The sequence below is a fragment of the Flavobacterium collinsii genome, from assembly GCF_902804485.1.
In the GTDB taxonomy this organism is placed as follows: domain Bacteria; phylum Bacteroidota; class Bacteroidia; order Flavobacteriales; family Flavobacteriaceae; genus Flavobacterium; species Flavobacterium collinsii.
Window position 1 is genome coordinate 1 of sequence record NZ_CADCST010000093.1, and the last position, 57,369, is coordinate 57,369.

The following is a 57,369-nucleotide window of genomic DNA, read 5'->3' on the forward strand; positions in this document are numbered from 1 at the left end:
ATATACTTTTAAACCTTTTTGATACATCATTTTATATTTAAACTTAAAAATATCTTTTTCATAACTATTGTCCTTATATAAAAAGCTTATCTCTCTTGAAATATTTTCATTTATTAATTTACCTTTAATTGTTGTACTATAACTTGTTGACCCATCTTTAACTTTTGAAGTTTAAATATAAAATGATGTATCAAAAAGGTTTAAAAGTATATAGAAATGTAATAAATGACAATATCTTTTTAAAAAACCTTAAATACTTACAGAACAAAAAGAGGGATGCACTTTTAAAAATCTACTTTATTTGTTCACTAATTCCTTCATTAATTTTAACCTTAGTTCTAATGAAAAATAAAAAATGAATAAACTATGAAAACATTTTGTTTAACACTAATATTTCTAGGAGTATCAATAATAGGAATTGAAATAGCCAATGACTTTACCAAAACTAAAATATTTTACGCCTCATTTAATCCTCAAAAATATTATCATAAAGATATACTATTGGTAAGCGAAACAATACCTCCAATGAGTAGCAGCAGTAATAAAACTTCCTGGATATTTTATGGATACTGCAAATCTGACAAATTAAAAAGTGGCATTACAATTTCCAAAAGCATAATCGAAAATCAAAATACATCTCAAATTCCAATTTGGAGAATAAGCTCTGTAAAAAATAAAATAATATACCGACGAAAAAATAACATAATAAATAGTCCTTTTTCTTATGAAATGCGCGACTATTGGAGTACTCCAATATTTATTTTGGCAGCAATATCAGCCCTATTTTATTACATTACTATCAAAAGAAAAGAACGAAAAAATACTGCAAAACAGACATAAAAGGAGCCCTGAAATAACCATCAAAACAACACATGAAAAAAATTATAATCTATCTTATCATTATTTATTCAATCTTTTACTTAATCATTGAATTAACATATAATTTCCCAAAGATTAAAACAACTTATTCTTTTTTATGTGTTAAAGAAGGAATGGTTCGTGATACTCTTTTAGTTAATTCAGATAACCCTGCTTCACATTCAGGAACAACCTCTACATCTGTAGTATATAAAGGCATATTAAGTTCTAATAATGAAACTGCGCAAATAACATTGCCTAATAATCTATATCCATATCTTAATGAAAGAAAAGACTACACAAAGAATAAACCAAATAAAATAATTGTCTATCATTCAAATTTATCCAATCACTTTTTATTCCTAGAAAAACCGGATAGTGCTTTAAGACTTGGATTGACATACTTTATAGATCCTGTCTTATTCTTTATATCAATATTTTTGATACTATATTTATTAGTTTTAAAAATAAAAAAAAATTAATACTAATTCTAACTTTTATATTCTCAACTAGTTTGTTTTACAGCCAGGCAAATGATGCCAATGGAGTGGTTTTAGAATACAATTCAATAAAGGCTTTTGACTATGCTACTTGAAAAAAACTAAACCAACTCTTCAAATCTCATAAAAAACCAAAAATTGAAGATATTACAACTGTATAGAAAAAATATCAATATCTAAAGATGTTAGTACATTGGAAACAAAAGACTTCAGTTATGAACTCTTTAGATTAGATATATCAAAAGAAATAAAAGTTGAAACAATTGATATTAAAACTATATTTAACTAATTATTGTGAAAGAAAAAATAATATTTCATGGTTTTATATTAATAATCTTTCTTGTATCACTCAAGAGGATTATTAATAATATTGTATATAACAAGGAAAACAATATTGGTAAAGGTGTTATTTATGATAGTAGCTCCTACAAAAGAAGTGCTAATTCGGCAAAAACCTATACTTATTCTATTGTAGATGAAGATGGGAAAAAGTATGAAGATTCGGGAAATAGTGATACTGTAGAGTATGGATTTTTAATTGGAGATACTGTTACATTTAGAAAACTACATAATGGTGATCCTAAATCTGTACGAATGATAGAGCGCAACGGAGAACAAGTAAGAAATTATTATGGCTTTGTAGATTATGCCAGCGTAGTCTGTATTATACTTATAATTCTCGGTTATATATTTATACCAAAACTTTTAAAAAAATAAAATTAAAATGGGTAATGTCTCAATAACTATATAAGTTAAAAATGAATGACATTAAAAACTATTCTTCTTTTTTTACTTACACATTTCCAAGATAGTGTCTCAAAAAAGAACTCCTCTACAAACATCAAAAGCTCTGGAAACCCCAGAGCTTTTTCTATTCAAACAACAACAACTCAATCAATTCCCTTTAATCACTTTTTTTCTCTATAGTTAATCCCCAGTCCTCCGGCAATATAAACTTTAATCAGCTCCTCAGTGTTGATCATTATATTTTGATGAAGAATCTTTCCTTTCACTTTTTTAATGTCGAAAGGAATCGTTTTGGATAAAAATAATCCCCGCTCGAGATTGTAATCATAAGTGCTTCACCATTTTTAGAAACCAGGGACGTAATCGAAAAATCACCTGTTTTGGGATCTATTTTCATAACAGGTTGTGAATCATTGATACTAAGAGTTAGATACGGATAGATCTTGCCGCTTAAAGGCCTGTTTGTTTTTGCATCTAACAACTTCCCTTTGATTGTTATCGAAATTTCTTCCTGAACGGTTTGACTAATCGCTATTTTACCTAAAACATTACTTTTAGGTACTGATTCATTTATTTCAGTTTGAAGCGGAGTTTTCTCCTGCCCTGTAACATTTGAAGCCAGCAGAATAGAAGCTGCAACTGCCGCATACTTTAGCGTATTGATTTTGGAAATTTCGTGGTGTGCGAACTCCTCTTCCAACTGCGTTATTTTCAATCGGGCACAAATATTCTGGTCTTTATTATTTGCAACAAATCTGGCCACTTCGGCATTTGTTTTTCTGCTTAAATCAATTACATTTTTGGCACAGGAATCACAAAACGAACCTTGTGAATTAGGAATCATCTGGTCAAAATTTTCAGAACAAGGATTGGCTATTTCTAAAGTGAATTTCTTTTTCATACTATACTCTTTTTAGTTAAAATCATGCAACAACGATTATACTTCTATAGAGTACATTTTGAATCAAAAGGTTGGGAAGAACTAAAAATATTTTTTTACTTTTCGTCTTAATATCAATTTCAAAAAAAAATTAAATCCTTTTTATCTGCTATATTTACAAAAAAAATAAAACAATGAAAACATCAAAATATACCAAATATGCAGTAATCCTTTTGGTTATTGTATTTGTAATTCTTAGTGTGATCAGCTGTACAGCTCATACGCACAGTACTGGTTCTGGCTCCGGAAAAATCCCACCGGGACAAGCCAAAAAAATGTCAGGAAGCAAAAGTGCCAAAGCTTATGCTCCGGGACAGCAAAAAAAGCAATAATAAAGAATCAAAAAGCCTTCTTCAGATAAACTTCGGAAGGCTCTCTCACTATTCAAAAAATTTATTGCTCTTAAGCAACATTGAAAAAATAAAAACTAACTGACTATTCTCTATTAACCAAAACCTTGTTCTTAATTTTAAACTATTTTTTTGAAGGCATATTGGTGATTTTCAACAAATAAGTTCCTTCAGGCAGATCATTAATATTGATCGTATTGTTGCTTCCAAGAATTTTTTGCCCTTGTGAAAATACCTCAACATTTTTAGAAACTTTATTCGAATCACTCACTACCAGACTGGCATTTGGTACAACTTTGGTTTTTACCACTGCATTTTTCACTGTTTTTGAAACAGCAGCAGTTTCAGTATTTGCTACAACAGGAGTAACTGCTTTTGAACTCTCATAAGAAGCTTCAACCTGTTCGCTTGTCATGGCAACATTATAAATTTTTAAATCGTCTATATCAGAGTTAATACCCACAGTGGTATTTATTTCCCCTAATCTGAAAATATTTCCTTTGGTAGAGCGGCTAATTCCTTCAGCAGCTTTTAATAAAACACCGTTGCGGTATATCTTAGAAGTCTTTCCGTCATAAGTTATCGCATATTGATACCAAACGTCTTTGGCAAGCGAAACTGAAACAATCACATCATTAGAGGCTCCCCAGCCTGCTAAACTTAAATCAGAGTTAGACGAAGACGTTCCTTGCTGCAACAATCCGCAATACTGCGCATTATAAGCTGTACCGTAACCCCATATATAATTTGCCGATGCAATATCATTTAGTTTTACCCAGATACTGACAGATCTGGGACTATTACCCTGAGGAAGATTTTCCACAACAGCTTCCATAGCTTTATTAGTGAGACGTTGAGCACCTTTGGCCACCCCTGCCCTATCTGTAACAAAGTTTGCAACGCCGACAAAAGAAGCTGTATTGTCGGTATTATTTAAAGTACTATTGAAGTTAAACTCTTGTATTGGATTTTGAGCATTGATATTCAAATAACTAACAAACATCAAAGTGAGTAGTAGTTTTTTCATAATAGATAGGTTTAGGGATTAAAAAAACACGGTGTCGTTCTAACAGCTCTAAACTAAATTATTATGCATATGGACGAAAATTTATTCGACAACGGACCAAAATAACCGTTAAATAACCAAAATTGATAATTTAAAGCTTCTAATTATATTTATTTATACTTCAATTTATTCTGTTAAAAATATAAGCTTATCGCAAATAAACCATACAATTACTACAAATAAACAAACAACTTACAGCAAATAAAAAAAATTAACATCCTATACAAACACTTATAAATTCACAAAAAACTAAAATTAGCCGTTTAAAACAAATTTCTGCATAAAAAAACTCCATCCGTAAAACGAATGGAGTTGCTATAGTAAGAAAGCAGTTTAATATACTACTTTACAAATTCAATTTTCTGAACTTCTTCTTCATTGACACTGTCAAAGAAACCTTGTTCGTTCATCCAGTCATCACTAAATACTTTACTCATATAACGAGAACCGTGATCAGGGAAAATGGCAATGATGTTACTGTCTTTTGTAAACTCACCTTCTTCCGCGTATTGCTTAATAGCCTGCATTACCGCTCCTGAAGTGTATCCTACAAACAAACCTTCTTTTCTGGTGATTTCTCTTGCAGAGTGAGCACTTTCTTCATCTGTCACTTTCATGAACTTATCGATGATATCAAAATCGGTAGCCGAAGGAATTAAATTTTTACCTAAACCTTCAATACGGTACGGATAAATTTCTTTGTTATCAAATTCTTTTGTTTCGTGGTATTTTTTCAACACCGACCCAAAAGCATCAACACCTAAAATTCTGATATTTGGATTTTGTTCTTTTAAGAATTTTGCAGTTCCTGAGATTGTTCCTCCGGTTCCGCTACAGGCAATAAGATGTGTTATTTTCCCTTTTGTCTGTTCCCAGATTTCTGGTCCTGTAGAGTTATAATGTGCATCAATATTTAACTGATTAAAATACTGATTAATGTATACCGAACCTTTTGTTTCTTCATGCAAACGTTTCGCTACATTATAATAAGATCTCTCATCATCTGCTGAAACGTGAGCCGGGCAAACATAAACCTTTGCGCCTAAACTTCTCAACATGTCAATTTTATCTTTCGATGATTTTGAACTTACTGCCAAAATACAATTATAACCTTTTATAATGCTTACCATTGCCAAACTAAAACCTGTGTTACCGGATGTCGTTTCGATGATGGTATCACCTGGTGATAGAATACCTCTTTTTTCAGCCTCTTCAATAATGTATAACGCTATTCTATCTTTTGAGGAATGTCCTGGATTAAAAGCTTCTACCTTTGCGTAGAAATTTCCTTCTAACTCTTCGGTGATTTTATTTAGCTTAATAAGCGGGGTATTACCTATTAATTCTAAAACATTATTATAAGCGTTTATTTCTTCTTTCATAAAAAAATAGTTAATCAAAGGTATTTTAAAATAACCTTGATAGGTTGCAAATTTAACAAAAAATTTCTAATTAGCTTTTAATTTTTTCTAAATCTAATAAAAAACTAAATTCTTTTGCTAAGTCTTTTAGAGCCTCAAAACGTCCTGAAGCTCCGCCATGTCCGGCATCCATATTGGTATCTAAAAACAATAAATTACTATTTGTTTTTAAGTTTCTCAATTTGGCTACCCACTTGGCAGGTTCCCAATATTGTACCTGCGAATCGTGTAATCCGGTAGAAACGTACATATTAGGATAATTTTGTGCTTTTACATTATCGTACGGTGAGTACGACAACATATAATCGTAATATTTTTTATTATTGGGATTTCCCCATTCGTCATATTCTCCTGTTGTCAACGGAATACTGTCGTCCAGCATTGTGGTAATAACATCTACAAAAGGCACTTGAGCGATCACTCCGTTGTACAATTCTGGCGCTTCATTTACGATAACCCCCATTAAAAGTCCTCCGGCTGATCCTCCTTCTGCATACAAATGTTTAGAAGAAGTGTATTTTTCGTTAATGACAAATTTAGAGCAATCAATGAAATCTGTAAAGGTATTTTTCTTTTTTAACAGTTTTCCATCTTCATACCACTGTCTTCCTAAATCTTCTCCCCCTCTAATATGGGCAATGGCATAAACAAAACCACGATCCAGCAATGAAAGTCTCGTAGAAGAAAAATAGGTATCCATTGTAATTCCATACGAACCATATGCATAAAGAAGTAATGGATTTTTACCATTCTTTTCCAATCCTTTTTTATAAATCATCGAAATCGGCACCCTAACGCCATCTCTGGCAGTTGCCCAAACACGTTCTTCGATGTAATTATCTTTATCAAATTTTCCTCCTAAAACCTCTTGTTCTTTTAAAACCTCCTTCGTTTTAGTCTTCATATTAAAGTCGATTACAGAAGATGGCGTTGCCAGCGATTGATAGCTGTAACGTAAAACATCCGTATCAAAATCAACATTTGTAGTCGTAAAGGCATTATACGTTTCACTGCCAAAAGGAAGATAATAATCCGGTTCACCATTCCAAGGCATAATGCGAATGTGGTTCAAACCATTTGAGCGCTCTTCTACTACTAAGTAATTCTTAAAAATCTCAATATCTTCTAATAAAACATCTTCACGATGCGGAATAAGATCTACCCAATTCCTTTTCCCTGTTTTGTTTTCAGGCGTTTTCATCAGCTTGAAGTTAGTCGCCTTGTCTTTATTGGTTAAAATATAAAAGCAATCTTCAAAATGCGAAATACTATACTCCAGCCCACGAACACGAGTCTGAAACACTTCAAACTCCCCATCGGGATTATCGGAATTTAAAATTCTGTATTCCGTCGTTAAAGTACTTCCGGAACCAATTACAATATACTTTCTTGATTTTTCTTTACTAACAGAAACATTAAATGTGTCATCAGTTTCATTAAAAACCAAAACATCTGTTGCAGAATCTGTATTTAATTTATGTCTGAAGATTTTATCCGCTCTTAAAGTTACTTCGTCCTGTTTGGTATAAAAAACGGTTTTATTGTCATTAGCCCAAACAGATCCTCCCGTTGCATTTTCGATTTTATCCGATAAAATTTCTCCGGTCTCTAAGTTTTTAAATTGAATGGTATAAATTCTTCTTCCTACAATATCCACTCCAAAACTTGCAAATTTATTATCAGGACTTATACTTAAACCCCCTAATTTAAAGTAAGCATGTCCTTTTGCCAATTCATTACAATTGAATAAAATTTCTTCGGCTGCCGAAAGACTGCCTTTTTTTCTGGCAAAAATTGGATAATCCTGTCCTGTCTCAAAACGAGTGATGTAAAAATATCCGTTATAAAAATAAGGAACCGAGGAATCGTCTTCTTTAACCCTTCCTTTCATTTCCTCATACAAATCTTCCTGAAATGCTTTTGTATGCGAAGTCATTTTCTGGTAGTAAGCATTTTCCTGATTCAGGTAATCAATTACCTCAGGATTTTCACGGTCATTCAACCAAAAATAATTATCTACTCTAGTCTCTTTATGTTTTTTTAGTGATTTTGGAATTTCTTTGGCTTTTGGAGCCATTATATCGTTTTGCATTGATTGAGCATTAGTTTTTAAATACGGAGCAGCAAAAATACTACAAACACAACAGAACCAAATTAATTTTTTCATAAAATATCTATTGCTTTAATACAGCAATATACTAATTTTGTATGAAATAATTTAAAAATCAACAAAAATGGACTTAATGGGAATGATGGGCAAACTTAAAGAAACCCAACAAAAAATTGAAGATACAAAAAAGCGTCTAGATACTGTTTTGATTGATGAACAAAGCGCTGACGGATTATTGAAAGTAACATTAACCGCAAATAGAAAAGTAAAATCAATCTCTATTGATGATTCTTTATTGGAAGATAAAGAACAACTTGAAGACTACCTTATTGTAACTCTGAATAAAGCAATAGAAAAAGCAACAAGCGTAAACGAAAGAGAATTGGATGCTGTTGCCAAAATGGATATGCCAATGATTCCGGGAATGGATAATCTTTTTAAATAAGACTAAGCAACAAGTTGCAAAGGCTCAGAGTAGCAAAGGGACAAAGGTTTTGACTTTGTCAAATTTGAGCGCTATAAACAAAAAAGATACACAGATCTGTGTATCTTTTTTGTTTAACCTTTGTCCCTTTGAGCCTTTGCGACTCTGAACCTTTAACTAAAACTTCTGCAACGTTTCAATTACATAGGTATGCATTACTTCTTTGTAATCTAAATGTGTGACAATTCTAAGCTTATTATGTCCCATCGAGCTTATTAAGATATTTTTTTGTTTTAATTTCTCAATCAAAAGCTGATCACTATATCCTTCTGCCAAAGAAAAAATCAAAATATTCGTTTCCACCGGTTCTATGGCTGAAACCCAGGATTTTGTACTTAATACAGCTGCAATTTCTTTAGCTCTTCTGTGATCTTCTGCCAGTCTTTCAATATTATGTGCCAAAGCAAACAATCCCGCTGCGGCTAAATAACCTACCTGACGCATCCCTCCACCAAGTATCTTCCTTATTCTCAACGCTCTACGAATATCTTCTTTACTTCCAAGCAGCACAGAACCTATTGGAGCACCTAATCCTTTAGACAAACAAACTGAAATCGTATCGAAAATTGCTCCAAACTCTTTTGGGTTTTGCCTCTTAGCGACCAATGCATTCCAAATTCTGGCTCCGTCTAAATGGAATTTCAAATTATTGGCGTCACAAACTTTTTTTATCTCTCTTAAATCTTCTAATTCATAACAAGCACCACCTCCTTTATTAGTGGTATTCTCCACACAAACCAAACTCGTTAACGGACTGTGATAAAACTCTGGATCGTTAATTGCCGCAGCAACCTGGCTCGCATTTATCATCCCGCGATGTCCGTCTAACAAACAACAGGAAACACCGCTGTTAAACGAAACTCCACCTCCTTCATAATGATAAACATGAGCATATTTATCTGCAATCAATTGTTCTCCGGGTTGTGTATGTAATTTAATTGCGGTTTGATTTGCCATAGTTCCAGATGGAAAAAAAAGCCCGGCTTCCATACCAAAAAACTCAGCTACTCTAGTCTCTAATTCGATAACTGTAGGATCCTGCCTGTATACGTCATCGCCAACATGAGCATTAAACATATACTGCAACATTTCATATGTTGGTTTAGTAATGGTATCGCTAATTAAATTTATTTCCATATTCTAAAAACTATATCTTATTTTTGTACAGCAAAATTACGTATTACTGTTAGTTAATTTTGGTAAGTTTCAGTAAATTTTAACTTCCTAATTACTATAGAACCAAATTAACGTAATATTTGTAAAAAACATATAAAACTACTATTAATTTATGACAACGACCGAACAAATAAAAGGTATTGTGGAGCGCCTTGGTGCGTTGAGGAGGTATCTTTGACGTTGATGCCAAGCTAATCGAAATTGCAAACGAAGAAGAAAAGACCTTTGCGCCTGATTTTTGGAACAATGCAAAAGAAGCCGAAGCCATTGTGAAAAACCTTCGAAACAAAAAAAAATGGATAGAAGATTACAACAAAGCAATCGAACTGACAGATGAATTACAACTGGCGTATGATTTTTACAAAGAAGGGGAACTTTCTGCAGAAGAATTAGACGAACATTACAACACCACTCAGGCACATATTGAAAACATTGAGTTCAAAAACATGCTTTCAGATGAGGGCGACAGTTTAAGCGCCGTAGTCCAAATTACAGCCGGAGCAGGTGGAACTGAAAGTTGTGACTGGGCCGGAATGCTTATGCGAATGTACATGATGTGGGGAGAAAGTTACGGTTACAAAATAAAAGAACTGAACTTCCAGGCTGGAGAGGTTGCCGGGATCAAAACCGTCACCTTAGAATTTGAAGGCGATTATTCTTTTGGATATTTAAAAGGTGAAAACGGAGTACATCGTTTAGTCCGAATCTCTCCTTTTGACAGTAATGCCAAACGTCATACTTCATTTGCATCTGTTTACGTATATCCGTTGGTAGATGATAGTATCGAGATTGACATCAATCCTGCCGATATCGAAATTACCACTTCGCGTTCAAGCGGTGCCGGAGGACAAAACGTAAATAAAGTTGAAACCAAGGTACAATTGGTACACAAGCCAACCGGAATTCAGATTCAATGTTCCGAAACACGTTCTCAACAAGACAACAGACAACGTGCTATGCAAATGTTACGTTCTCAATTGTACGAAATCGAGCTGAAAAAACAACAGGCACAACGTGCCGATATCGAAGCCGGAAAAATGAAAATTGAATGGGGCTCACAAATACGCAACTATGTGATGCAACCTTATAAACTAGTAAAAGACGTTCGTACAGGCTATGAAACCAGTGATGTTGACGGTGTAATGAACGGCAACATTGATCCGTTCCTGAAAGCATTTCTAATGATGATGGGACAGAAAGAGGAAGAATAAATTAATTATCAGTATCCGGTCGCAGTTTTCAGTTCACTGAGACTGAAGACTGAGACTGAAGACTGAAGACTGAGATTGTAAACTTAAAAAAAAAAGTTATGATAAAATGGGCAGATGTAATTCGTTTTACAAATAAAGGAAATCCGGTTCCAGAAAAGAGGGTAGAAAAAACAGAACAAGAATGGAAACAGATTCTAACTCCGGAAGAATTTCAGGTAACCCGATTAAAAGGTACCGAAAGATCTTTCAGTTCTGAGCTTTGCAGTTTGTTCGACCCCGGAATCTATGAGTGTAAATGCTGTGCAACCTTGCTTTTCGATGCTTCTGAGAAATTTGAATCAGGAACGGGCTGGCCATCATTTACACAACCCTTAAAAGAAAATGCGATCGGATACCATGCCGATAAATCGTACGGAATGATTAGAGTTGAAGTTGTTTGCAATACCTGTGATGCACATTTAGGACACGTTTTTCCTGACGGCCCCGAACCAAGCGGTCTACGATATTGCATTAATGCCATTTCTCTTTCCAAAATAAAAGATTAAAAAAATAAAATCGATTCCTTTCATGAAAAGCGAATCGATTTTTTTTATACCAAGAATCTTTAACATAGCTTTTAATCAATTTGTAAGTTACTACCTATCAATAATTTAATTCCAGATTTCAATCCTAATTCACATCAAATCAAAACCAAATTTGCACCAAAAAACCAATGATAACAACTTAAATACAAACTAAAAAACATTACCAAATCGATAGCTAAAATGTTAACTTTGTAATATTTACACTATTATTTTAAACATATTTCAATAAACTCAAAAATAACATTAGGTAATTAGAATCTAATTGATTTTATTTGGGAAAAATTAACCCCTATAATCTATTATATTCATTAAATGAAATCCTATTCAATTCAAGAAATTAACGAGGTAATCAATGGCGTAATTTACGGCACTACTTCACAAAGCATTACAGCCACAGAACAATTAGAAAAAGCTACAACTTCAGAAATTTCGTTTATAGGAAACAAAAAATATGAAAAATACTGGTCAACTTCAAATGCATCGATTGCAGTTGTTAACGAAGATATTTCAATAGAGCCAGGGGAAAATCGTGCATTTATCAAAGTAAAAAATGCCGATTTAGCCATGTCACAAATTTTAGCCCTTTTTGCCCCGCCTACCCCAATATTCCATACCACTATTCACAGAACAGCTACTGTCGACGAAACAGCTATCATTGGTGAAGGTGCCAAAATTGGTGCTGGTTGCTACATTGGTCCAAAAGTAACAATTGGTTCTCATGCAACTATTTATCCAAACGTAACCATTCTCGATGAATCTACTATTGGAAAAAACACCATTATCTGGTCAGGAACAGTTATACGCGAACGTTGTCATATCGGTAACGATTGTATCATTCATCCTAATGCAACGATTGGCGCAGACGGTTTCGGATTTCGTCCTTGTAGCGAAAAAGGCTTGGTGAAAATTCCGCAAATCGGAAACGTAATTATCGGAAACGGAGTTGAGATTGGTGCAAACACTTGTGTAGACCGTGGAAAATTCAGCTCGACTATTCTGGGAGATGGCTGTAAAATTGACAACTTAGTACAAATCGGACATAATAGTAAATTAGGTAAATTTTGTATCATGGCTGGAAACAGTGGCCTTGCCGGTTCTGTAACTTTAGGAAATGGTGTTATCATTGGAGGAAGCGCTTCTATAAAAGACCATACCACTATTGGCGATGGTGCTGTAGTTGGAGCGGGTTCAGGAGTTATCTGCGATGTTGCTGCCGGAAAAACCATGTTAGGCTACCCGGCTGTAGAAGCGCGTGATGCTTTAAAACAGTGGGCCATTCTAAAACGAATGGTTGGCGATTCTAAAAAATAATCAAAACAATATATACATGAAAAACCAGAAGGCAGCTTCTGGTTTTTTTATACACTGTCAATAAATACAGTCTTTACCTCTTCTAAAAGGGCTTTTAAATTTTGAATATCACAACCTTTATTTTATTTCATATCCAAATGATATTTATTATGTGGGTTTCAATTGATTTTGTAAATTAGCCAACACTATTTTGTTAAAACATTAAAATATTATGGATTTAAACTTCAATAAAAACGAAGATCACAATAAATTACTACTTTCTGAATTAAAACACAAATTTGCCAAAGTAAAACTAGGCGGAGGCGAAAAACGTATCGAAAAGCTACATGCCGAAGGGAAAATGACAGCACGCGAACGCATCGACTACCTGCTGGACGAAAATTCTAAAAGCATTGAGATTGGAGGTTTCGTTGGAGAAGGAATGTATGCTGAACATGGTGGCTGTCCTTCTGGAGGAGTTGTCATTAAAATAGGATACATCAGAGGAAAACAATGCATTGTGGTAGCCAATGATGCTACCGTAAAAGCCGGTGCCTGGTTTCCTATTACCGGGAAGAAAAATCTGCGTGCGCAGGAAATTGCCATGGAAAATAGATTACCAATCATATATTTAGTAGACAGCGCAGGTGTTTATTTACCTCTTCAGGATGAAATTTTCCCGGATAAAGAACACTTCGGTAGAATCTTCAGAAACAACGCACAAATGAGCAGTATGGGAATCACTCAAATAGCTGCTGTAATGGGAAGTTGTGTTGCCGGCGGTGCCTACTTACCTATTATGAGCGACGAAGCTCTAATTGTGGACAAAACCGGAAGTATTTTCCTTGCAGGAAGCTATTTGGTTAAGGCTGCCATTGGGGAGACCATCGACAATGAAACTTTAGGTGGTGCTACAACGCACTGCGAAATCTCAGGTGTTACCGATTACAAAGCCAAAGATGACAAAGATGCCCTTGAAAAGATAAAAAACATAGTAGACAAAATTGGTGATTTTGACAAAGCTGGTTACAGTCGAATCAAAGCCGAAAAACCTGCTCTGGAACCTAAAGATATCTACGGAATCTTGCCAAAAGCGAGAAACGAGCAATATGATATGATGGAGATTATCAATCGTTTGGTTGATAATTCAGAATTTGAAGCTTATAAAGAAGGTTACGGTCAATCTCTAATCACGGGATATGCCAGAATTGACGGTTGGGCCGTTGGAATTATAGCCAATCAAAGAAAAGTGGTGAAAACTAAAAAAGGAGAAATGCAGTTTGGAGGCGTAATTTACTCTGACAGTGCTGATAAAGCGACCCGTTTTATTGCCAATTGCAATCAAAAGAAAATACCTTTAGTTTTTCTACAGGATGTTACCGGTTTTATGGTCGGATCAAAGTCAGAACATGGCGGAATCATAAAAGATGGTGCTAAAATGGTCAATGCAGTAAGCAATTCGGTTGTTCCTAAATTTACCGTAATAGTTGGAAACTCTTATGGAGCCGGAAACTACGCAATGTGTGGAAAAGCCTATGATCCAAGATTAATTTTTGCCTGGCCAAGTGCGGAACTTGCCGTTATGGGCGGAACGCAAGCTGCGAAAGTACTTGCACAAATCGAAGCTTCTTCTCTTAAAGCAAAAGGAGAAATCGTAGACGAAGAGAAAGAAACCGAATTATTTAATAAAATAAAAGCACGTTACGACGAACAAACTTCCCCATATTATGCGGCTTCAAGATTGTGGACAGATGCCATCATCGACCCTTTAGACACCCGTACCTGGATTTCTATGGGAATTGAAGCCGCCAACCACGCTCCGATTCAAAAAGCTTTTAATTTGGGAGTGATTCAGGTTTAATTTTTTAAACATTCTTATAAATACGTTAAATTAAAAGTAAAAAACTTATTTTCAGCTACTTAAAATTAAATATACCATTAAAAATCAGTAACTTTAGTGGGTAATTTTTAATCACGTAGTATCATGGAAAATGTAAAAAGTTTAAATAAATGGGCGAATTCGCACACTTATTTACCTGTAGATTTAGTACGTATTGTATTGGGGATTTTTTTATTTATGAAAGGAGTTTCATTTGTAACGAATGTTCAATATCTGCATGATTTAATTTCTCCCATTGATAAGTTTGGTGGCGGAATGTTTTTATTACATTATATAGCACCAGCCCACATGATTGGTGGTATCATGATTGTTTTTGGGCTACTCACCCGTTGGGCAATAGCTGCTCAGTTACCCATCCTTTTTGGGGCCATTCCGATTAATTTTATGGGACACATGCATTCCGAAAGCTTAATTCTTGCTATTGTAGTTTTGCTGATTTGCGTATTCTTTTTATTCTACGGAAGCGGAAAACACTCAGCTGATTATTATTTCAAAATGCAACAATAACTTTGTTTTATCCTCAACTACACCTATTAAATGTTGAGGATAAAATAATTAGTCCTTTTTTAAGGTTAATTAATGCTGCAAAATTTCTTTAATTGTCTTTTAAGGGTTAAATTCGCGACCATGAATTGGATTCGTAAGACCATTATTTTTGTATCACTTTTGATCATTGCTTTTTTTGCCTCACAAGCAAACGAATCTGTAGTGGAAAAAACTGAAAACAAAAAGGCAGATACTACTTTTTCTATCGACTATACTGACTCTTTGGCTTTTATACAGCCACAAACAGGCTATAATCTGATAGGAAACATCAAAACGAATCATCCCGGTTTAATTAAGTGGTTTGACTCTTTATTAGTTGCTATTCCAAAACATCATGCTGTAAATACAGCTTCAAACTTTGCCAGTCAATTCAACATTCAGAGCAAAAAGATCCTTTTAATGCTCTACCCTTTCCATTTTTTCTGGTAGATTATTTTATGAAATTCTAGCGGAGAAGGCATTTCTTTTCCGAATCAATAAACCGTTTTCATCCTGAAAACTATTTACTATTTCATAATAATTTATCAAATTTTACAACAAAAATGGAAACAAGTGTAACCATAATTGGTATTGTGATCGCCATCATAGTAGCCATTCCTATTTATTTTTCAGCAAGATCAAGTGCCGCAAGCAAAACGAAAATCTTAAACATAAAAAAGAAATTCAATCCAACTCATCCCGAAGATTTTGATCTAACAGAATCTCAAAGCAATAAAACATTGACTATAGATCAAAAGAACAGAAAATTTATCCTGATGAACTTCAATCCAAATCAGGAGGAATCTACTTATGTCGATTTAAAAAGTGTCTCTTCTTGTAAACTAGCGTTGACAACTGATGGAAACTCAGACACCATACTAAAAATTGATTTTGAATTTCTCGACAGAGAAACATCTAAAAAAAACATAATTCCTTTCTATGATTTCGATGATGACCGCATCAAACAAATAAGTGCTTATCAAGATCATATGTTTGCGAAAAAATGGCTTAAAATCATTCAGGATTCTATTTAATGTTAGTTATTTAATTCAGTAAAAGGAGGCTCATTTTGAGCCTCCTTTTTTTACATGATATTTGTCATTTTATTTCAAGTGCCAGTATTCTAATTTTGAGTATCCAAAATCCTCTTTTATGAAAATTTCGCTGACACAGAAATACAACGTTCCCGGCCCACGATATACCAGTTATCCAACAGTTCCTTATTGGAATGAAAATAACTTTAATGAGCAAAAATGGATTAAATCATTCCAGAGAGCTTTCGCAGAAAGTAATTCACAAAACGGAATCAGTTTATACATTCACTTACCTTTCTGTGAGAGTCTGTGTACTTTTTGTGGCTGTAACAAACGCATTACAAAAAATCACGCTGTCGAAGAAACTTATATCAAAGCGCTCTTAAAAGAATGGAGTCTTTACTGTAATTTACTTCCCGAAGAACCAATCATAAAAGAGATTCACTTAGGAGGAGGAACCCCAACCTTTTTTTCAAAAAAAAACTTAGAACAACTCATCAACGGTATTTTTAGCATCGCCAAAAAAGCCGAAAATCACGAGTTTAGTTTTGAAGGTCATCCTAACAATACAACTTACGAACAACTTAAAAAATTATACGATTTAGGTTTCCGAAGAGTTAGTTTCGGTGTTCAGGATTATGCAGAGAAAGTTCAAAAAGCAATTCATAGAATTCAACCTTTTCATAATGTTGCTAAAGTTACCCTTTGGGCAAAGGAAATAGGCTATACTTCTATTGGTCACGATATCATATTTGGTCTTCCTTTTCAGACTGTAGAAAATATTATTGACACGGTTGAAAAAACAAACTCGTTAAAACCGGATCGTCTGGCTTTTTACAGTTATGCGCATGTACCCTGGATAAAAGGAAATGGACAGCGTGGGTTTAATGAGGAAAATATCCCAAAAGATGCCGAAAAAAGAAAACTATATGAAGTTGGTAAACAATTGCTTGCTCAAAATGGTTATCATGAAATTGGAATGGATCATTTTGCTTTCGCTTCTGATAGTTTGTACAAAGCGGCACAAAATAAAGAACTTCACCGAAATTTTATGGGGTACAGTGCCTCAAAAACACAGCTTATGATAGGTCTGGGTGTTTCGTCTATTAGTGACAGTTGGTACAGCTTTGCTCAAAATACCAAAACTCTGGAAGAATATTACCAGTTGTTGGAATCAGACAAACTACCAATCGTGAAAGGCCATATTCTCGATCATGAAGATCTGATCATCCGAAAACACATTTTAAACTTAACCTGTGAATTTGAAACTTCATGGGGTGATGAATATTTATATTTTAAAGAAATCCCAACTGTTTTATCTGATTTAAAAGAAATAGAAAATGATCAATTAATTGTTATTGAAGAAAACAAAATTAGTATTACCGAAGCAGGCAGGCCTTTTGTTCGTAATATTTGTATGGCTTTTGATTTGCACTTAAAAAGAAAATCTCCCGAAACAAACCTCTTCTCTATGACGGTTTAGATTGCTCTGAAAGAGCGTTGACAATAGAAACATGCTGAATACTACAAATGATCGGGATAATTGTTTACGTCCTCGAAAGGGTAAAAACTAAAGTGTAACAAAAAACATCTTTCCCGCTTTCTATGAAATCCTCTAAGAAATCGTATGATTTTTATTAGAATCAACATGATTTGTGGAGGCTCTTGCCCTTTCAGGGCAATTCTGTATCTTTATCTAACTCATAGTGCGTTGCACTATGCTTATTCTTTTGGGCTTTCAGCCCTTTTATATCTGTTTCAAACATTTACCCGGAGAAGAAAATTCTAATTAAGATCAACTCCTCTAAAATGGTATTTCATTTGACATTAATAACTCTTAAGATTAAGGAGCAAACCTTTATAATCACATTTTTTTATCAGTTTACAACTTTTTCTGCTACTCTGCTTTTTCTGCTACACAGAGGTTTTCGTATGATCCCTTTTTAATGACAATTAGGAGTCGACTGAACAAACAAACTCATATTGGATGGAGAAATGTAAGGAATTCCGAGACCTAGTCCTCTCAGGATAAATAATGCTCCGATAATAACAGCAACATAGGGAATTGCTTTCTGAATCTTATTTCGGAATGGAAGTTTAATTAATGAATTGACATACACAACAACCGTCATTAACGGTATCGTTCCTAAACCGAACAATAGCATATACAGCACTCCTAAACTAGCGCTTTGCATGGCTATAGCTCCAAATAAGGCTACATAAACCATTCCGCAAGGCAAGAAGCCATTCAACAATCCGATTGTAAAAAGAGATTTGTAGCTCCTGTCTTTAAATTGATTCCCTAAGCTTGATTTTACCCAGGAGATAATTTTATAGACTGGTTTGGAAAAGTTGTATTTAGAAAAGACCTTTTCTGGAGTTAGAACAATGGCTATCATCGCCAAACCAATAAAAATGGACATTTTTTGCTGAAGTCCGGCCAAAAAGAATCCTCTTCCTAATAACCCAAAAATAAGTCCAATGGTTGCGTACGCAGCCAATCGGCCTAAATGATAAGTAATAATTTGAATTACCTTTTTAGCTTCATTTTGTCGGTCCACAGGCAACATCATAGCAATTGGACCGCACATTCCGATACAATGTAAACTACTGATTAATCCAAATATGAAAGCGGAATACAACATCTTTTAGTTTTTTAATACAGCTTGCTTTACTATTGCTAAGTAAAAATGCTGTGCGAATAATGACAAAATCAACTGAAAAGAAATCTTTTCAATTGATCGGTCTTAAAATATTAATTTACATAGATTACCTCTTTAGACAGGTATTTTTTCCCTCCGTACTGCCATTCCATATTGACATCCCAACGTCCTTTCACTAGTTTGTTTTTCGGAATTAACAACGCCGAGTTTGTTAAAGCAATTTGGGTATTAAAATCAAATTTCTTATTTGACGGACGGTATAACAATATGTTACCTTTTACTTTATCGTTTTCAAAAACGGCAGGAAAAACAATTTCAACTCCATCTTTATGATAGGCAATTGAAGGTTTTTGCTGCAAATCCTGAGCATTCTGAACACGTGCCATTTCATCCTGAAAATGTGAATCGTGCTTGTAATATTCTTCTACAACCAAATCATTATCGTATTTACTATTCGATTGTACTTCAAAAACAAAATATAAAATAAAAGTCATAAACAATGCAAATGCAATGACAATCCCGGTTCCCCAATTTATTTTCATAATCGTATTTTTTTAGTTAAAACTTCGTGGTCCTAAAAAGTTGGTAGTGGTGGTTTCTAGTAATTCTTTACCATTATAAACCCCAATCTTCACTTTTGTTTTATCGCTTTCTAAAAGTACTTCGTCTATTTCTATAAATAATGTTCCTTGCGAAATGCCTTCTTTAACCACTTTGAAATGTGTTTTTCCAACATTTTTAATTTCACCTTTTTGGTCGATTAGCTCAAAATGAATATCACTATAATCTTTCATCGTTTTATTGACGATTTTATAAGTGTACACATTACTGATTTTATCTCCTTTATGTTGAAACAGCTGTCCCGGCAAACGTAGAATGACAGCCTCCAAATCCGTTCTTAAAAACAACATCCCAACAAACACACTTAGCAAGATGAATAAAACGGCCGTATAACCTTTCATTCTTGTTGTGAATTTAAAAGGTGCTTTTTTCTCGATTTCATCTTCAGATGCGTAACGAATCAATCCTTTAGGTAAACCAACGTTTTCCATAATAGAGTCACATTCATCAATACAAGCTGTACAATTTGTACATTCCAACTGTGTCCCGTTTCTAATGTCAATACCCATCGGGCAAACGTGTACACATTGATGGCAATCGATACAATCTCCTTTTCCGGTTAAAGCTCTGTCTTCTTTTTTATTAAATTTAGCACGTCCTGCTTCCTTTTCTCCACGTACAAAATCATACGCCACATTGATAGATTTATTATCCAGAAGCACACCTTGTAAACGCCCATAGGGACAGGCAATAATACAAACCTGTTCTCGAAACCAAACAAATACAAAATAAAAGACTCCTGTAAAAATAAGCAACGCAATAAAATTACTGGCCTGTTGAATTGGCCCTTGTTCTACCATTAAGAAAAGCTCATCACTACCTACAAGATAAGCTAAAAACACATTAGCAATTCCAAAAGAAATCAGAAAAAAGATGGTCCATTTGATTCCTCGTTTTCGAATTTTCTCAGCGTTCCATTCTTGTCTTGACAATCGCATTTGTGCACCGCGATCTCCATCAATCCAATATTCTATTCGCCTGAAAACCATCTCAAGAAAGATTGTCTGCGGACAAATCCATCCACAAAAAATTCTTCCAAAAACAACGGTAAACAAAATAATAAACACAATACCTACCAGCATTGATATTACAAAGAGATAAAAATCCTGAGGCCAAAATGGAAATCCAAAAATATTAAAGCGTCGCTCTATAACATTGAACATCATGAACTGGTTTCCATTTATTTTTATAAACGGATTCGCAATTAAAATCGCCAGCAAAACATAACTGACTATTTTCCGGTATTCATAAAACTTACCAGACGGTTTTTTAGGAAAAATAAATTTTCTTTTACCACCTTCATCAATAGTTCCAATGGTATCTCTAAAAGCTTCGTCTGGTAAATTTGACATGGTGGTATTATTTTTTAACTTCTGTACTATCTTTTGTTTTATCTGCTGTGTCGCCCTTTTTAGGAGCGCTTTGATCTACCCAAACTTCTCCCTCCGGTTCTTTTGGATCTTTTGGGTTACTACCTTGTAAAGACAGGATGTAACTTGCAACTTTTTGAATTTCTTTAGGTTTCATACCGTTGGTTTTCCAAGAGACCATTCCCTTTCCGTCACGTCCTCCGTTAGTAATGGTATGAAAAACTTCTTTAATACCACCACCTAAAATCCAGTGATCATCCGTTAAGTTTGGTCCAATTTGTCCACCACCGTCTGCTCTGTGACAAGCTGCACAATTGGTCATAAAAATTTCTTTACCGGCAGCTAAACTTGCATCATCTGTTAACAGCACCACTGTCTTTTCATCCATCAGATCAGGCGCTGTTTTAAGGTATTCTTCTACATCTATTTTAGCCTGCGCCATTTCTTTTTTCAGCTCAGTTTCCTGATCGTCGCCACCAAAAATATCGTAACGTGCAACATAGATTACACCAAATATGATACAGATGTAGAACAGATATACCCACCAAGGTGGTAAATTATTGTCTAACTCTTTAATACCATCATAATCATGATCCATCAACAAATCACCTTCTTTTTCAATTGGTTCTGTTTGAGTAAGTTTATGCATCAACTCTTTGTACCAGGTACTTTCAGTCAAGCTTAAACTCTTTTCATGTTCCACTTTTGCTTTTTCTTCAGGCGACATTAATTGATACATTACTCTATTAACAGCGCTCAACGTTATTTCGATTGCAATCAGGATAAACAGAAAAACAAATAGAAAAACGGAAACCATCGGATACTTTATAAAAGCTGGTCTGTCGCCCGAATCTATAAAGTATTCCATCAAAGCAAAGACAATGAAGAAAATCAATGGCACTCTTACATATACTGGGAAAAATCTTTTCATTTTTATTTATCTTTTGAAATTATAATAAGCCCTTCATCCAAAGGTATCGCACTCATCTCCTCAATTTTTTCTTTCTTATAGGAGAACACCCAAAAACCGAGACCTACAAAGAAGAAAAAGAATATCAGTAGAGAAAGTATCGGGTAAATCTCTATACCCGAAATGTTCTCCATATTGTGTTTTATTTGCTCAAACATAATGCTGTTATTTAGAAGGTTGCTTTACTTTGATATCAGTTCCAAGTCTTTGTATGTAAGCAATTAAAGCGACAATTTCTCTTTCATTCATCGGAATGAATTTTTCACCTTTGGCAATTGCTTTTTTCTTACTGTCCTCATAACTTTTTACATAATCAGGATCGTTCTCCAGACTTTTTTCAATTCTCATTGCCTGCGCTCTTAATGTCTTAGGAGCATTTACAATCTCTTCTTCGGTATAAGGAACACCAAGTGAAACCATTGCCTGCATTTTTTTCTGAGTAAGGGAAATATCCATCGCTTCATTATCAAACAACCATTTATAACCTGGCATGATTGAACCTGCTGAGGTACTTTGTGGATTCCACATATGGTTAAAATGCCAGTTGTCATTATATTTCCCACCTACTCTTAACAAATCGGGACCCGTACGTTTTGATCCCCATAAAAATGGATGATCGTATACAAACTCTCCTGCTTTTGATTGTGGTCCGTAACGCTCTACTTCACTTCTAAAAGGGCGAACGGATTGTGAATGACATCCCACACAACCTTCTCTTATATATAAATCACGTCCTTCAAGTTCTAAAGGTGTATAAGGTTTCACACTTGAGATGGTAGGAATATTAGATTTGACCATAATAGTTGGTACGATCTGAATAACACCTCCGATTAAAATAGCGATTGTAGCCAAAATGGTTAACTGAATTGGTTTTCTCTCCAACCAGGTATGGAATTTCTCTCCATTAAGTCTTCCACTGCTAATTCTTTGTAAAGCCGGAGCCTGTGCCAATTCGTCTTCAATAGTCTGACCTGCTTTTACGGTCATAATAATATTGTACACCAATGTCAGCATTCCTATTAAATATAAACTACCTCCAATGGCTCTCATCCAATACATTGGCATAATAGCAGTAACCGTTTCAAGGAAATTACCATAAACTAAAGTTCCATCCGGATTAAATTGTTTCCACATTGAAGCTTGTTGAAAACCTGCCACATATAAGGGAATTGTATATATAATGATTCCTAAAGTTCCTATCCAAAAGTGAAAGTTGGCCAATTTTTTAGAAAACAAATCCGATTTGGTCATTCTGGGAATCAACCAATAAATAATACCAAATGACATGAAACCATTCCAGGCTAAAGCCCCAACGTGCACGTGTGCAACGATCCAGTCTGTATAATGCGCAATAGCATTTACATTTTTAAGTGAAAGCATTGGTCCTTCAAATGTTGCCATTCCATAACCCGTAATTGCTACTACAAAGAATTTCAAAACCGGTTCTTCACGAACTTTATCCCATGCTCCTCTTAATGTTAGAAGTCCGTTGATCATACCACCCCAAGACGGTGCAATAAGCATTACAGAAAATGCAACTCCTAAATTCTGAGCCCAATTTGGTAAGGCGGAATACAATAAATGGTGCGGACCAGCCCAGATATAAATAAAGATCAGGGACCAGAAGTGAATAATTGATAATCTATAAGAATATACCGGACGATTGGCTACTTTTGGAACAAAGTAGTACATTAATCCCAAAAATGGTGTAGTAAGAAAAAATGCAACCGCATTATGACCGTACCACCATTGAACCAAAGCATCCTGAACTCCAGCGTAAACAGAGTAACTTTTGAAAGCTGAAACCGGAATCTCGATATTATTAAAAATATGCAGAACCGCAACTGTGACAAAGGTTGCCAGATAAAACCAAATTGCTACATACAAATGACGCTCTCTGCGGCGTAACATCGTACCAATCATATTTATCCCCATTACCACCCAAATAAGTGCAATCGCAATATCAATTGGCCATTCCAACTCAGCATATTCTTTTGAAGAAGTATACCCTAAAGGTAATGTAATAGCTGCCGCAACAATAATAAGCTGCCAACCCCAAAAATGTAAATTACTCAAAAAGTCACTAAACATTCTTGCTTTTAACAAACGCTGTAGCGAATAATACATCCCAGCAAAAAAGGCATTTCCAACGAAGGCAAAAATAACCGCATTGGTGTGTAAAGGCCGTAATCGGCCGTAGCTAAGCCAGGAGATCCCGTCTGTTATGTTGGGAAAAAGGTACATTACCGCTAAGGTAAGCCCTACTAACATCCCCACCACCCCGAATAAGATAGTGGCGTAAATGAATTTTTTAACAATTTTGTTGTCGTAATAAAACTGTTCCATTTCCATAATTATACTTGTTTTTCTTTGATTGGTGAATTTTTCTTCTTGGGGGTAATTTTGGTCTCATCATCAAAAAGCATTCTGACTGAGGGCGTATAATCGTCATCGTATTGTCCCGATTTGACAGCTACGATAAAAGCAATAAAGAATCCAATTGCTACGAAAATACTTACTGAAATTAATAGATAAATAACACTCATACCTTAAGTTTATATTAACAAAATTACTCGGTTATTGGCATGTAAAATATGATAATTATCATAGACAGAGTCTTATGTTAAATTTATAAAAAAATAACTTTTGAATTATTTATAATTATTTTAAATTACTCTTACTTAAATAGTTAGACATCAATGTTACAAAACTCACAATTGTAATCGTGCTCAAAGGCATGATAATAGCAGCGACCAAAGGCAACAAGTTTCCTGTAATTGCGAAAAAAAGTCCTACAACATTGTACAACAGTGATAAAACAAAACTCATTTTAATAATCATAATCGATTTGTGCGATAATTTTAAAAAATAATTAAGTCTAGAAAACTCGCTTGCATCTAATATGGCATCGCAGGCAGGCGAGAAAACGTTAACATTCTCAGAGATAGAAATCCCTACGTTACTTTGTGCCAAAGCACCGGCATCGTTTAAACCGTCTCCAACCATCATCACATTACATCCTTCATCCTGCAACTTTTTAATAAACTCCAGCTTCTGCTCCGGCTTTTGATTAAAAATCAATTCCGTATTTTTAGGCAAAATGGCTTCAAGAGTAGCGCGCTCTCCATCGTTATCTCCCGAGAGTACTTTTATTTGATATTCCTGACTCAATGTCGAAAAAAGCTCTTCTAAACCATCCCGATATTGATTCTGAAATGTAAATTTTCCATAATAGATTTCATTGATTCTGATATAAAGACCCGTTTTTTCAATTTCTGAAGATTCCGTAACTGGGCTATCAACAAAGGCCGCTGATCCAATTTTAATAGTTGTGTTTTCTGCAGAAGCCTGAATTCCTTTACCGGTAATCTCTTGAAAATCATCAATTTTAACTCTAGTCTCTTCAGGCAGAAAGTCATATAACATTCGGCTCAAAGGATGATTTGAAGCGCGAAGGACATTTTTGATAAGTCTATAATTTTCTTTGGAAAGAGAGTTTCCTTCGTATACAATATTCGATTTCTTATTTGTTGTGATAGTTCCGGTTTTATCAAAAACAATAGTATCAACTTTAGCCAATTGCTCAATTACCAAAGCATTCTTTAAATACATTTTTTGCTTGCCCATGATCCGCAATATGTTACCAAACGTAAACGGCGCAGTAAGCGCTAATGCGCACGGACAGGCCACAATTAAGACAGCAGTAAAAACATTAAAAGCGGTATTTGCATCAATAGAAACCCAATAACCAAACCCCGCAAAAGCAATTAATAATAGTAAGGGTGTAAAATAACGACTTATAGTATCTGTTATGGTTTTATGCTTTTGAAGCACTTTTTTCTGGAAGATCTCATTACTCCACAATTGTGTCAGATAACTTTGCGATACCGAATGCAGCACTTCCATTTCGATTACTTTACCAATATGTTTTCCTCCGGCAAAAACTTTATCTCCGGACATTTTAGTTATCGGAACTGCTTCTCCTGTTACAAAACTATAGTCGATCTCTGCTTTTTCGCTAATCAGAATCCCGTCAACAGGAATAAGTTCCTGATTTCGAATTAGTAGTCTGTTTCCTTTTAAAACATCGTAAACAGGAACACTTTCTTCCGATGCATCTGAATTGATTCTTGTAACCGCTATAGGGAAATAGGATTTAAAATCCCTTTCGAAACTTAAAAAACTATAGGTTTTAATCTGAAACATCTTTCCCAACAGCATAAAAAAGACCAAACCTGTTAAGCTATCAAAGAAACCGGATCCATAATTCATCACAATATCAAAAGTACTACGAACAAACATTACAATAATTCCTAATGCAATTGGAATATCAATATTCAACATTCCCGATCTAATGCTTTTGTAAGCGGAAACATAATAACCACTAGCCGAATACAAGAAACTGGGCAATGCCAGAATAAAAATCAGGATTCTGAAAAAGGGTTTATAGTTATCCAGCCAAAATTCCTTTATTTCGAAGTACTCAGGAAATGAAAGCAACATAATGTTTCCGAAGCAAAAAAAGGCAACACCTAATTTATAGGTAAGACTTCTGTCAACACTATTTTTCCCCGATTCGTAATTTTCTAAGCTTATATAAGGTTCATAACCTATAGAGCTAAGCATATAAACTATGGTTTTTAAAGAAACTATATCTGAATTAAAAGTAATTCGGACTCTTTTTTCAGGGAAGTTCACCTGAGAAAGACTTATTCCAGGCTGAATTCGACTTAAATTTTCGAGAATCCAGATACATGAACTACAATGAATGTATGGAATGTTTAAAGAAGCAATTGCTGTATTTCCTTCCTGAAATTCCAATACTTTTGAAAGAATAGCTTCATTATCTAAAAAGTCGTACTTCCCTTTTATATCTTGTGGAGTAGCACCCGGGGATTTTTCAAAATCGTAGTAGCAGGTTAAATCATGAAGACTAAAAATTTCGTAGACCGTTTTACAACCGGCACAACAAAACTTTTTTTCATCAAAATTGATTTCTTCATTTTTAGGAATGGTAAGCCCACAATGAAAACAACCTTGTTCACTCATAATTTGTTTTTTTTTGATACAACAAATATTCAAAATAAGTGGTGACTTTTAATATGACATTTATCATATTAGAAGGAAATCGGTTTCTAATTTAATGAAATAAATCTGTCAAATAACGATGACAGATTTTTTATGTGTTTTTTCTGTCCGAAGACTAGCTACGAAAGCGAATATTGGTTAATTTTGCAGTAAATATTTTTGCTATGAATAAATGTGACCAATGTATCGTAAGACAGCTTTCTTCTCTAAAAGCGCTTAATAAAGATGAAGTTGTGAAGTTGGCCAATAGCAAGACAACCTACACAATTAAAAAAGGCGAAGCTCTTTTTGAAGAAGGCGAAGTTACCAATGGCGTTTTTTGTGTAAAAGACGGAGTTGGAAAGCTCTCTAAATTAAGTGCTAACGGAAAAGATCAAATAGTAAAACTGGTAAAATCAGGGGAGCTTTTGGGTCAGCGTTCTATGATTAGCAATGAACCTGCTAACTTATCAGCCAAAGCAGTTGCTGATATGGAGGTTTGCTTTATTCCGAAAGCTGAAATTCTTCACTTTTTCAATAACAACAATCAGTTTTCTATGAATTTGATGCAGTCGGTTTGTGAAGATTTAAAAGAATCTGAAAACGATAAAATTGCATTGGTTCAAAAAACGGTAAAACAACGTTTAGCGGAAACTTTACTGCAATTACACGATGATTTTGGTGAAAACGAAGATAGATCCCTTAAAGTTCAGCTCACAAGGGAGGAACTTGCCGGAATTATTGGTACTGCTACAGAAAGTTGCATCCGATTACTATCTGATTTCAATAAGCTTAAATTAATTGAATTAGTAGGCAAAAAGATCAAACTTCAGGACATCAAAGCTTTAAAAAGACTGGCGGAGTAACTACAGTTTTTTAGCTTCATTCCAAAAAATGTCCATTTCAGCCAGGGTCATGTCCATTAAAGGTTTACCCATTTCACCTGCTTTACTTTCAAGATACTGAAAGCGTTTGATAAATTTTTTATTGGTGCGCTCTAAAGCGTCTTCAGGATTTACATTTAAAAATCGGGCATAATTGATCATAGAGAATAAAACATCACCAAATTCAGCCTCTATTTTGTCCTGATCTCCGGCTTTTACTTCTATTTGCAATTCTTCCAGTTCTTCCTGCACTTTATCCCAAACCTGATGTGGTTCTTCCCAATCAAAACCTACTCCTTTTACTTTGTCCTGAATTCGGCTTGCTTTAACCAATGCCGGTAAACTTCTTGGAACTCCTTCCAAAACAGATTTTTTACCTTCTTTTAGCTTTAGCTTTTCCCAATTTTGCTTTACTTCTTCTTCGTCTTTAACTTTGGTATCACTGTAGATATGAGGATGACGGTGAATGAGTTTATCGCAAATCTCATTACACACATCTGCCATGTCAAAATCATTGGTTTCTGAACCTATTTTCGCGTAAAAAACAATATGCAGCAACAAATCTCCCAATTCTTTCTTCACTTCATTTAAATCATTGTCTAAAATAGCATCACCTAACTCATACGTTTCTTCAATAGTGAGATGTCTGAGTGTTTGCAAGGTTTGCTTTTTATCCCACGGACATTGCTCACGAAGTTCATCCATAATAATTAGTAATCTTTCGAAGGCTTTTAGTTGAAGTTCTTTGCTCATTTTTGAAATTTTATCCGGGTTGTGACGATTGTTTGTAAAAGTAAAAAATCCTGTCAAGAAAACATCTTAACAGGATTAATATATTTTTGAGTATTTAGGTTCTGAGGTTCTAAGATTCTGAGGTTCTAAGATCCTGAGCCTAACCATTTTTTAACACTCTAAAATGAACTTAGTCACTTAGAAACTTAAAAGAATGGTGTAAACTACTATTCTTCTTTTTTTGCTTTTGCTTTTTTAGGAGCAGCTGCTTTTTTTGGTTTTTCTTCAGCAACCGGAGCTTCTTCAACAGCTTCAACAGCAGCAGGAGCTAAATCTGTCACCAAACCTTTCGCCTGAAGGGTATTGTACCAGTTTAATACTTTTTTAATATCAGAAGGGTAAACTCTCTCTTCGTCGTATTCAGGTAAAATTTCTTTAAAATAAGCCGATAATGTAGCATTATCTTCTTTATGAGAAATGGCTTGACCTTTATTTTCTTTAGTAGCAATACGCTGCATTACTTCTGTTAATGGTTTTTCGCCTTCGTAAGTATAAATTGAAATCTCTGATAATAAACTTACATTACTTTTTAAGTTTACTGTGATTTTTTTTCCATCTGCTAATGATTCTGCCACAAAACCTGTACGAGTTTGTACTTTCAATACATATAAACCTGGTTTCCCAGAAATGGCTAAAATTTTCTCTAAATTCATGTTTATTAAAATTAGTATTAAGAATTTGATTTATTATATTTCTTTGATTCTAAACTCATACTTTAGAATACCTATCTTCCTTTTTTTGCAGCAAAAAATTTCATTCTGTATTCCTGAAATGTTTTGCCTTCTGTAATGTTTTTTAATTTTTTCTGGATCAAACGTTTCTTAAGGGACGAAATTTTATCTGTAAACAGAACTCCTTCAATATGGTCGTATTCATGCTGAATAACTCTTGCAATTAAACCATCAAAAACTTCAGTTTTCATTACAAAATCTTCCTCACAATATTCAATTGTCACGGTTGGTTTTCTGTAAACATCTTCGCGAACGTCCGGAATACTCAAACAACCTTCGTTAAAGCTCCACTCTTCTCCTTCTTCTTTCAAAATTTTAGCATTGATAAAAGTTTTTTTGAAACCTTTCAAATCTTCCTGCTCATTTAACGGCAAATCCTCATCATCACTAAAAGGAGTCGTATCAATAACAAACAAACGAATAGGCACACCTACCTGAGGCGCGGCAAGTCCAACTCCTAAAGCGTTGTACATGGTTTCATACATGTTTGCTATTGTTTCTTTTAAGTTTGGATAATCCGGCGTAATTACCTCACCCACTTTTCTTAAAACAGGATCACCATATCCTACAATTGGTAAAATCATTTGTAATATTTTAATGTATTATCTACTGAAAAACACTGAATTTAATTCCCTTAATTCAGCTGGCAAAAATAGTAAAAAATAGTCAATGAATAATTCGAAACCTATATTATATATCATTTTTTGCAATCTCGCCAAAAACTCATCCATAATTATGCCAAATTAATTCGTACAATTCTTACCTTTGTTTGTAAACCTCAATATATGTTTGATCGTATCTCGAAATTTACCAACAGTACTTCTTTTTTAAATGCCTCAAAAGTAACTATTGCTTCAGTCGTTCCTGTCTTAATTTTAAACTTTCTTGGACACTTCGAAATAGGTTTCACCATTGCATTAGGAGCCTTTTATACTTACCCAAGTGATATTCCGAGTTCTTTAAGTCATAAAATAAAAGGTCTAATTGTTGCTTCATTTATTGTTTCGGGAGTTAACTTATTAGTAAATCTTGCCTATCCTTATCCCTTTTTGTTTTATCCTTTTTTAGGCTTTTTACTGTTTCTATGTTCGATGATTTCTGTATATGGTCAGCGTGCTACATTAGTTTCCTTCTCTGCTTTACTATCAATTTCCTTATCATTTGGGCATTTACATGAAGGCTGGGAAGCTTTTGAGTATTCCGGTTTTATTTTTATTGGGGGAATCCTGTACCTGATTGTGTCACTTATATTTCATTTTGTTCAACCTTATAAATATGTTGAGCTTCAAATCGCCGAAGACATAAAACTAACTGCCAAATATTTAAAACTTAGAGGTGATTTATGGAGCCCTGAAGCCAACAGAAAAGCTATCATCGAAAAACAATTAAGCGTTCAGGTAGAACTAAACCTGATTCATGAGGATTTAAGAAAGATGCTTATTGGCAATCAAAACACTTCCGGAGCTACAAGTCAAAATCGAAAAATGCTGCTTGTTTTTATCACTTTGGTTGAAATTCAGGAACTGGCATTGTACACTTCATTTGATCACAACAAACTACATGAAAAATTTGCCGCACACCCAGATGTTCTGCGAACTTATCAGAATGTAGCTTACAAATTAGCTTCTACTTTAAAAAAACTATCTAAAAATGTACACAATATTAGCGTATACGTTGATAAGAACGACTTGAAAAATGAACTGGACGCTCTTGAATTTGCCATTTTTGATTACGAAAAAACCTTAGGCAAAGAAGAAGCAGCTGAGGGTGTTTTAATGTTGACGAATATGTTGAAGTATGCTAAAAACCAAGTTGGAAAAATTAAAATCATCCAGCGTGCTTTTTCACTTGCCATGCAGTCCTATAAATTAAAAGACAAGGATAAGGAGCTTGAAAAATTTCTTACTCCTCAATACTACCCGTTGCGCACTTTGATTGAGAATTTATCTTATTCATCTTCGATTTTTAGACATTCAATACGACTGACAACGACTATTTTAATTGGTTTTGTGATTGGAAAATTCCTACCGTTTCAAAACGTCTATTGGATTTTACTAACTATTGTCGTGATCATGCGCCCGGGTTACGGTTTAACGAAAGAACGATCTTATAATCGAATTTTCGGTACTATTTTAGGTGGATTGTTAGCTTTCGGAATCGTTTCTTTGGTTCAAAACCATGTTGTATTAAGCATCTTCTCTATTGTTTGTATGCTTCTTGGCATTTCGTTTACACAAATTAACTATAAGATAAGTGCCACTTTCGTTACAATGTATGTCGTTTTTATTTATGGTATTTTAACCCCGGATGTGGTTAAAGTAATTCAGTTTCGAATTCTGGATTCACTTGCAGGAGCTATTTTAGCGTTTTTAGCCAATCAGTTTTTATGGCCTGCCTGGGAGTTTATCAATACTCCAATACACATTGAAAATTCAATCCGTGCAAATCGAAATTACCTGAAAGAGATTGCCGATTTCTACAATAAAAAAGGAGAGGTTCCTACCTCGTACCGATTGTCCCGAAAAAATGCTTTTGTTGAGGTAGGCAATTTAATGACTTCTTTTCAACGCATGATGCAGGAACCCAAATCGAAACAAAAAACACTCCCATTAGTCAATAAGCTCGTAGTTTTAAACCATTCGATATTATCGGCTCTTGCTTCTTTATCAACTTATATTCAGTCTCATCAAACCACTTCTGCTTCAGAATCTTTTAATTACATTATAAAAACGATTCTTTCTAACCTGGATCATGCTATCTCGGTTTTAAGAAATGAAAAGATCGTAAACGACACTTACTTTGACAAGGAAGATGTGACTTTACAATTTGAAGAGCTCAAACGTGTCAATTTTAAACGCCTGGCCGATGACGATGGCTTAGATAAAGAAACACGACAAGCTAAAATGCAGGAAGCTCAGATGGTAATCGAGCAATTGATCTGGATGAGCAATCTGGCTGAGAAGATTCTAAAAATCACAAAGGAATTTAAAGCAACAAATCCAGATTAATTCATCTGGATTTGTTTTTTTATTGTAAAATCTGAACTTAACTATTTTTTAGTTTTAAAACTTCAGATGTATGTTTTCTAAGTTCTGCTAAAAGCTCCGGTTTATCATTTAAAGTCTGACCGTAAGAAGGGATCATGTTTTTCATCTTTGCTTGCCATTCCGGTGTTTTGATCTGATTGGTAAAACATCTGCTGATTAGATCAACCATGATACCAACAGCTGTCGACGCTCCTGGAGAAGCTCCAAGTAATACAGCCAGAGTTCCATCATGTGTATTGATTACTTCTGTACCAAACTCTAAAACTCCACCTTCTTTTTCATCTTTTTTAATAACCTGAACTCGTTGTCCAGCTCTTTCCAATTTCCAGTCTTTAGAACGTGCTGTTGGCAAATATTCACGCAATGCTTTCATCCTGTCTTTTGGAGACTGACGAACCTGCTCAATCAAATACTTCGTTAGAGGAATGTTATGATATCCTGCAGACAACATTGGAATTAAGTTGTTCGGCTTTATAGATAATGGCAAATCTAAGTAAGAACCATTTTTCAGAAAACGGGTTGAAAATCCTGCAAACGGACCAAAAAGCAATGCTTTTTCACCATCAATTACTCGGGTATCAATATGCGGTACAGACATTGGAGGTGCTCCAACACTAGCCTTTCCGTAAACTTTTGCCTGATGTTTGGCAATTACTTCAGGATTGGTACATTTTAACCATTGTCCGCTCACCGGAAAACCTCCGTAGCCATTTCCTTCCGGAACATTTGCTTTTTCTAACAAAGGCAACGAACCTCCACCTGCTCCGATAAATACAAATTTGGTATAGGCTTTTCTCACACTACCGGTAGCTAGATCGGTAATTTTAATACGCCATGATTTATCATCACGTTGCTTTAATTTTTTCACTTCATGATTAAAATGCAAAGAAACACCATCAAGTTTACCTAAATAATTGAACATGCTTCTGGTTAAAGCTCCAAAATTCACATCAGTACCAATTTCCATATGGGTAGCAGCCAAATTTTCATTAGCATCTCTGCCTTCCATCACAAGCGGCATCCATTTTTTTAATTGCTCAAAATCAGAACTAAATTCCATTTGAGAAAAAATTGGATTATTCTGCAATGCTTCAAATCTCTTTTTAAGATACTCTACATTTTTTTCTCCCCATACAAAACTCATGTGAGGAACACTTTTAATAAAATTATCAGGAGATGGTACTTTCTTCTCTTCTACTAAATAAGACCAGAATTGGCGTGAGATCTCAAAAGATTCTGCTATACTTATTGCTTTTTTGGGATCAATACTTCCGTCAGCCTTTTCGGGAGTGTAATTTAGTTCACAGAAGGCTGAGTGTCCTGTTCCTGCATTATTCCAGGCATCTGAGCTTTCGGCAGCAGCAACATCTAATCTTTCGTAAATTTCAATTTTTATATCAGGTTGTAATTCTTTCAAAATTACTCCAAGAGTGGCACTCATAATTCCCGCTCCAATGAGTACTACTTCACTATTAGAACGTATTGTTTCGTCAGACATAACAGTATTGTTTTTAAAGTGCAAAGGTACTTTTTATAATTGCAAAAAAAAACTAAAATTGCATCATAAAAGTTATGTTTTTCTAAAAAATAAAAGGCCTGAGGGTCGGGTATAAAAAAATCTAAAAACGTTTTGAAGAAAGGTAATCCTGAAGCATAATTGTAGCCGAAATTTCATCGATTAAACCTTTGTTCTGACGTTGTTTTTTACTAAGTCCACTATCAATCATGGTTTGAAATGCCATTTTTGATGTAAAGCGTTCATCTACACGAACAACTTTCATATCGGGGAAAATATTAGAAAAATGGGTAACAAATCCTTTAATTATTGAAGCACTCTCTGATGGCTGGCCGTTCATTTGCTTAGGCTCTCCAATTAAAACTGCTTCAACTTTTTCTTTTGTAAAATAATCTTTCAGAAAATCAATCACGGTATTAGTCGGGATTGTTGTTAAACCTGAAGCAATAATTTGCATTTCGTCGGTAACAGCAATTCCGGTACGTTTTTGTCCGTAGTCTATGGAAAGAATTCTTGGCATTTTTGATTTTTCAACAAAGATAGAAAGGAAAAACCATAATGTTATAAACAAAATAAAAATTAATCCTAACCGTCATTTACTTTGTAACGCACTAATAAAAACAATCCTATACAGGTTTAGAAAAACCTGCAAATAGAACATTACGATTACATTCCTAACTAGAAATAAAAAATCCGTTTTGAAAACTCAAAACGGACTTTTCCCAAATATTCAAAACCTAAAAAAAATCAATTCTATCTATTGAACAATCTTCTAAAAAAACCTCTTTCCTCCTCTTCATCATTTTCCTGTACTTCATAATGAGCAAACTTCGCTTGAGATTTCTCATGTTCATATATTAGTTCTTTTATGTATTCAACATAAGTTCTTTTCTTTTCTTCAAGAAATCCAATAAGATACTTTTCACTAAACTCCATCCCGCTTGCCGCCTCAATTTGAAGCAGTTTTTTATACAATGGTTCGATATGTAACGCGATAACTTCCTGAGGAACTGCTTGTCGTCTTCCAAAATAATTAACAATAACCCCGTTCTCATCTTTTGCAATTTCAAAATCAGTAATTACCCAATAATAACGTCCTGATTTTGCTAAGTTTTTAACAATAGCATGGAAATTTTTTCCGCTTTTAAGATTCTCCCAAAGCACTTTAAAGATAACTCTTGGCATATCCGGATGACGTATTATATTATGTGGCTGGCCCATCAATTCATAATCTTCATAACCACATACATCTACAAATACTTCGTTGGCATATTCAATAATACCAAAAGCATTTGTTTTACTCATAATCACTTGCGTTTTATCCCACGTGACTTCTTTATCAATAACTATTATTCGGTTTTGAAGTTGATTCTCTTGATTCATTTCTTACTAATTAAATAATTTTGTTTTGGAATGGTATTTTACAATTTCCTTCAATCTTTCAGGAATTATACCGCGAAATTAAAGAGAAGTAAAAACCAAAAATCTGATATTTATCATGTTTTTCTATTTAAAAAAGACGCTTATGAGTCAAAACATTCTTACAATTTTACGAAGGCTTATTTAATTTATCAAAATACAAACAAAAAGTTACACCTGTAACATTTTACAAAGGCTTTACTTTTCTGCTTTTCTTTAAATACCTTATCTTTGCCAAAAATTATAACATATGAATTCTTTACAGACTATAATAGAACAAGCTTGGGAGAACAGAGCTTTATTACAAGAAACAACTACAACTGACGCTATCAGAGCCGTTATTGAATTGATTGACGCAGGAAAGTTACGTTGCGCCGAACCGGTTGGTGACAAGTGGCAGGTAAACGAATGGGTTAAGAAAGCGGTAGTAATGTATTTTCCAATTCAAAAAATGGAAACATGGGAATCAGGTATTTTCGAGTATCACGATAAAATGTTGCTAAAAAAAGGTTATGCTGAAAAAGGAATTCGTGTAGTACCTAATGCTGTAGCGCGTTACGGAGCTTATATCTCGAGCGGTGTAATTTTGATGCCAAGTTATGTAAATATCGGTGCTTATGTTGACGAAGGTACAATGGTTGATACTTGGGCAACCGTAGGAAGCTGCGCACAAATTGGTAAAAACGTTCACTTAAGTGGAGGCGTAGGTATCGGTGGTGTTTTAGAGCCGCTTCAGGCTGCTCCGGTTATTATTGAAGATGGTGCCTTTATTGGTTCTCGTTGTATTGTAGTCGAAGGTGTTCACGTTGGTAAAGAAGCTGTTCTTGGTGCTAATGTTTGCTTGACCGCTTCAACAAAAATTATCGATGTGACTGGTGACGAACCTGTTGAAATGAAAGGTTTTGTTCCTGCCCGTTCGGTTGTGATTCCTGGAAGCTATACTAAAAAATTCGCTGCCGGTGAGTTTCAGGTTCCATGTGCCTTGATTATCGGTACTCGTAAACCATCAACAGATTTGAAAACTTCATTGAACAATGCGCTTCGCGAATACGATGTTGCCGTTTAACATATAATCTCTAATAAAAAATAAAGCGGAATGATTACTCATTCCGCTTTATTTTTTTCTATACTTTTTTTACTTATTCTGCTTTTGAAGCTTCAAAAGCTTAGCATATTTCATATAAGAGAAGAAAGCCTGAGTCATTGAAAATGTGAAACCGTCTAATCCATGTAAAAAGCCTTTTTTAAAAAAATAACACCTAACAAAAGAAACTGTCCCGTTTAATATAGGTTTAAAACTGTTTACCCTTTTATTCTGATCGTAAAGCTGTTGGGCATGCCAGGTTGAATATAAATTTTTCTTACTGATAAACTGTCCAAAACAGTCCCAGGCATAATGGTGTATATGAACTTTTAAGTGGGTCTTATTAGTACCACAAACTTTTTGATGTACACTATCTTTTGAAGGAGAAGCAGTTTGTTTGTTAAAAAATCGTGAAGTTTTGTCAGGGTACCAACCTGCGAAATTAATGAGCTTACAGCCCATATAATTATACAGAGAGAAGGCATACACATCAAAATTCTGTTTTTCATATTGGCCTGATAATATAAATTTTTCGGCATCTTCAGCCAAAATCTCATCGGCATCTAAATTTAAAATCCAGTCATTTTTACAATATGGCAAGCCATGAATTCTCTGAGGTCCGTCTCCTAAAAAACTCTGTAAAACAACCTTAGCTCCTTTTTCTTCGGCAATTTTTACTGTATTATCTGTACTTAACGAATCTACAACAATTACTTCGTTACAAACCCTGAACAGCGCATCTATACATTTGCCAATGTTTTTTTCTTCATTATACGTTATTACTAATCCACTAATTTCCATAGCATTTTTTAAAATAATTTAAGCTTACCTATTTTCAATTTTAATTTAAATCTAAACAAACTATCTTCGCCTTTTATGTCTATTCTCTTTACCAAATAGTTATTTTTAAAGGGAAAATTATTTACTCTGTTGCCTATTCTCAAACCGTATTTTATACCGTTATCACGCATCATATTTTCAAAAACAGCAAACTCAGAATGTTTCTTAGCATAATTCCCAAAAGGATATGCCAGAACAGGTTTTATATCTAATTGATTGTCCAAAACAAACGCATTAGACTTCGCAAAATCAGCTTCTAACTCTTCTTTAGACAACGAACTGTATCTTTTATGTTCAAAAGAGTGATATCCCAGCTCAATACAATCAGGATTTAATCCTTTTAGCTGTTCGACACTCATAATTTTTTCTTTTCCTTCGATCCAATAATCAAAATTACCAACGTAAGAAAATGGTATAAAAAAAGAGGCTTTTAATTGGTATTTTTCAAGCAAAGGCACCGCATACAACAACTGGCACTCCGTAACATCATCAAAAGTGATTATAATGCTTTTTGAAGGAAGTTCTTTTAAATTTTCTAAATCCTTAAAATGAAATGTGGTGTAATTATTGTCACGTAAAAATTTAAACTGTGCTTCTAACTTTGCTACAGAAACACTTAGATTTAAAGACTTCGCTTCATCTTCAACAACGTTATGATACATTAAAATTGGCAACTTTGACATTCTCTATTTTTTTAGCAAAGCTATCATTAATAGTATTATTTTTCACAAAAAAAACATTTTTAAGTAAAAAAAAATAAATGAAACAAAAAACCTTATTAATGTTAAATAAAATCAGCTCAATTTACTTCTGAATTAAAGAAAAAGATTACAAAAAAAATGACTGCTGAGCCAAAATTAAGCAACAAACACCTTGCAAAAAATACATCCGGCACCTGTCGTAATCAAAAAAACAAGTAATAACATAGCTTGAAGCACCAGGTTTGTATATTAAACCCGTACTGTAAATGAGATTAGCACCTCCGTTTTTATCAAATTTTATTTTAGCCTCTTTTGAAGTTTTAAAAGCTTGGCATATTTCATATATGAAAAGAAACTCTGAATCATTGCTATTGACAATCCGTCTATACCATTAAATATACCTTTCTTAAAAAAGTAGCATCTGATAAACGCAACTGCTCCGTTAGTAACGGGCTTAATAGCGGTTATTCTTTTTCCCTGATCAAACAATTGTTGTGCATGCCAACCGGAATATTGATTTTTCTTTGCTATAATCTGATCCAAAGAGTCCCAGCCGTAATGCAAAATGTGTACCGCTACTTTTTTCTCATTTTGAGTTATTATTTTCTGATGCACTTTTGAATCAGAAGGATGGGCTGTTTGTTTATTAAAAAAACGTACTTTTTGATCCGGATACCATCCTGAGAAATCGATAAGTTTATCCGCGAGAAAGTTTTTTACTCTAAAACTAAAAGCATCATAGTTTCCTTCGAGATATTTTTTATCTAATATAAATTTTTCAGCATCTTTATCCAGAAATTCATCCGCATCAAGATTTAAAATCCAATCATTTTTGCAATAAGGCAGACCATGTGTACGTTGCGGACCATCACCTAAAAAAGCCTGTTCAATAACTACTGCACCTTTTTCTTTAGCAATTTCAACAGTACGATCCTTGCTAAATGAATCGACTACAATTACTTCGTCACAAACTCTTAGTAAAGCATCTATACATTTACCAATGTTTTTCTCTTCATTGAAAGTAATAATAAGACCACTAATTTGCATTTTATTGGGGGGAATTTATTTTTTTACAAAAATACGGCTTTTTATTTTAGTTACCTTATCTTAATCGTCCCCTTGCACACTTTATAAAATTATTACTAATTTAGCCCACAAATTGAATTTTATATAAATGAGAATATTAGTCATTCAGCAAAAAAGAATTGGAGATGTATTAACGAGCACCATAATCTGTAATAATCTAAAAACCAAATACCCGGATTCGATTATCGATTATATGTGTTACCCAAATTCTGTCGATGTACTAAAAGAGAACAAGAATATTGATAATGTTATTCCTTTATCGAACAAGGTTAGAAAATCAACTCCTTCTCTATTTAAATTTATTTTTCAAATCCGACGCAATAAATACGATGCCGTTATAGACGTTTACTCTAAGTTGGAAACAAATTTAATTACGCTGTTTTCAGGAGCAAAATACAAAGTTTCTTATCGCAAATGGTACACCAAAGCATTCTACAACTACACCTACGAACGTTTAGATGCCGTAGAATCCGAACATGGATTAGCTATTGAAAACCGTTTAATGCTTTTAAAACCGTTTATTTCTGAAAAGATTACAAATGTAAAACCAAAAATATTCCTGAAAGAATCTGAAATTAATGATGCCAAAAACCTTCTCAAAAGTTATCAGGTTGACAGCGAAAAACCATTAATTATGTTTGGAATTTTAGGAAGTGAAGTTTACAAAACCTATCCTTTAGAGGGGATGGCTAAAATAATCGATTTCACTGTTGCCAAAACCAATGCTACTATTATTTTCAATTATATTCCGGATCAAAAAGAACAGGCTCTGGAAGTATACAACTATTGTAGTGCAGAAACCAAAAAACACATCGTTTTTGACTTGTACTGCACAGAATTAAGACCTTTTCTAGCTTTACTTTCGCAATGTGAAATGTTGATCGGAAATGAAGGCGGAGCTGTAAACATGGCCAAGGCCCTTGACATTCCAACATTTTCTATCTTCACACCATCCGTTAGAAAAGAAACCTGGCAAATATTTGAAAATGAAGCCAAAAATTTCTCCATCCACCTGAAAGATTTAAAACCGGAAATATACAAGCAGCATACCGAACAATATATAAAAGACCATACTTTTCAATACTACGATGAGTATCCCCTAGCTTTAATGCTTGAAAAGTTAGCTACTTATTTTCAGGAGTACAAGAATTAGATCTGATGAATACTACTGAAAGGCAAAAGTTATCCGTTTTGATCATTACGCTTAACGAAGAACAGCACATAAAATCACTGCTGGAAGACATCGATTTTGCCGATGAAATCATTGTGGTCGATTCTTACAGTACTGATCGTACCCTTAGTATAATTGAGTCTTTTAAAAACGTACGGGTAATCCAGAACCAATTCATCAACTATACCTCTCAACGCAATTTTGCGATTGATCAGGCAAAAAACTCCTGGATCTTATTCATCGATGCCGATGAAAGATTAACTCCGGAACTAAAACTGGAAATCGCAGCCACCATCAATCAAAAAGATACTGCAAGTGCCTATTTCATTTACAGAACTTTTATGTTCAAAAACAGAAAACTGCATTTTAGTGGCTGGCAAACCGATAAGATTTTCAGACTTTTCAACAAAACAAACTGTCGATACAATCAGGACAGAATGGTGCATGAAAAACTGATTGTAAAAGGAGAGATTTCGACTTTAAAAAACAAAATCATTCATTTCTCTTATACCTCTTATACTGATTACAAAGCAAAAATGTACAGTTACGGCGTTTTAAAGGCCAATGAAAAACAAAAAAAAGGACAGAAACCATCTCTTTTACTGATGATTTTCCATCCTGTTTATACTTTTTTATATCAGTTTCTAATTCGTTTGGGCTTTTTAGACGGAGCCAGAGGAATCACGATATGTTATTTAAACGCTTACAGTGTCTTTGTTCGATACAAGGAGCTTAATCGAATTACTTCTTCCAGAATTTAAGTTTCTTTTTCAAACGCTTTTTCCTGTAAAACTGCTCCTGAAAATCAGCGGTGTATTTCCATAAAGTATCAAATGTTTTTTGCTCTGATTCTTTATAAAACTTAGCATACTCGTTACTCATAACCGCTACCATTTCTTTTACAGGGGTCAAACGGCATAAGTTTTTCATTCGCATTTCAAAAGTCATCGACTCGTGAAATTCCATTCGGTTCAAATCAACCAAAAAGAATTCATAATTACCGTCCTGTTTCTTTTTAATCAAAGTATTTCCGGGTGAATGATCTAAGAACTCAATACCTTTTTCATGAAGATCAAAACTAAATCGAGTAAATTGTCTCAGAATGTTATCATGATCCGGATAATCCGGAATTTCTACAAGTTCTCTGTACGTTAAATCAGTTACCAGATGTTCACTCGCATAATAACTGTCTCTTAAACCTACAAGATTAAAGTTCTCCAAAAATGCCATTGGCTGAGGAGTCCCAATACCTTTTTCTAATAAAATTGTAGCATATTCATACGAACGTCTTGCCTTTGATTTTCTAAAATAACGATAGGCTATTTTATTAATTAAATTCGGAATTTTGAATGATTTAATGTTGATTGTTTTTCCCTCAAGATCAAACAATTTAATAACATTGCGATCTCCATTTCCAAACAACTCGCCTGAAGTCTTAAAGTTTTTAATAAAAGACAATATATCTCTGGAGCTTTTTACTGCTGTTGAAAATTTAAATTTTGAGATCATTAAATATAACTTTGATATTAATTATTACCTGTTTCCAAGAGGTTTTACTCCTGTCTAAACAGCCAAAAAAACAGCTTGTTTTCCACAGTTCTAAGTACTAAACGTAAGGATGCAAAAATAACCTTATAATTAACAAAATTCAATTATTCTAAGATTAAATTTGCTGCTAAAATCGACAGTAGAAAAATTTTAATCGTTTCTGAACCTCCTTCTAAAAATAAAAACCAGAGAATATTTCCATCCTTAAATTCTATTAAGAGCAAAAAGTTACTTATCCCTTTTTCTTCTTTAGCGCGTATTTCAGCCACTGACCGAAATTTTTAAAATAAAGCTTAAAATTAGGTACGTTCAGCCTTTTTTCTTTTTCAATAATCTCCTTTATCTGAGGAATACTTTTAGTTGAAAAGAATCCCAATTTCTTCCATCTTTTAGGCTGCAAATAGTAAAAATCCTTATAATCTTTATAATTATTTTCATTCACAACAAGCCATTTATCCAAAAAACCTTTGTCTACATCTACATTATGCCCCCAATTGTCAAGCTTAAAACGTAAGTCTGCTTCGGTTCTTGACAACGATTCATGCAGAACAATGTTGTTGGTATAAATCTGACGCTCCTTAATTCTTCGTCCGCTTTTGTAATTAGGATAGTTTGTAGCAAAAATAGCCTTTAGTGGTTTATCTACATATAAAATCCCTTTATCGGTATACTTATAAAGCATCACCCAAAAAGCACAAATCTGTATTGGGTGTTTTTCCGGATTAATTAAATAAGAATCATATCGTCTTAGATCAGAAACAAACTTTTTAAAGTCAACAAAATATTCATCGCAATCTACCTGGACAATCCAATTTCCAATTCCCATTTTTTCGGCGAGCATTTTTCGTTCTCTAATTTCACATTCCATTGTAGTTAAGGCTGGAACATAAAAATCATCTTCATAAATCACCACCTTCTTATCAACGTCAAAATTCTTAATCCAATCAAAAAAAGAATCTTCGATCGTAAAACTTCCGCCATTCCAAGTATTTCTATTTTTATCAATGGCGACAAAAACTGCATCTGCATCGTTATACACTGTTGGAAGTGATGTTTTTAACAACTCATAATCATACGAAACCAAATATCCTACTTGTATTTTTCCTGCCATTTTTACTTTTGTAATTTGTTGCAATTTACTAATTAATCTCTACTTTTGCATCATGAAAAAGCAATATGACTATTTAATAATTGGATCAGGACTCTATGGTAGTGTGTTCGCTCATGAAGCAAAAAAAGCAGGAAAAAGATGTCTGGTAATTGACAAAAGAGACCATATAGGAGGAAATGTATATTGCGAAAATATCGAAGGAATTAATGTTCATAAATATGGTGCACATATATTTCACACCAACGATAAAGCGATATGGGATTATGTGAATCAATTTGTTGAGTTTAACAATTTCACAAATTCCCCAATGTCACTTTCTAAAGGTAAGATGTACAATTTACCTTTTAATATGAATACTTTTTATCAGCTTTGGGGTACCAAAACTCCTCAGGAAGCCAAAGCAAAAATTGATGAACAAGTAGCGACTTATGGAGTAAAAAATCCACAAAATCTGGAAGAACAAGCACTAAGCCTTGTCGGAAAAGATATTTATGATAATTTTATAAAGGAGTACACCGAAAAACAGTGGGGAAGAAAAGCCACTGAATTACCAGCTTTTATCATAAAAAGACTTCCGGTTCGATTCACTTTTGACAACAATTATTTTAACGATACCTATCAGGGAATCCCTATTGGCGGTTACAATAAATTAATTGACAAATTATTAGACGGAATTGAAGTGATAACCAATACCAATTACTTTTCAGACCGAACGAAATTTGACGGACTTGCCGATAAAATTGTGTATTCCGGAAAGATTGACGAGTATTTCGATTACAAATTAGGGGTTCTGGAATACAGATCTCTACAATTTGACAACGAAGTTCTTGATACTGATAATTTTCAAGGAAATGCTGTTGTTAATTACAACGATGCCAGCTATCCTTTTACCCGAATAATTGAGCACAAACATTTTGAATTTGGCAAACAAAGCAAAACTGTTATTACAAAAGAATATCCATGCGAATGGAACCCGTCTAATGAAGCGTTTTATCCTATAAACGATGCCAAAAATCAAGCCTTGTTTGAAGAGTACAAAAAACTGTCTTTAGAAGAAAAGAATGTAATATTTGGAGGAAGATTATCAGAATACAGATATTACGACATGCATCAGATAATTGCCATAGCTTTAAAAAGATCTAAAACAGAACTGAATAATGATTAAGATTTTCATTGTAACTCATAAAGAAAACCCTGTATTATCCAATGATATTTTGGTTCCGATTCAGGTGGGAACAAATCCATCAATCACTGATACTATCTTAAGAGACAATACTCAGGACAATATCGGAAACAAAAACAGCAACTATTGTGAATTGACAGCTGCTTACTGGATTTGGAAAAATGAAAAAGAAGCAGACTATGTAGGGATTTGTCATTACAGAAGATACCTTAACTTTTACAACGACTGGTACAATCTAAAACCTTCGGCACAGAAAAAAATCAAAAACGAAGATTTCAAAAACACTAAATCATACAACGTAGCTTCTGAAAAACTGGAGAAAAAAATAGCTTCTCTTCTTTCAGAGTATGACGTAATTCTATGCCGTCCTTATAAGTTCAAAAAAGGATCCTTGACCGACAACTACTGTGAGGAACACAGAAAAGAGGACTGGGATTTAACCAAACAGATCATTCTGGAAAAATACCCGGAATACAAAAACAGTATTACTCAGTTTCTCGATGAAGGAACTCTGTTTCATATGGGAAATATGATGGTTAGTTCAAAAGAAAAATTTGATGCTTACTACACCTGGCTTTTTTCCATTCTGTTTGAACTAGAATCCCGAATTACAATTCCGGAAGATGCTTATCAGGCCCGAATTTTTGGTTTTATATCAGAAAGACTAATTAATCTTTACATGTATCATCATAACTTCAAAATCAAAGGAGTCCCATCATACAAAATAATTGACTTGTAATATGAACGAAGAAATAATCAAAGCGTACGAAGTCATAAAAGAAGGCGGAATCATTCTCTACCCTACCGATACGGTGTGGGGAATTGGCTGCGACGCAACAAATCCAGAGGCTGTTGCCAAAATATACAAACTCAAACAACGTGCTGAAACACAAAGTATGATTGTATTGATGAACGGGGAAAAAATGATGTACAATGTATTTAAAAACATCCCCGAAGTAGCCTGGCAACTTTTAGATTTATCCGAAAAACCTACTACCTTAATATTAGATGAACCCCGTAATGTTGCTCCAAACATTATCGCTGCAGATAATTCGCTTGGAATCCGTCTGGTAAAAGAGCCGTTCTGTTTCAAACTTTTAGAACGAATGAAGAAGCCACTCGTTTCTACTTCGGCTAATATTTCAGGACAACCCACTCCAATTGCCTTTAAAGACATCAGTCCCGAGATTGTAAATGGTGTTGATTATGTAGTAAATCTCTATCACGACAGAGTTGCCGGAAAACCTTCAACCATTATAAAACTAACGAATGATTCGCAGGTAAAAGTGATACGCAAGTAATTTTAGATTGTAGATTTTAGATTGCTGATTTGCTAAATGCAAAAAAAATAGCGACTCGTGAGTAAATAGTTTCAAGTTACAGATTACAACAATCGTAATACAACCCTTTGTACCTTTGTAACTATAAAACCTCAGAACCTCAGAACCTTAGCACATTTTAAACACCTTTTAAACTCTCAATCAACCAATCAATATCTTCTTTGGTATTGAAATGACTAAATGAAATTCGGAGATTTGGTAACTTTAAATCCGTCTCCGAAAGCATTTCTTTTAAAACATGGGACGGCTTTACACTACCGGACTGGCAAGCACTACCTCTTGAAACTGCTATTCCTTTCATATCCAGACTAAACAACAACATTGAAGTTTTGTCGGCTGAAAAAGGCAAAATAATATTGATAATGTTATAAAAATCCTCTTTTTTACCATTGATCCTAAAGCCTGGAAAATAAATTTCGAGCTGATCAATCAAATACATTTTTAAATCGGTAATATAATTTCTCTCCTGATCTAAATTCTCGTACGAAAGTGATAATGCCTTAGCCATTCCGGCAATCTGATGCACAGCTTCTGTACCGGCACGAAGTCCTTTCTCCTGCTCTCCTCCAAAAATTAAAGGCTGTAATCCGGAATTTTTTCGAACAAAAGCAAAACCCACCCCTTTTGGACCGTGGAATTTATGCGCACTTGCCACAATAAAATCAACAGGGATTTTTTGCAAATCGATCTCCGTTTTTCCAACAGACTGAATGGTATCCGAATGAAACAAAGCATTGTATTGCTTACAAATTACACCAACTCTTTCCAGATCTAAAACAGCTCCGGTTTCATTGTTTACATGCATCAAACTAACAATTGTCTTTTTGTCTTCGGCTAATAAATTTGACAAATGTGTTAAATCGATACTTCCATTAGGGTTTATATTCACATAATCGACCTGAACCTTATACTCAGATTCTAAAACCATTGCGGTATGCAGCACTGCATGATGTTCGATTCTGGTTGTAATGATACGCTCCGCTTTAAGATCTTCAACAGCAGAACGAAGAATCCAATTATCGGCTTCAGTACCTCCTGAAGTAAAAATAATCTCCTGTGCGGTACAATTTAAGTGCTTGGCAATGCTTTTTCTGGAGAGTTCCAAAATAGTTTTTCCATTTCTTCCAAAACTGTGTGTAGAAGACGGATTACCAAAATCTTCTGTCATCACTTTTGTCATTTCCTGAATTACTTCAGGACGCATAGCGGTTGTAGAGGCGTTATCAAGATATACTTTTTTCATTGCCGCAAAGTTATGAAATATCAATTGTCAAATGTTGAATATCATTTGACAAATTTTTCACTATTTTTGACCTCAAATAAAATTACGATGAAAAAATATGCAAGCCTTCTCTTCTTTGCGCTTTTATTAAACGGCTGCGATGATGGCGATTTAACGGTAGACACAATTGATTTTAGTGACCCTACTATTACGGCTCAGACCTGTAATGAAAAAACAAACGGTCTTATATACAAACTTAAAAAACAAGAATCATTAATGATTCAGTTTCCTGATAACACTCTTTTAAATGATGCAACATTAGCAGGCAAGCCCTTATATTATGATATCAACAACACCACAACCCGTGTGGTATACAGAGCCTATAATGGTCTGGTTGGTACTGCAAATATCTGTGGTGCGATCCCCCCAACAACACCAGGCGTAACTGAAGAATGGCAAGCCACAGCCGGAAAAATCGTGGATATCACTACGGCAGCTGTAACGGATAACGCCGACGGGAGCTCTACAATTACAGGCTACAATCACAACCTTGTTTTCCAGAACATTACTTTTCTAAAACCTTCGGGACCGCAGGTAGAGGCCGAATATCCATTTGGACTTTTTAAGACCTCTTACAATTCGCCAAGTACACTTTTTACGGGCCCCTTAAAACAATGCCCGGGTAACAAAACCCTAGTATATAACCAAACAGCATCAACTGCTTTAACAATCGACAACATAGATCCTCTGCTACTTAAAAATGAGGTCACAACCCAACCAAGAATTGGTTTAATAAGCACTACAACCAATAAAGTTTTAATACGTACTTTTGGTATTGACGGCTCTTTACCTCCAGGCTACTTTTGTACTAGTCCCCTACCTTCTACTCCAACTGTGAAAGAAACGTGGATAGCAGGAAACAGTGTACAAAATGTAAATGGAACTATCGAAGTCACCACAAAACTTGTTGGAACCGCTTACTTTCATACTATTGTTCTTAAAGGCGTAAAATTCGAGAGAGGAAACAGTAGTTTCAAGCTGCCAAACGAATACACTTTTGGGGTTCTTGAAATTTCAACCACACCATAAAAACTATTTTCAAACGACAAATACTGACTTAAAAAATCTTACAAAAAAACGTCCGTTTTCTAAACTGATTCCATAACGAATTCAGAAAGAAAAACGGACGTTTTTTTTATGCTTTAAATTCAATATTCCTATATCTAAATAAGCTGTTATTTCTGATTTTGTCTAAAATAAACTTCGGTGGCTCCTAAGCCATATTTTTGATAATTGGCATCCTGAAAATCGATTCCGTCGTAACGCCCCAATAAAAAGTCAAGTTCGGCCTTTAAAATTCCTTCGCCGACACCATGAATAAAAACGATTTTCGGAATGCGGTTTCTGATCGCAAACTCAATATGTCTTTTTGCCGTTTCCGTCTGTAAGGTGAGAATATCATAGTTAGACATTCCGCGTTTGTTTGGCACCAGTTTTTCGATATGCAAATCAAATTCAGGAGCCGAAATTTCGCGTTTATCTTTCTTTTCTTTCACAAAACTCCTTGGTTTCGGCTCTGTTTTTTCCTTTGAAATCTCTTCTAAATCAATTCTTTTAATAGAATTCATTAAATTGCTGGAATCCTGTACTTTAAGTAGTTCGTTGACAAAAAATGTCATCATAAAACCATCTTCTGTTTCAATCAAAACCTCGTTGTTTTTCACCGAAACAACTGTTCCATTTATGGCTTCGTCTAAGACTGAAACCTTATCTCCTTTAGTCAACATCCTTCTCTTCTTTATCTTGATTTTTACTCGGTGTTTTTGCACTCAACTGCATCATTCCATACATGAAAACTGCTATCGCAATTACCATAATGTAAATGTTTTTTTCTGCTGATACCTGCTCGTATAACGCAACCGAAATGGCAAGAATCATTATTAAAATTTTAAACGCTTTCATTTATTATAAGTATTAAAGATCCAAAAGTATGAAACTTTAAAATAGCAATTCCCTCCTCCCAAAACTACCTCCATTATTTTTTTTGTTCTCACAAAAAAAACAAGCCTCAAAATTCAGAAAAACAAACGCACTCTCAGGTCTTTAAAACATACCCTATTTACAAGTACATTTTAAGGAATTTAAAAACTACTTTATTCCTACTTTTTTTACTGATTTTCATCAGTAGCCAAAGTGCATTTCATTCATCATACTCCTCTTTTATTTTCAAAAACTGAAGCTGCCTTTTGTTAAAAAAACAGATTCAATTATTCAAAACACTCCGTTCTTTTATACATAAAAACTCATCTCTTCTTAATTTGGAATCGCTTCAATGTTTACTATTTTTATAAGACTTATTTTTTAATCTGATTCAAGATATCGTTCATCATTTCGATTTGAACTTTTTGAATTTCGATTAACTCCTGTTGCTGATGCATAATCAAATGATCTATTTTATCATGAATCATTCTAATCTCCAGTTCCGATTTTAGATTGATCATATAATCTTTTTTAGCACGATTTCGATCCTTCTCTTCCTGACGATTCTGACTCATCATAATGACCGGAGCCTGCAATGCAGCAATACACGACAAAATCAAGTTCAACAAAATAAACGGATACGGATCAAAGCCTTTGTTCACCAAAATGTAAACATTCGCACCAATCCAAACCACAATGAAAAACAAAAACGAAATTATAAACGTCCAGCTTCCACCAAAATCTGCCACCTGATCGGCGACTCTTTGCCCAAAATTCCTGGTTTCTGTTTCATCTTCAACTGTACTAACAATTGATTTATCTTCTTTCAGCGAAGAAATAACATTTTTTTCAAGATCCGAAAGCGCACCAATTTCGGTTGACAAATAGTTTGAAATATACCTCTGACGGTATTCATTCAATTCTTTTACGGCAATACAATCCTCGTCACTAAAAGAAGGATGATCTTTAATAATCAATCCTAATATGGGGTCGTGTATCGATTTTCCGTAAATTTTATCGGTTTCAGGAAAGGAAATATCAGAAATAGCGCTTTTAAAAGTCGAATTGTTTTTCATTTTTATATTTTTTACACGCTAATTTACACATTTAACTCCTTAAGAATTACATAAAACACAACCATTTGCATTTCTTTTATTTATCACAAATACAGTACTCAAAAGAAAATTTCTTTAAAGAATTCCTGCCTTTATTTACAAAAAACACCTTACTTTTAGCCTTTCTTATTATCCATTCAATTTCACCACTGTGACAAAAGACATTATCATACAAAACATAAAAGCTTTAAAAAGTCATTCAAACATAAATTACGGCATCAAAACCAAAACAGAAGATTTTACTGAAAAGCTATTTTATACCCTTTTTGATTCAAATGCAGCTTTAGACGAAAGCATCAAAGAATTGGAAATTCGTTTTAAGGAAATCGCTGTTCTGGCGTGTAAAAAATCTGAAAATCTCTGTGAATCCATTTGGGATCGTTTTCTGGAGAAATTACCAGGGGTTTTAGAAAAGCTAAATCACGATGCAGAATACATCCTTGAAAATGACCCTGCATCTAATAGTATTGACGAAGTATACCTGGGGTATCCCGGATTCTACGCCATTGCCATTTATCGTTTAAGTCATGAATTGTATCTTTTGGATTTATTGCTTTTTTCGCGATTAATGAGCGAGTACGCACATCGAATTACCGGAACCGACATTCATGCCGGAGCCGATATTGCCTCTCCCTTTTTTATTGATCACGCTACCGGAATTGTGATTGGTGAAACTACCGTGATTAAAAAACATGTAAAAATTTATCAGGGCGTTACTTTAGGGGCCTTGAGCGTAAGCAAGGAAATGAAAAACGCCAAAAGACACCCCACTGTAGAAGCAAATGTATGCATTTATGCCAATGCTACTATTCTAGGAGGTGAAACTATAATTGGAAAAAACAGCATTGTAGGTGGAAATGCATGGATTACCAAGTCGATTCCTGAAGATTCGATCGTTTTAAATACCACTACAACTGAAGTCAAAATAAAAGAAAAAAAATAAAAATGAGTCCACAGAAATTGCTAAACCTAATTGGAAACACTCCTTTGATGGAAACTGTCAATTTGGTTAAAAACAAAAACGTAAAACTTTTACTAAAACTTGAAGGGAATAATCCCGGAGGTAGTGTAAAAGACAGAGCGGCATATAACATGATTGCATCCGCTGTAGAAAGAGGCGATATTAAAAAAGGCGACAAGCTAATTGAGGCCACCAGCGGAAATACCGGAATTGCTCTGGCCATGATTGCACAATTGTTTCAAATCGAAATTGAATTGGTGCTGCCTGAAGATTCTACAAAAGAACGAACCCAAACCATGCGCGCTTACGGCGCTACAGTTATTTTAACGCCCGCTAGCGAAGGAATTATCGGCTCAAGGGACTACGCCGACAAAAAAGTTGCCGAAGGCGGTTATTTGATGCTAAATCAGTTTGCAAATGATGACAACTGGAAAGCGCATTATAAAACCACCGGTCCTGAAATCTGGAATGATACTGACGGAACGGTAACCCATTTTGTTTCGGCTATGGGAACCACAGGAACTATCATAGGAACTTCGACTTACTTAAAAGAAAAAAACAAAAACATTCAAATCATCGGCGCCCAGCCCAGCGAAGGATCTCAGATCCCGGGAATTCGAAAATGGCCTCAGGAATATTTACCGAAAATTTTCGACGCCGCAAAAGTAGATACCGTTGTTGATGTGAGTGAAACTGAAGCCAGAGAAATGACTAAAAGACTTGCTCTTGAAGAAGGTGTTTTTGCCGGTATGAGTAGCGGAGGATCTGTAGCTGTAGCATTAAAAATTGCCGAACAACTGGAATCAGGAGTTATTGTTGCCGTAATTTGTGATCGCGGTGATCGTTATTTATCTTCTGATTTATTTGACTAAAAATCTGGATTGCTGAGATTTTAAAGTCTTTTGAATCTCAGCAATTCAAAATTTCACAAACTTCTAAATTAGGAAAACTACAATTCAAACTCGATTCTAAATTCAGCTCCTTTATTTTTTCCATCACTGGAAGCCGTAAGCTTTCCTTTGTTCTTCTCAATTATTTTTTTACACAGATACAAACCAATTCCTGTCGAAGATTCGTTAGCAGTGCCCAGTCGGCTCATTTTTGTAAATTTCTTAAAGAGCTCATCAATCTGAGTTTTATCAAAACCAATTCCGTTGTCTGTAACCGTTACAATAAATCTTCCATCTTCCGTATAAATTCGAACTTTAACTTCACTGTCAAAATAAGAAAATTTAACAGCATTGCTAATCAAATTCACCAAAACCTGAACCAGCAAGCCTTCATCAATTCTTAACTTTGCCTCAACCATCTCCAAGTTCAAACTTAATTTAATGTTCTTATCGATCAAACGTTGCTCTACCTGTTCGTTGATAAAAGGCAAAATATTAGGAAATGAAATCATTCTCATTTCTAAATTCCCTTTCACTACCCTATCCTGTTCCTGCAATAGTTTAATGAAGTTTTCAATGTATCTAAATTGCAAATTAGTCGATTCACAAATCAATTCTGCTAACTGACGAACAGATTCTGATGGATTTTCACTTATAATCAGCCTTGCCAACCCCTGCGGATTTCCTGCAAAATTTTTCAAATCATGCGAAAGCATATAGATCAAATCCTGTTTTTCATTGATAAAACTTTCTGATTCATAAATAGATTCCTGAATATTACACAATAACAACCCTGCCTCATCACTATATTCTGTTGGTAAAATAGATAATCTTCTATTATTTCTGTAATCGTCCAAGGCTTTCGAAGCTATGGAAATAGGCTTAATTAAGTGGTTTAAAACCAACAGTGTCAACAATGTTGCCAATAAAGTCATAACCAGAGAAAAAATCAAAATAGAAGTAGCCGAAACACTGTGATTATAATACAATACATAAAACAAGATTCCAATCAGGGGAATATGAATACCGATAAAAGCAACAAACAAAAATTTGAAAGCGTAACTTTTCTTCAAAAAGCCAATTTGTGACAGACTATGATACAACTTCATAAAAGACAACAATACTAATAGGTTAAAAATGCAGTATTCAGGGTGATTGTTATAAACAAAGTTAACTTTTAAACTCGATTAAACGACTAAATTAGGGAATTTGATAAAATATTTTAAAAATTAAATTTATAAAAGTTTACAAACCCTTATTTTTGCGCTATGGGAAGAAAAAATACAGACAAAGTTGTCTTTCATCAAATTCAGGTTCTTGATGCAGGAGCAAAAGGAGTATCAGTAGCAAAAGCTCCTGACGGAAAAGTAATCTTTATTCCGAATGTCGTTCCTGGCGATGTAGTAGACGTACAAACCTTTAAGAAAAGAAAAGCCTACTATGAAGGCAAAGCCGTAAAATTTCACGAATTATCAGAACATCGTATTGAGCCAATATGCGATCATTTTGGGGTTTGTGGAGGATGTAAATGGCAAAATATGAAATACAGTCAACAGCTGTATTACAAACAAAACGAAGTAAAAAATCATTTGCAGCGCATCGGGAAAGTAGAACTTCCTGAATTCGAAAACATCTTAGGTTCTGAAAAACAGTTTTTCTACAGAAACAAGATGGAATTTTCATTTTCTAACAGCCGCTGGCTAACCGAAAAGGAAATTGAAAGCACAGAAGACTTAGGAAACCGAAATGCCTTAGGGTTTCATATTCCGAAAATGTGGGACAAAATTCTGGACATTCAAAAATGTCATTTGCAGGAAGATCCTTCAAATGCCATCAGAAATGAAATCAGGGCTTTTGCAAACGATCATAATCTGGCCTTCTTTAATCCGAGAGAACATTCCGGTTTACTAAGAACAGTAATGATTCGTACGGCATCTACTGGTGAAATCATGGTTTTGATTCAGTTTTTTGAAAACGATCCTAAAAACCGTGAATTGATTTTAGATCATCTTTACAAAAAGTTTCCGCAGATTACTTCATTGCAATATGTGGTAAACTCCAAACAAAACGATACGATTTACGATCAGGATATTAAATTGTACAAAGGAAGAGATTATATACTGGAAGAAATGGAAGGTTTAAAATTCAGCATCAACGCTAAATCTTTCTACCAGACCAATTCAGATCAGGCTTATGAATTATACAAGATAACCCGTGATTTTGCCGGACTTACTGGTAACGAAACGGTTTATGATTTGTATACCGGAACTGGAACTATTGCACAGTTTGTTTCTAAAAAAGCCAAAAAAGTAATTGGTGTCGAAAGTGTTCCCGAAGCAATTTTAGATGCGAAAGCCAATGCAGAACGCAATAATATTACCAATTGTGAGTTTTTTGTAGGTGATATGAAAGTTGTTTTCAACGAAGCTTTCATTGCTCAGCACGGAAAACCGGATGTTATTATCACAGATCCACCAAGAGATGGAATGCATGCCGCGGTTATTGATCAAATTTTGAAGATTGCTCCTGAAAAAGTAGTTTATGTAAGTTGTAATTCAGCAACTCAGGCACGTGATTTGGCTTTAATGGATGAAAAATACAAGGTAACGCGCGTTAGACCTGTTGATATGTTTCCACAAACGCATCATGTCGAAAATGTTGTACTTTTAGAACTTCGATAATAAAACTTAAATGAAAAAAATAATCTCTCTTTTACTAATCTTTACTTTTGGTCTGTCCAGTTGTGAGAAAGACGACATTTGTGATGCCAATACTCCTACTACTCCAAGATTAGTAATTACATTCTATAGCGACGCCGAACCTACTCTAAAACAAAATGTAAAAGATCTAATGGTAATTGGAGGAGCAGAGGGAGAAAATAAAGGAATTGTTTTTAATAAAAGCATAACAGACGAGACGAATCCTGCAAGATATGTAACCAATTCAAACACTGTTTCAATCCCCTTAAGGACAGATCAGAATACTACAACTTATCGTTTTGTTTACAACTCTTTAAGTACTAATCCTGCAACAAAAAATACAGACATTTTAACTTTTTATTACACCCATCAAAATGTGTATGTATCGAGAGCTTGCGGCTTTAAAACCACCTTTACACTTGATCAATTAAAACCTTTCTCTTTAGCTGACTCCGGAAATGACATATTGTGGATCAAGCAGATTTTTATAAAAAAGCTTAATGTTGAACTTGAAAATGAGACACATGTTGAGATATATTTTTAGTATTTGTTTATTGTTTTCAATGTTTTTGGGTCATTCTCAGGAAACATCAACCACAACAGTAACGAAAGAAGCCGTTAAAACAAATCCGAAGCCCCAGGCAGCCAAACCGGCTGTTAAGGAAACCAAACTGGATAGTATCAAAACGGATCGTTACGGACTTCGCGTAGGAGTTGATTTGTACAAATTAACCCGTGGATTATACGATAAGAACTACAAGGGTATTGAGGTTACGGGTGATTTTCGTCTGACAAAAAAATACTACCTGGCTGCTGAACTTGGTTTTGAAGACAAAACCACGGATGATGATCGATTAAATTCGACCGCAACCGGAACTTATATTAAAGGAGGTTTTGATTACAATTTGTACCAAAACTGGCTGGACATGGAAAATTTAATTACAATAGGTATGCGAGGCGGCTTCAGTACTTTTAGCCAACAATTAAACACCTATAAGATTTACAACGCAAATCCGTATTGGGGAGAACAACCAGCAATTGTTTCCGGAGAAAAATACAATGGCCTTACAGCAGGCTGGATTGAAGTTGCATTGGGAGTAAAAGCAAAAGTTTTCAACAATGTGTTTGTAGGCTTTGGAGTTCAGTTAAAACTTTTAGCCGCCAACCAAAAACCTTCGGGCTTTGATAATCTTTACATTCCGGGCTTTAACAGGACGTACGATGGTAGTTTCGGAATCGGGTTTAACTATACCGTTTCTTACTTTATTCCGCTTTACAAGAAAAAGACAATCATTCCTGAATTAATAAAAAAAGAGACCATTAAAAAGTAATAAGCTCTATTATAAAAAAATCCAAATTCCAATAGTAATCTATTAGAATTTGGATTTTTTCATTTTATGATAATTGAAATTCAACAGCAGCCATCGAATGAATTAAAGTGGTATCAAAAACCGGAACAGAAATATCTTCGGGTTTTATCACTAAAGGAATTTCGGTACAACCTAAAATAATCCCCTCAGCTCCCTCTTCAATCAATTGATTGGCAATTTCCAGATACCGTTTTTTAGTTGCCTCTGTTACCAAGCCTCTTCCCAACTCTTCAAAAATTGTGGCGTGCATAAAATCACGGTCGGCATCATTCTTCGGAATAATAGTTTCAATTCCGTTCTCGGCCAATTTATCTTTAAAAAAATCGAGTTCCATGGTAAACTTAGTTCCCAGTAAACCCACTTTTTTAATTGCTTCTTTCTGAATTTCTACCGCGGTTGCAGTTGCAATATGAATAATTGGTATATCAATCGCTTCTTGAAGTCGCTCAGCAATCAAATGCATGGTATTAGCACATAAAACAATAGCTTCTGCCCCGCCCTGCTGAAGAAACTGACATCCTTTTAAAAGCATATTAAAAGTCGAATCCCAATCATTGGCATCATTGTTCTTTTTAATATCAGCATAATTGAAAGAGTAGATCAAACACTCCGAGAAATTAAGCCCTCCCAGCTTATCATTTATTCCCTCGTTTACAAGTTTATAATAATCTGCTGTAGAAACCCAGCTAATTCCACCTATAAGTCCAATTATCCTCATATAAAAATCAAATTAATTATCCAATTTCTCTAATTCCTTTTATAAAAATCCATTTCATGAAAAGCTTTTCTCCGTCTTTGGTTTTTACCGACTGAAATTTAGGCGAAATTAAAGTGGCCACAATAAAAGCGGTCATCGGAATCCAAAATCCGGTTAATCCAGTATAAGAAGCTACCAAAAATCTCCCTAAAATAAATAGAATTGCGAAACATCCTAATTGGTATAAAAAAGCTCTTACTTGTAGTTTTGTCATTTTTTTCTTTTTAAAGGTTCAAAGTTCCAGAGGTTCAAAGCGACAAAGGCTTTCTCTTTGTGTTTATGACGCCTTGTTTCTTTGCAACTATTACTAAATTTTAAATTTGATCTTTTTATTGGACTCAGAGTTACAAAAACTCAAAGCGACAAAATATGTTTTCTTTGTACCTCTGAACCTTTGTCTCTTTGCAACTATTCGTTAACTTGAAATTTCGTTCTCTTGCTTCCCTCGTACATTTCGTACTTTACTAAACGTGCTTCAAGACTTGCGTTGAAAAGTTTAATTTTTCGGGATGGTTTTAGACCTACAAATTTCAGAGCTTCCAGATTTGCTGTAATAAACCAGGCATTTGTTCCCGGATAACTTTTCTTTAGAGTATCTCCTATATTTTTGTAGAATTCTTCCATATGAATATCCAAACGCTCATCGTAAGGCGGATTGAAAACCATGTGTAATTTTCCTTCTACAGCTTTTTCTGTATCAAAAAAGTTATTTTCTTCTACGGTAACATAATCCTCCAAATTGGCATTTCTGATATTGTCTTTGGCTTTATTTACAGCACTTGGTGCTTTATCAAAACCTTTTATCGTATAATGAAACTCCTTTGTTTTTTTCATCAAACTGTTTACAATCTGATCGAAGAGATCATTATCCCAGTCTTTCCATTTTTCGAATGCAAATTCTTTACGGTTAATATTCGCCGGAATATTACAGGCAATCATAGCCGCTTCGGCCAAGAAAGTTCCCGAACCACACATTGGATCTAAAAAATGACTTTGTCCTTCCCATCCTGACAATAATAATACTCCTGCTGCCAA

The 57,369-nt window shown here is 34.4% G+C and carries 59 protein-coding genes (1 of these 59 only partly in view); 27 read left to right on the top strand and 32 right to left on the bottom strand.

Features of this window, described 5'->3' with window-relative positions:
- Nucleotides 1-366: 366 nt before the first annotated feature.
- The 3 genes from FLA105534_RS13755 to FLA105534_RS13765 all read left to right on the top strand — a co-directional run bounded on the left by FLA105534_RS13755 (nt 367) and on the right by FLA105534_RS13765 (nt 2,075).
- Nucleotides 367-840 carry a hypothetical protein gene (locus FLA105534_RS13755; RefSeq protein WP_173966696.1) on the top strand — a complete coding sequence of 158 codons (474 nt, stop codon included), beginning with the start codon at nt 367-369 and terminating at the stop codon, nt 838-840.
- 32 nt (nt 841-872) lie between these two features.
- The gene (locus FLA105534_RS13760) at nt 873-1,340 is read left to right on the top strand and encodes a hypothetical protein (RefSeq protein WP_173966697.1); all 468 of its coding nucleotides are present in this window, start codon (nt 873-875) and stop codon (nt 1,338-1,340) included.
- 312 nt (nt 1,341-1,652) lie between these two features.
- The gene (locus FLA105534_RS13765) at nt 1,653-2,075 is read left to right on the top strand and encodes a hypothetical protein (RefSeq protein ID WP_173966698.1); all 423 of its coding nucleotides are present in this window, start codon (nt 1,653-1,655) and stop codon (nt 2,073-2,075) included.
- 292 nt (nt 2,076-2,367) lie between these two features.
- On the opposite strand, the gene FLA105534_RS13770 is transcribed toward FLA105534_RS13765, so the two are convergent.
- Nucleotides 2,368-3,006, bottom strand: a complete 639-nt coding sequence (locus FLA105534_RS13770; protein ID WP_246253243.1) for a hypothetical protein — start codon at nt 3,004-3,006, stop codon at nt 2,368-2,370.
- Nucleotides 3,007-3,179: 173 nt separating this feature from the next.
- Here FLA105534_RS13770 and FLA105534_RS13775 point away from each other — a divergent pair, with 173 nt between their 5' ends.
- Nucleotides 3,180-3,377, top strand: a complete 198-nt coding sequence (locus FLA105534_RS13775) for a hypothetical protein (protein WP_173966699.1) — start codon at nt 3,180-3,182, stop codon at nt 3,375-3,377.
- Nucleotides 3,378-3,519: 142 nt separating this feature from the next.
- Here the strand turns inward: FLA105534_RS13775 and FLA105534_RS13780 are convergent, their stop codons facing one another.
- The 3 genes from FLA105534_RS13780 to FLA105534_RS13790 form a co-directional block, all read right to left on the bottom strand.
- Complete coding sequence (locus FLA105534_RS13780; RefSeq protein WP_173966700.1) at nt 3,520-4,422, bottom strand: LamG domain-containing protein; 903 nt, start codon at nt 4,420-4,422, stop codon at nt 3,520-3,522.
- A gap of 380 nt (nt 4,423-4,802) precedes the next feature.
- Complete coding sequence (locus FLA105534_RS13785) at nt 4,803-5,843, bottom strand: PLP-dependent cysteine synthase family protein (protein ID WP_173966701.1); 1,041 nt, start codon at nt 5,841-5,843, stop codon at nt 4,803-4,805.
- Nucleotides 5,844-5,913: 70 nt separating this feature from the next.
- Nucleotides 5,914-8,049 carry a S9 family peptidase gene (locus tag FLA105534_RS13790; RefSeq protein ID WP_173966702.1) on the bottom strand — a complete coding sequence of 712 codons (2,136 nt, stop codon included), beginning with the start codon at nt 8,047-8,049 and terminating at the stop codon, nt 5,914-5,916.
- A 67-nt stretch (nt 8,050-8,116) separates the two neighbouring features.
- On the opposite strand from FLA105534_RS13790, the gene FLA105534_RS13795 reads away from it, so the two are divergent.
- The gene (locus FLA105534_RS13795) at nt 8,117-8,437 is read left to right on the top strand and encodes a YbaB/EbfC family nucleoid-associated protein (RefSeq protein WP_029269321.1); all 321 of its coding nucleotides are present in this window, start codon (nt 8,117-8,119) and stop codon (nt 8,435-8,437) included.
- Nucleotides 8,438-8,593: 156 nt separating this feature from the next.
- Here FLA105534_RS13795 and FLA105534_RS13800 read toward each other — a convergent pair whose 3' ends face one another.
- Complete coding sequence (locus tag FLA105534_RS13800) at nt 8,594-9,613, bottom strand: threonine aldolase family protein (protein WP_173966703.1); 1,020 nt, start codon at nt 9,611-9,613, stop codon at nt 8,594-8,596.
- 151 nt (nt 9,614-9,764) lie between these two features.
- On the opposite strand from FLA105534_RS13800, the gene prfB reads away from it, so the two are divergent.
- The 8 genes from prfB (at nt 9,765) to hemN (ending at nt 17,679) form a co-directional block, all read left to right on the top strand.
- Nucleotides 9,765-10,863 (top strand): peptide chain release factor 2 gene (prfB, locus tag FLA105534_RS13805; RefSeq protein ID WP_173966704.1). Its coding sequence is split into 2 segments (ribosomal slippage): nt 9,765-9,827 and nt 9,829-10,863, totalling 1,098 coding nucleotides; the frame shifts between segments, so codons are not numbered across the junction.
- Nucleotides 10,864-10,961: 98 nt separating this feature from the next.
- On the top strand, nt 10,962-11,408 hold the full coding sequence (gene msrB / locus FLA105534_RS13810; protein ID WP_173966705.1) for a peptide-methionine (R)-S-oxide reductase MsrB: 447 nt from the start codon (nt 10,962-10,964) through the stop codon (nt 11,406-11,408).
- Between the two features lie 351 nt (nt 11,409-11,759).
- Nucleotides 11,760-12,758, top strand: a complete 999-nt coding sequence (gene lpxD / locus FLA105534_RS13815) for a UDP-3-O-(3-hydroxymyristoyl)glucosamine N-acyltransferase (RefSeq protein WP_173966706.1) — start codon at nt 11,760-11,762, stop codon at nt 12,756-12,758.
- Between the two features lie 211 nt (nt 12,759-12,969).
- Complete coding sequence (locus FLA105534_RS13820; protein ID WP_173966707.1) at nt 12,970-14,598, top strand: acyl-CoA carboxylase subunit beta; 1,629 nt, start codon at nt 12,970-12,972, stop codon at nt 14,596-14,598.
- A gap of 123 nt (nt 14,599-14,721) precedes the next feature.
- The gene (locus FLA105534_RS13825) at nt 14,722-15,144 is read left to right on the top strand and encodes a DoxX family protein (RefSeq protein WP_173966708.1); all 423 of its coding nucleotides are present in this window, start codon (nt 14,722-14,724) and stop codon (nt 15,142-15,144) included.
- A gap of 120 nt (nt 15,145-15,264) precedes the next feature.
- Nucleotides 15,265-15,612, top strand: coding sequence for a hypothetical protein (locus FLA105534_RS13830; RefSeq protein WP_173966709.1), 348 nt, complete (start codon nt 15,265-15,267; stop codon nt 15,610-15,612).
- A gap of 113 nt (nt 15,613-15,725) precedes the next feature.
- Nucleotides 15,726-16,196 carry a hypothetical protein gene (locus tag FLA105534_RS13835; protein ID WP_173966710.1) on the top strand — a complete coding sequence of 157 codons (471 nt, stop codon included), beginning with the start codon at nt 15,726-15,728 and terminating at the stop codon, nt 16,194-16,196.
- 118 nt (nt 16,197-16,314) lie between these two features.
- On the top strand, nt 16,315-17,679 hold the full coding sequence (hemN, locus tag FLA105534_RS13840; protein ID WP_173966711.1) for an oxygen-independent coproporphyrinogen III oxidase: 1,365 nt from the start codon (nt 16,315-16,317) through the stop codon (nt 17,677-17,679).
- A 460-nt stretch (nt 17,680-18,139) separates the two neighbouring features.
- On the opposite strand, the gene FLA105534_RS13845 is transcribed toward hemN, so the two are convergent.
- The 8 genes from FLA105534_RS13845 to FLA105534_RS13880 form a co-directional block, all read right to left on the bottom strand.
- On the bottom strand, nt 18,140-18,841 hold the full coding sequence (locus FLA105534_RS13845) for a sulfite exporter TauE/SafE family protein (RefSeq protein ID WP_173966712.1): 702 nt from the start codon (nt 18,839-18,841) through the stop codon (nt 18,140-18,142).
- A 110-nt stretch (nt 18,842-18,951) separates the two neighbouring features.
- Nucleotides 18,952-19,401: a FixH family protein gene (locus FLA105534_RS13850; RefSeq protein WP_173966713.1), complete on the bottom strand. Its 450-nt coding sequence runs from the start codon at nt 19,399-19,401 to the stop codon at nt 18,952-18,954.
- Nucleotides 19,402-19,413: 12 nt separating this feature from the next.
- On the bottom strand, nt 19,414-20,832 hold the full coding sequence (ccoG, locus tag FLA105534_RS13855) for a cytochrome c oxidase accessory protein CcoG (protein WP_173966714.1): 1,419 nt from the start codon (nt 20,830-20,832) through the stop codon (nt 19,414-19,416).
- Nucleotides 20,833-20,839: 7 nt separating this feature from the next.
- Nucleotides 20,840-21,781, bottom strand: a complete 942-nt coding sequence (locus FLA105534_RS13860) for a cbb3-type cytochrome c oxidase N-terminal domain-containing protein (protein ID WP_173966715.1) — start codon at nt 21,779-21,781, stop codon at nt 20,840-20,842.
- Between the two features lie 2 nt (nt 21,782-21,783).
- A complete protein-coding gene (locus FLA105534_RS13865) occupies nt 21,784-21,978 on the bottom strand; it encodes a CcoQ/FixQ family Cbb3-type cytochrome c oxidase assembly chaperone (RefSeq protein WP_026110175.1) in 195 nt (64 codons plus the stop codon).
- 7 nt (nt 21,979-21,985) lie between these two features.
- Nucleotides 21,986-24,172 (bottom strand): cytochrome-c oxidase, cbb3-type subunit I, encoded by a 2,187-nt coding sequence (gene ccoN, locus FLA105534_RS13870; RefSeq protein ID WP_173966716.1) that lies wholly within the window; start codon nt 24,170-24,172, stop codon nt 21,986-21,988.
- Between the two features lie 2 nt (nt 24,173-24,174).
- Nucleotides 24,175-24,366, bottom strand: coding sequence for a cbb3-type cytochrome oxidase assembly protein CcoS (gene ccoS / locus FLA105534_RS13875; protein ID WP_173966717.1), 192 nt, complete (start codon nt 24,364-24,366; stop codon nt 24,175-24,177).
- Between the two features lie 115 nt (nt 24,367-24,481).
- The gene (locus tag FLA105534_RS13880) at nt 24,482-26,869 is read right to left on the bottom strand and encodes a heavy metal translocating P-type ATPase (protein ID WP_173966718.1); all 2,388 of its coding nucleotides are present in this window, start codon (nt 26,867-26,869) and stop codon (nt 24,482-24,484) included.
- Between the two features lie 203 nt (nt 26,870-27,072).
- Between FLA105534_RS13880 and FLA105534_RS13885 the strand changes: the two genes are divergently transcribed.
- Nucleotides 27,073-27,753 carry a Crp/Fnr family transcriptional regulator gene (locus FLA105534_RS13885; protein ID WP_173966719.1) on the top strand — a complete coding sequence of 227 codons (681 nt, stop codon included), beginning with the start codon at nt 27,073-27,075 and terminating at the stop codon, nt 27,751-27,753.
- On the opposite strand, the gene mazG is transcribed toward FLA105534_RS13885, so the two are convergent.
- From mazG to def, 3 genes are all read right to left on the bottom strand, one after another.
- Nucleotides 27,754-28,524, bottom strand: coding sequence for a nucleoside triphosphate pyrophosphohydrolase (gene mazG, locus FLA105534_RS13890; RefSeq protein ID WP_173966720.1), 771 nt, complete (start codon nt 28,522-28,524; stop codon nt 27,754-27,756). It abuts the gene before it with no gap.
- Nucleotides 28,525-28,730: 206 nt separating this feature from the next.
- Entirely contained in the window at nt 28,731-29,216 is a 486-nt protein-coding gene (locus FLA105534_RS13895; protein ID WP_070906719.1) for a DUF5606 family protein, read from the bottom strand.
- A 71-nt stretch (nt 29,217-29,287) separates the two neighbouring features.
- Nucleotides 29,288-29,878, bottom strand: coding sequence for a peptide deformylase (def, locus tag FLA105534_RS13900; RefSeq protein WP_173966721.1), 591 nt, complete (start codon nt 29,876-29,878; stop codon nt 29,288-29,290).
- Between the two features lie 201 nt (nt 29,879-30,079).
- Between def and FLA105534_RS13905 the strand changes: the two genes are divergently transcribed.
- Nucleotides 30,080-32,302, top strand: coding sequence for an FUSC family protein (locus FLA105534_RS13905; protein ID WP_173966722.1), 2,223 nt, complete (start codon nt 30,080-30,082; stop codon nt 32,300-32,302).
- 37 nt (nt 32,303-32,339) lie between these two features.
- On the opposite strand, the gene FLA105534_RS13910 is transcribed toward FLA105534_RS13905, so the two are convergent.
- From FLA105534_RS13910 to FLA105534_RS13920, 3 genes are all read right to left on the bottom strand, one after another.
- The gene (locus FLA105534_RS13910) at nt 32,340-33,839 is read right to left on the bottom strand and encodes a malate:quinone oxidoreductase (protein ID WP_173966723.1); all 1,500 of its coding nucleotides are present in this window, start codon (nt 33,837-33,839) and stop codon (nt 32,340-32,342) included.
- 121 nt (nt 33,840-33,960) lie between these two features.
- On the bottom strand, nt 33,961-34,377 hold the full coding sequence (ruvX, locus tag FLA105534_RS13915) for a Holliday junction resolvase RuvX (protein ID WP_173966724.1): 417 nt from the start codon (nt 34,375-34,377) through the stop codon (nt 33,961-33,963).
- Nucleotides 34,378-34,610: 233 nt separating this feature from the next.
- A complete protein-coding gene (locus FLA105534_RS13920) occupies nt 34,611-35,240 on the bottom strand; it encodes a PAS domain-containing protein (protein ID WP_173966725.1) in 630 nt (209 codons plus the stop codon).
- Nucleotides 35,241-35,526: 286 nt separating this feature from the next.
- On the opposite strand from FLA105534_RS13920, the gene FLA105534_RS13925 reads away from it, so the two are divergent.
- Nucleotides 35,527-36,342, top strand: a complete 816-nt coding sequence (locus FLA105534_RS13925) for a 2,3,4,5-tetrahydropyridine-2,6-dicarboxylate N-succinyltransferase (RefSeq protein ID WP_173966726.1) — start codon at nt 35,527-35,529, stop codon at nt 36,340-36,342.
- 69 nt (nt 36,343-36,411) lie between these two features.
- Here the strand turns inward: FLA105534_RS13925 and FLA105534_RS13930 are convergent, their stop codons facing one another.
- The 3 genes from FLA105534_RS13930 to FLA105534_RS13940 all read right to left on the bottom strand — a co-directional run bounded on the left by FLA105534_RS13930 (nt 36,412) and on the right by FLA105534_RS13940 (nt 38,948).
- On the bottom strand, nt 36,412-37,161 hold the full coding sequence (locus FLA105534_RS13930; protein ID WP_173966727.1) for a glycosyltransferase family 2 protein: 750 nt from the start codon (nt 37,159-37,161) through the stop codon (nt 36,412-36,414).
- 8 nt (nt 37,162-37,169) lie between these two features.
- Nucleotides 37,170-37,883, bottom strand: coding sequence for a polysaccharide deacetylase family protein (locus FLA105534_RS13935; RefSeq protein ID WP_173966728.1), 714 nt, complete (start codon nt 37,881-37,883; stop codon nt 37,170-37,172).
- A gap of 315 nt (nt 37,884-38,198) precedes the next feature.
- Nucleotides 38,199-38,948: a glycosyltransferase family 2 protein gene (locus tag FLA105534_RS13940; protein ID WP_173966729.1), complete on the bottom strand. Its 750-nt coding sequence runs from the start codon at nt 38,946-38,948 to the stop codon at nt 38,199-38,201.
- A 127-nt stretch (nt 38,949-39,075) separates the two neighbouring features.
- On the opposite strand from FLA105534_RS13940, the gene FLA105534_RS13945 reads away from it, so the two are divergent.
- Together FLA105534_RS13945 and FLA105534_RS13950 are read left to right on the top strand one after the other, a co-directional pair.
- Nucleotides 39,076-40,140 carry a glycosyltransferase family 9 protein gene (locus tag FLA105534_RS13945; RefSeq protein ID WP_173966730.1) on the top strand — a complete coding sequence of 355 codons (1,065 nt, stop codon included), beginning with the start codon at nt 39,076-39,078 and terminating at the stop codon, nt 40,138-40,140.
- A 5-nt stretch (nt 40,141-40,145) separates the two neighbouring features.
- Nucleotides 40,146-40,919, top strand: coding sequence for a glycosyltransferase family 2 protein (locus FLA105534_RS13950; RefSeq protein WP_173966731.1), 774 nt, complete (start codon nt 40,146-40,148; stop codon nt 40,917-40,919).
- On the opposite strand, the gene FLA105534_RS13955 is transcribed toward FLA105534_RS13950, so the two are convergent.
- Nucleotides 40,900-41,667, bottom strand: coding sequence for a Kdo domain containing protein (locus tag FLA105534_RS13955; RefSeq protein WP_173966732.1), 768 nt, complete (start codon nt 41,665-41,667; stop codon nt 40,900-40,902). The two genes, FLA105534_RS13950 and FLA105534_RS13955, sit on opposite strands and share 20 nt — an antisense overlap.
- Nucleotides 41,668-41,938: 271 nt before the next feature.
- Complete coding sequence (locus FLA105534_RS13960) at nt 41,939-42,817, bottom strand: hypothetical protein (protein WP_173966734.1); 879 nt, start codon at nt 42,815-42,817, stop codon at nt 41,939-41,941.
- Between the two features lie 52 nt (nt 42,818-42,869).
- Here FLA105534_RS13960 and glf point away from each other — a divergent pair, with 52 nt between their 5' ends.
- The 3 genes from glf to FLA105534_RS13975 are packed head-to-tail and all read left to right on the top strand — an operon-like array spanning nt 42,870 to nt 45,301.
- Nucleotides 42,870-43,982 (top strand): UDP-galactopyranose mutase, encoded by a 1,113-nt coding sequence (gene glf, locus FLA105534_RS13965; RefSeq protein WP_173966735.1) that lies wholly within the window; start codon nt 42,870-42,872, stop codon nt 43,980-43,982.
- Complete coding sequence (locus FLA105534_RS13970; protein ID WP_173966736.1) at nt 43,975-44,739, top strand: DUF4422 domain-containing protein; 765 nt, start codon at nt 43,975-43,977, stop codon at nt 44,737-44,739. The genes glf and FLA105534_RS13970 overlap by 8 nt, the downstream gene beginning before the upstream one ends.
- Nucleotide 44,740: 1 nt before the next feature.
- Nucleotides 44,741-45,301, top strand: a complete 561-nt coding sequence (locus FLA105534_RS13975; RefSeq protein ID WP_173966737.1) for an L-threonylcarbamoyladenylate synthase — start codon at nt 44,741-44,743, stop codon at nt 45,299-45,301.
- Between the two features lie 157 nt (nt 45,302-45,458).
- On the opposite strand, the gene FLA105534_RS13980 is transcribed toward FLA105534_RS13975, so the two are convergent.
- Entirely contained in the window at nt 45,459-46,583 is a 1,125-nt protein-coding gene (locus tag FLA105534_RS13980; RefSeq protein WP_173966738.1) for a cysteine desulfurase family protein, read from the bottom strand.
- A gap of 87 nt (nt 46,584-46,670) precedes the next feature.
- Between FLA105534_RS13980 and FLA105534_RS13985 the strand changes: the two genes are divergently transcribed.
- Nucleotides 46,671-47,651 carry a hypothetical protein gene (locus FLA105534_RS13985; RefSeq protein WP_173966739.1) on the top strand — a complete coding sequence of 327 codons (981 nt, stop codon included), beginning with the start codon at nt 46,671-46,673 and terminating at the stop codon, nt 47,649-47,651.
- Nucleotides 47,652-47,797: 146 nt separating this feature from the next.
- On the opposite strand, the gene FLA105534_RS13990 is transcribed toward FLA105534_RS13985, so the two are convergent.
- From FLA105534_RS13990 to FLA105534_RS14000, 3 genes are all read right to left on the bottom strand, one after another.
- On the bottom strand, nt 47,798-48,349 hold the full coding sequence (locus tag FLA105534_RS13990) for a Smr/MutS family protein (protein ID WP_173966740.1): 552 nt from the start codon (nt 48,347-48,349) through the stop codon (nt 47,798-47,800).
- Nucleotides 48,339-48,524, bottom strand: a complete 186-nt coding sequence (locus FLA105534_RS13995) for a hypothetical protein (protein ID WP_173966741.1) — start codon at nt 48,522-48,524, stop codon at nt 48,339-48,341. Before FLA105534_RS13995 ends, FLA105534_RS13990 begins: the two co-directional genes overlap by 11 nt.
- A gap of 392 nt (nt 48,525-48,916) precedes the next feature.
- Nucleotides 48,917-49,618 carry a DUF1003 domain-containing protein gene (locus FLA105534_RS14000; protein ID WP_173966742.1) on the bottom strand — a complete coding sequence of 234 codons (702 nt, stop codon included), beginning with the start codon at nt 49,616-49,618 and terminating at the stop codon, nt 48,917-48,919.
- A gap of 190 nt (nt 49,619-49,808) precedes the next feature.
- Here FLA105534_RS14000 and FLA105534_RS14005 point away from each other — a divergent pair, with 190 nt between their 5' ends.
- On the top strand, nt 49,809-50,600 hold the full coding sequence (locus FLA105534_RS14005) for a serine O-acetyltransferase (RefSeq protein WP_173966743.1): 792 nt from the start codon (nt 49,809-49,811) through the stop codon (nt 50,598-50,600).
- Between the two features lie 2 nt (nt 50,601-50,602).
- Entirely contained in the window at nt 50,603-51,490 is an 888-nt protein-coding gene (gene cysM, locus FLA105534_RS14010) for a cysteine synthase CysM (protein ID WP_173966744.1), read from the top strand.
- A gap of 77 nt (nt 51,491-51,567) precedes the next feature.
- On the opposite strand, the gene FLA105534_RS14015 is transcribed toward cysM, so the two are convergent.
- Nucleotides 51,568-52,581, bottom strand: coding sequence for a sensor histidine kinase (locus FLA105534_RS14015; protein WP_246253245.1), 1,014 nt, complete (start codon nt 52,579-52,581; stop codon nt 51,568-51,570).
- Between the two features lie 195 nt (nt 52,582-52,776).
- Here FLA105534_RS14015 and rlmD point away from each other — a divergent pair, with 195 nt between their 5' ends.
- Genes rlmD through FLA105534_RS14030 form a run of 3 tightly spaced genes read left to right on the top strand, consistent with a single transcriptional unit; the run spans nt 52,777 to nt 55,538 of the window.
- Nucleotides 52,777-54,189 (top strand): 23S rRNA (uracil(1939)-C(5))-methyltransferase RlmD, encoded by a 1,413-nt coding sequence (rlmD, locus tag FLA105534_RS14020; protein ID WP_173966746.1) that lies wholly within the window; start codon nt 52,777-52,779, stop codon nt 54,187-54,189.
- A gap of 10 nt (nt 54,190-54,199) precedes the next feature.
- On the top strand, nt 54,200-54,751 hold the full coding sequence (locus FLA105534_RS14025; RefSeq protein WP_173966747.1) for a DUF6452 family protein: 552 nt from the start codon (nt 54,200-54,202) through the stop codon (nt 54,749-54,751).
- A complete protein-coding gene (locus tag FLA105534_RS14030; protein ID WP_173966748.1) occupies nt 54,723-55,538 on the top strand; it encodes a DUF6048 family protein in 816 nt (271 codons plus the stop codon). Before FLA105534_RS14025 ends, FLA105534_RS14030 begins: the two co-directional genes overlap by 29 nt.
- A gap of 64 nt (nt 55,539-55,602) precedes the next feature.
- On the opposite strand, the gene FLA105534_RS14035 is transcribed toward FLA105534_RS14030, so the two are convergent.
- The 3 genes from FLA105534_RS14035 to FLA105534_RS14045 form a co-directional block, all read right to left on the bottom strand.
- Entirely contained in the window at nt 55,603-56,295 is a 693-nt protein-coding gene (locus FLA105534_RS14035) for an aspartate/glutamate racemase family protein (RefSeq protein WP_173966749.1), read from the bottom strand.
- A 16-nt stretch (nt 56,296-56,311) separates the two neighbouring features.
- Nucleotides 56,312-56,548, bottom strand: a complete 237-nt coding sequence (locus tag FLA105534_RS14040) for a hypothetical protein (protein ID WP_017498385.1) — start codon at nt 56,546-56,548, stop codon at nt 56,312-56,314.
- A gap of 194 nt (nt 56,549-56,742) precedes the next feature.
- Nucleotides 56,743-57,369, bottom strand: the 3' portion of a protein-coding gene (locus FLA105534_RS14045) for a THUMP domain-containing class I SAM-dependent RNA methyltransferase (RefSeq protein ID WP_173966750.1). Its footprint extends 537 nt past the window's final position; only the last 627 of its 1,164 coding nucleotides appear in the window; the start codon falls outside the window, past its right edge; the stop codon is at nt 56,743-56,745.

Coding starts and splice junctions, on each gene's coding strand:
- FLA105534_RS13755 (WP_173966696.1), top strand. CDS start 367: ATGAAAACATTTTGTTTAACACTAATATTTCTAGGAGTATCAATAATA.
- FLA105534_RS13760 (WP_173966697.1), top strand. CDS start 873: ATGAAAAAAATTATAATCTATCTTATCATTATTTATTCAATCTTTTAC.
- FLA105534_RS13770 (WP_246253243.1), bottom strand. CDS start 3,006: ATGAAAAAGAAATTCACTTTAGAAATAGCCAATCCTTGTTCTGAAAAT.
- FLA105534_RS13775 (WP_173966699.1), top strand. CDS start 3,180: ATGAAAACATCAAAATATACCAAATATGCAGTAATCCTTTTGGTTATT.
- FLA105534_RS13780 (WP_173966700.1), bottom strand. CDS start 4,422: ATGAAAAAACTACTACTCACTTTGATGTTTGTTAGTTATTTGAATATC.
- FLA105534_RS13785 (WP_173966701.1), bottom strand. CDS start 5,843: ATGAAAGAAGAAATAAACGCTTATAATAATGTTTTAGAATTAATAGGT.
- FLA105534_RS13790 (WP_173966702.1), bottom strand. CDS start 8,049: ATGAAAAAATTAATTTGGTTCTGTTGTGTTTGTAGTATTTTTGCTGCT.
- FLA105534_RS13795 (WP_029269321.1), top strand. CDS start 8,117: ATGGACTTAATGGGAATGATGGGCAAACTTAAAGAAACCCAACAAAAA.
- FLA105534_RS13800 (WP_173966703.1), bottom strand. CDS start 9,613: ATGGAAATAAATTTAATTAGCGATACCATTACTAAACCAACATATGAA.
- msrB (WP_173966705.1), top strand. CDS start 10,962: ATGATAAAATGGGCAGATGTAATTCGTTTTACAAATAAAGGAAATCCG.
- lpxD (WP_173966706.1), top strand. CDS start 11,760: ATGAAATCCTATTCAATTCAAGAAATTAACGAGGTAATCAATGGCGTA.
- FLA105534_RS13820 (WP_173966707.1), top strand. CDS start 12,970: ATGGATTTAAACTTCAATAAAAACGAAGATCACAATAAATTACTACTT.
- FLA105534_RS13825 (WP_173966708.1), top strand. CDS start 14,722: ATGGAAAATGTAAAAAGTTTAAATAAATGGGCGAATTCGCACACTTAT.
- FLA105534_RS13830 (WP_173966709.1), top strand. CDS start 15,265: ATGAATTGGATTCGTAAGACCATTATTTTTGTATCACTTTTGATCATT.
- FLA105534_RS13835 (WP_173966710.1), top strand. CDS start 15,726: ATGGAAACAAGTGTAACCATAATTGGTATTGTGATCGCCATCATAGTA.
- hemN (WP_173966711.1), top strand. CDS start 16,315: ATGAAAATTTCGCTGACACAGAAATACAACGTTCCCGGCCCACGATAT.
- FLA105534_RS13845 (WP_173966712.1), bottom strand. CDS start 18,841: ATGTTGTATTCCGCTTTCATATTTGGATTAATCAGTAGTTTACATTGT.
- FLA105534_RS13850 (WP_173966713.1), bottom strand. CDS start 19,401: ATGAAAATAAATTGGGGAACCGGGATTGTCATTGCATTTGCATTGTTT.
- ccoG (WP_173966714.1), bottom strand. CDS start 20,832: ATGTCAAATTTACCAGACGAAGCTTTTAGAGATACCATTGGAACTATT.
- FLA105534_RS13860 (WP_173966715.1), bottom strand. CDS start 21,781: ATGAAAAGATTTTTCCCAGTATATGTAAGAGTGCCATTGATTTTCTTC.
- FLA105534_RS13865 (WP_026110175.1), bottom strand. CDS start 21,978: ATGTTTGAGCAAATAAAACACAATATGGAGAACATTTCGGGTATAGAG.
- ccoN (WP_173966716.1), bottom strand. CDS start 24,172: ATGGAAATGGAACAGTTTTATTACGACAACAAAATTGTTAAAAAATTC.
- ccoS (WP_173966717.1), bottom strand. CDS start 24,366: ATGAGTGTTATTTATCTATTAATTTCAGTAAGTATTTTCGTAGCAATT.
- FLA105534_RS13880 (WP_173966718.1), bottom strand. CDS start 26,869: ATGAGTGAACAAGGTTGTTTTCATTGTGGGCTTACCATTCCTAAAAAT.
- FLA105534_RS13885 (WP_173966719.1), top strand. CDS start 27,073: ATGAATAAATGTGACCAATGTATCGTAAGACAGCTTTCTTCTCTAAAA.
- mazG (WP_173966720.1), bottom strand. CDS start 28,524: ATGAGCAAAGAACTTCAACTAAAAGCCTTCGAAAGATTACTAATTATT.
- FLA105534_RS13895 (WP_070906719.1), bottom strand. CDS start 29,216: ATGAATTTAGAGAAAATTTTAGCCATTTCTGGGAAACCAGGTTTATAT.
- def (WP_173966721.1), bottom strand. CDS start 29,878: ATGATTTTACCAATTGTAGGATATGGTGATCCTGTTTTAAGAAAAGTG.
- FLA105534_RS13905 (WP_173966722.1), top strand. CDS start 30,080: ATGTTTGATCGTATCTCGAAATTTACCAACAGTACTTCTTTTTTAAAT.
- FLA105534_RS13910 (WP_173966723.1), bottom strand. CDS start 33,839: ATGTCTGACGAAACAATACGTTCTAATAGTGAAGTAGTACTCATTGGA.
- ruvX (WP_173966724.1), bottom strand. CDS start 34,377: ATGCCAAGAATTCTTTCCATAGACTACGGACAAAAACGTACCGGAATT.
- FLA105534_RS13920 (WP_173966725.1), bottom strand. CDS start 35,240: ATGAATCAAGAGAATCAACTTCAAAACCGAATAATAGTTATTGATAAA.
- FLA105534_RS13925 (WP_173966726.1), top strand. CDS start 35,527: ATGAATTCTTTACAGACTATAATAGAACAAGCTTGGGAGAACAGAGCT.
- FLA105534_RS13930 (WP_173966727.1), bottom strand. CDS start 37,161: ATGGAAATTAGTGGATTAGTAATAACGTATAATGAAGAAAAAAACATT.
- FLA105534_RS13935 (WP_173966728.1), bottom strand. CDS start 37,883: ATGTCAAAGTTGCCAATTTTAATGTATCATAACGTTGTTGAAGATGAA.
- FLA105534_RS13940 (WP_173966729.1), bottom strand. CDS start 38,948: ATGCAAATTAGTGGTCTTATTATTACTTTCAATGAAGAGAAAAACATT.
- FLA105534_RS13945 (WP_173966730.1), top strand. CDS start 39,076: ATGAGAATATTAGTCATTCAGCAAAAAAGAATTGGAGATGTATTAACG.
- FLA105534_RS13950 (WP_173966731.1), top strand. CDS start 40,146: ATGAATACTACTGAAAGGCAAAAGTTATCCGTTTTGATCATTACGCTT.
- FLA105534_RS13955 (WP_173966732.1), bottom strand. CDS start 41,667: ATGATCTCAAAATTTAAATTTTCAACAGCAGTAAAAAGCTCCAGAGAT.
- FLA105534_RS13960 (WP_173966734.1), bottom strand. CDS start 42,817: ATGGCAGGAAAAATACAAGTAGGATATTTGGTTTCGTATGATTATGAG.
- glf (WP_173966735.1), top strand. CDS start 42,870: ATGAAAAAGCAATATGACTATTTAATAATTGGATCAGGACTCTATGGT.
- FLA105534_RS13970 (WP_173966736.1), top strand. CDS start 43,975: ATGATTAAGATTTTCATTGTAACTCATAAAGAAAACCCTGTATTATCC.
- FLA105534_RS13975 (WP_173966737.1), top strand. CDS start 44,741: ATGAACGAAGAAATAATCAAAGCGTACGAAGTCATAAAAGAAGGCGGA.
- FLA105534_RS13980 (WP_173966738.1), bottom strand. CDS start 46,583: ATGAAAAAAGTATATCTTGATAACGCCTCTACAACCGCTATGCGTCCT.
- FLA105534_RS13985 (WP_173966739.1), top strand. CDS start 46,671: ATGAAAAAATATGCAAGCCTTCTCTTCTTTGCGCTTTTATTAAACGGC.
- FLA105534_RS13990 (WP_173966740.1), bottom strand. CDS start 48,349: ATGTTGACTAAAGGAGATAAGGTTTCAGTCTTAGACGAAGCCATAAAT.
- FLA105534_RS13995 (WP_173966741.1), bottom strand. CDS start 48,524: ATGAAAGCGTTTAAAATTTTAATAATGATTCTTGCCATTTCGGTTGCG.
- FLA105534_RS14000 (WP_173966742.1), bottom strand. CDS start 49,618: ATGAAAAACAATTCGACTTTTAAAAGCGCTATTTCTGATATTTCCTTT.
- cysM (WP_173966744.1), top strand. CDS start 50,603: ATGAGTCCACAGAAATTGCTAAACCTAATTGGAAACACTCCTTTGATG.
- rlmD (WP_173966746.1), top strand. CDS start 52,777: ATGGGAAGAAAAAATACAGACAAAGTTGTCTTTCATCAAATTCAGGTT.
- FLA105534_RS14025 (WP_173966747.1), top strand. CDS start 54,200: ATGAAAAAAATAATCTCTCTTTTACTAATCTTTACTTTTGGTCTGTCC.
- FLA105534_RS14030 (WP_173966748.1), top strand. CDS start 54,723: ATGAGACACATGTTGAGATATATTTTTAGTATTTGTTTATTGTTTTCA.
- FLA105534_RS14035 (WP_173966749.1), bottom strand. CDS start 56,295: ATGAGGATAATTGGACTTATAGGTGGAATTAGCTGGGTTTCTACAGCA.
- FLA105534_RS14040 (WP_017498385.1), bottom strand. CDS start 56,548: ATGACAAAACTACAAGTAAGAGCTTTTTTATACCAATTAGGATGTTTC.